Annotated in this window: 44 protein-coding genes (1 of these 44 running past the window's edge); 21 read left to right on the top strand and 23 right to left on the bottom strand. The window is 41.6% G+C overall.

Annotation, left to right across the window (positions count from 1 at the left end; translation table 11 throughout):
- Together BM291_RS18265 and BM291_RS18260 are read left to right on the top strand one after the other, a co-directional pair.
- Positions 1-401, top strand: partial view of a DUF2490 domain-containing protein gene (locus BM291_RS18265; RefSeq protein WP_175499741.1) — the 3' portion only. The gene continues 322 nt to the left of window position 1, outside the view; the window shows 401 of its 723 coding nt (coding positions 323-723); the start codon falls outside the window, past its left edge; its stop codon occupies positions 399-401.
- 6 nt (positions 402-407) lie between these two features.
- A complete protein-coding gene (locus BM291_RS18260) occupies positions 408-1,433 on the top strand; it encodes an inorganic phosphate transporter (RefSeq protein ID WP_092900125.1) in 1,026 nt (341 codons plus the stop codon).
- Between the two features lie 162 nt (positions 1,434-1,595).
- Here BM291_RS18260 and BM291_RS18255 read toward each other — a convergent pair whose 3' ends face one another.
- Complete coding sequence (locus BM291_RS18255) at positions 1,596-2,138, bottom strand: OmpH/Skp family outer membrane protein (protein WP_092900123.1); 543 nt, start codon at positions 2,136-2,138, stop codon at positions 1,596-1,598.
- 256 nt (positions 2,139-2,394) lie between these two features.
- Between BM291_RS18255 and BM291_RS18250 the strand changes: the two genes are divergently transcribed.
- Positions 2,395-2,787 (top strand): hypothetical protein, encoded by a 393-nt coding sequence (locus tag BM291_RS18250; RefSeq protein WP_175499740.1) that lies wholly within the window; start codon positions 2,395-2,397, stop codon positions 2,785-2,787.
- Positions 2,788-2,975: 188 nt separating this feature from the next.
- Here BM291_RS18250 and BM291_RS18245 read toward each other — a convergent pair whose 3' ends face one another.
- The 3 genes from BM291_RS18245 to purL form a co-directional block, all read right to left on the bottom strand.
- Positions 2,976-5,597 (bottom strand): S8 family peptidase, encoded by a 2,622-nt coding sequence (locus tag BM291_RS18245; protein WP_092900121.1) that lies wholly within the window; start codon positions 5,595-5,597, stop codon positions 2,976-2,978.
- The gene (locus BM291_RS18240; RefSeq protein ID WP_092900119.1) at positions 5,590-6,576 is read right to left on the bottom strand and encodes an AAA family ATPase; all 987 of its coding nucleotides are present in this window, start codon (positions 6,574-6,576) and stop codon (positions 5,590-5,592) included. The genes BM291_RS18245 and BM291_RS18240 overlap by 8 nt, the downstream gene beginning before the upstream one ends.
- Positions 6,577-7,040: 464 nt before the next feature.
- A complete protein-coding gene (gene purL / locus BM291_RS18235) occupies positions 7,041-10,721 on the bottom strand; it encodes a phosphoribosylformylglycinamidine synthase (RefSeq protein WP_092900117.1) in 3,681 nt (1,226 codons plus the stop codon).
- A gap of 623 nt (positions 10,722-11,344) precedes the next feature.
- Between purL and BM291_RS18230 the strand changes: the two genes are divergently transcribed.
- The 5 genes from BM291_RS18230 to BM291_RS18210 all read left to right on the top strand — a co-directional run bounded on the left by BM291_RS18230 (position 11,345) and on the right by BM291_RS18210 (position 18,732).
- Positions 11,345-11,944: a TetR/AcrR family transcriptional regulator gene (locus tag BM291_RS18230; protein ID WP_092900115.1), complete on the top strand. Its 600-nt coding sequence runs from the start codon at positions 11,345-11,347 to the stop codon at positions 11,942-11,944.
- 63 nt (positions 11,945-12,007) lie between these two features.
- Entirely contained in the window at positions 12,008-13,390 is a 1,383-nt protein-coding gene (locus BM291_RS18225; RefSeq protein WP_092900113.1) for a TolC family protein, read from the top strand.
- Between the two features lie 159 nt (positions 13,391-13,549).
- Positions 13,550-14,683 (top strand): efflux RND transporter periplasmic adaptor subunit, encoded by a 1,134-nt coding sequence (locus BM291_RS18220; RefSeq protein ID WP_092900111.1) that lies wholly within the window; start codon positions 13,550-13,552, stop codon positions 14,681-14,683.
- A gap of 4 nt (positions 14,684-14,687) precedes the next feature.
- Positions 14,688-18,092, top strand: a complete 3,405-nt coding sequence (locus BM291_RS18215; RefSeq protein WP_092900109.1) for an efflux RND transporter permease subunit — start codon at positions 14,688-14,690, stop codon at positions 18,090-18,092.
- 139 nt (positions 18,093-18,231) lie between these two features.
- Positions 18,232-18,732 (top strand): UpxY family transcription antiterminator, encoded by a 501-nt coding sequence (locus tag BM291_RS18210; RefSeq protein ID WP_092900107.1) that lies wholly within the window; start codon positions 18,232-18,234, stop codon positions 18,730-18,732.
- Positions 18,733-18,794: 62 nt separating this feature from the next.
- On the opposite strand, the gene BM291_RS18205 is transcribed toward BM291_RS18210, so the two are convergent.
- The 10 genes from BM291_RS18205 to BM291_RS18160 all read right to left on the bottom strand — a co-directional run bounded on the left by BM291_RS18205 (position 18,795) and on the right by BM291_RS18160 (position 26,728).
- On the bottom strand, positions 18,795-19,445 hold the full coding sequence (locus BM291_RS18205; RefSeq protein ID WP_245786912.1) for a hypothetical protein: 651 nt from the start codon (positions 19,443-19,445) through the stop codon (positions 18,795-18,797).
- Between the two features lie 188 nt (positions 19,446-19,633).
- A complete protein-coding gene (gene xseB, locus BM291_RS18200; protein WP_092900104.1) occupies positions 19,634-19,822 on the bottom strand; it encodes an exodeoxyribonuclease VII small subunit in 189 nt (62 codons plus the stop codon).
- Positions 19,819-21,129: an exodeoxyribonuclease VII large subunit gene (gene xseA / locus BM291_RS18195; protein WP_092900102.1), complete on the bottom strand. Its 1,311-nt coding sequence runs from the start codon at positions 21,127-21,129 to the stop codon at positions 19,819-19,821. Before xseA ends, xseB begins: the two co-directional genes overlap by 4 nt.
- A gap of 2 nt (positions 21,130-21,131) precedes the next feature.
- A complete protein-coding gene (gene dapA, locus BM291_RS18190; RefSeq protein WP_092900100.1) occupies positions 21,132-21,995 on the bottom strand; it encodes a 4-hydroxy-tetrahydrodipicolinate synthase in 864 nt (287 codons plus the stop codon).
- 146 nt (positions 21,996-22,141) lie between these two features.
- Positions 22,142-24,595: an NAD-dependent DNA ligase LigA gene (gene ligA, locus BM291_RS18185; protein ID WP_092900098.1), complete on the bottom strand. Its 2,454-nt coding sequence runs from the start codon at positions 24,593-24,595 to the stop codon at positions 22,142-22,144.
- A gap of 273 nt (positions 24,596-24,868) precedes the next feature.
- Positions 24,869-25,351, bottom strand: a complete 483-nt coding sequence (locus tag BM291_RS18180; protein WP_092900096.1) for a DUF2569 family protein — start codon at positions 25,349-25,351, stop codon at positions 24,869-24,871.
- A 95-nt stretch (positions 25,352-25,446) separates the two neighbouring features.
- A complete protein-coding gene (locus BM291_RS18175; RefSeq protein ID WP_092900094.1) occupies positions 25,447-25,713 on the bottom strand; it encodes a DUF2442 domain-containing protein in 267 nt (88 codons plus the stop codon).
- Positions 25,714-25,725: 12 nt separating this feature from the next.
- Complete coding sequence (locus BM291_RS18170) at positions 25,726-25,959, bottom strand: DUF4160 domain-containing protein (RefSeq protein ID WP_262481226.1); 234 nt, start codon at positions 25,957-25,959, stop codon at positions 25,726-25,728.
- 201 nt (positions 25,960-26,160) lie between these two features.
- Complete coding sequence (locus tag BM291_RS18165; protein ID WP_092900090.1) at positions 26,161-26,445, bottom strand: addiction module antidote protein; 285 nt, start codon at positions 26,443-26,445, stop codon at positions 26,161-26,163.
- A gap of 4 nt (positions 26,446-26,449) precedes the next feature.
- Positions 26,450-26,728 (bottom strand): type II toxin-antitoxin system RelE/ParE family toxin, encoded by a 279-nt coding sequence (locus tag BM291_RS18160; RefSeq protein WP_262481225.1) that lies wholly within the window; start codon positions 26,726-26,728, stop codon positions 26,450-26,452.
- Positions 26,729-27,019: 291 nt separating this feature from the next.
- On the opposite strand from BM291_RS18160, the gene BM291_RS18155 reads away from it, so the two are divergent.
- The 4 genes from BM291_RS18155 to BM291_RS18140 all read left to right on the top strand — a co-directional run bounded on the left by BM291_RS18155 (position 27,020) and on the right by BM291_RS18140 (position 30,829).
- Positions 27,020-27,652, top strand: a complete 633-nt coding sequence (locus tag BM291_RS18155) for a TetR/AcrR family transcriptional regulator (RefSeq protein ID WP_092900086.1) — start codon at positions 27,020-27,022, stop codon at positions 27,650-27,652.
- Positions 27,653-27,747: 95 nt separating this feature from the next.
- The gene (metG, locus tag BM291_RS18150; RefSeq protein ID WP_092900084.1) at positions 27,748-29,808 is read left to right on the top strand and encodes a methionine--tRNA ligase; all 2,061 of its coding nucleotides are present in this window, start codon (positions 27,748-27,750) and stop codon (positions 29,806-29,808) included.
- A gap of 156 nt (positions 29,809-29,964) precedes the next feature.
- Positions 29,965-30,363 (top strand): nucleotidyltransferase substrate binding protein, encoded by a 399-nt coding sequence (locus BM291_RS18145; protein WP_092900082.1) that lies wholly within the window; start codon positions 29,965-29,967, stop codon positions 30,361-30,363.
- Positions 30,364-30,511: 148 nt separating this feature from the next.
- The gene (locus tag BM291_RS18140) at positions 30,512-30,829 is read left to right on the top strand and encodes a nucleotidyltransferase domain-containing protein (protein WP_139229136.1); all 318 of its coding nucleotides are present in this window, start codon (positions 30,512-30,514) and stop codon (positions 30,827-30,829) included.
- A 105-nt stretch (positions 30,830-30,934) separates the two neighbouring features.
- Here BM291_RS18140 and BM291_RS18135 read toward each other — a convergent pair whose 3' ends face one another.
- The gene (locus BM291_RS18135) at positions 30,935-31,840 is read right to left on the bottom strand and encodes a YitT family protein (RefSeq protein WP_092900078.1); all 906 of its coding nucleotides are present in this window, start codon (positions 31,838-31,840) and stop codon (positions 30,935-30,937) included.
- 262 nt (positions 31,841-32,102) lie between these two features.
- Between BM291_RS18135 and BM291_RS18130 the strand changes: the two genes are divergently transcribed.
- Positions 32,103-33,527: a circularly permuted type 2 ATP-grasp protein gene (locus BM291_RS18130; RefSeq protein ID WP_092900076.1), complete on the top strand. Its 1,425-nt coding sequence runs from the start codon at positions 32,103-32,105 to the stop codon at positions 33,525-33,527.
- Between the two features lie 166 nt (positions 33,528-33,693).
- A complete protein-coding gene (locus BM291_RS18125; RefSeq protein WP_092900074.1) occupies positions 33,694-34,680 on the top strand; it encodes an alpha-E domain-containing protein in 987 nt (328 codons plus the stop codon).
- 21 nt (positions 34,681-34,701) lie between these two features.
- On the opposite strand, the gene BM291_RS18120 is transcribed toward BM291_RS18125, so the two are convergent.
- The 8 genes from BM291_RS18120 to BM291_RS18085 all read right to left on the bottom strand — a co-directional run bounded on the left by BM291_RS18120 (position 34,702) and on the right by BM291_RS18085 (position 45,403).
- A complete protein-coding gene (locus tag BM291_RS18120) occupies positions 34,702-35,475 on the bottom strand; it encodes a DUF6503 family protein (RefSeq protein ID WP_139229135.1) in 774 nt (257 codons plus the stop codon).
- Positions 35,476-35,645: 170 nt separating this feature from the next.
- Positions 35,646-36,782 (bottom strand): AEC family transporter, encoded by a 1,137-nt coding sequence (locus BM291_RS18115; RefSeq protein ID WP_092900070.1) that lies wholly within the window; start codon positions 36,780-36,782, stop codon positions 35,646-35,648.
- A gap of 15 nt (positions 36,783-36,797) precedes the next feature.
- Positions 36,798-37,967, bottom strand: coding sequence for a pyridoxal phosphate-dependent aminotransferase (locus tag BM291_RS18110; RefSeq protein ID WP_092900068.1), 1,170 nt, complete (start codon positions 37,965-37,967; stop codon positions 36,798-36,800).
- A gap of 60 nt (positions 37,968-38,027) precedes the next feature.
- Positions 38,028-38,471 carry a hypothetical protein gene (locus tag BM291_RS18105; protein ID WP_245786910.1) on the bottom strand — a complete coding sequence of 148 codons (444 nt, stop codon included), beginning with the start codon at positions 38,469-38,471 and terminating at the stop codon, positions 38,028-38,030.
- A gap of 36 nt (positions 38,472-38,507) precedes the next feature.
- Positions 38,508-39,968: a SusD/RagB family nutrient-binding outer membrane lipoprotein gene (locus BM291_RS18100; RefSeq protein ID WP_092900066.1), complete on the bottom strand. Its 1,461-nt coding sequence runs from the start codon at positions 39,966-39,968 to the stop codon at positions 38,508-38,510.
- A 29-nt stretch (positions 39,969-39,997) separates the two neighbouring features.
- Complete coding sequence (locus BM291_RS18095; protein ID WP_092900064.1) at positions 39,998-43,465, bottom strand: SusC/RagA family TonB-linked outer membrane protein; 3,468 nt, start codon at positions 43,463-43,465, stop codon at positions 39,998-40,000.
- A gap of 197 nt (positions 43,466-43,662) precedes the next feature.
- Complete coding sequence (locus tag BM291_RS18090; protein ID WP_092900062.1) at positions 43,663-44,577, bottom strand: FecR family protein; 915 nt, start codon at positions 44,575-44,577, stop codon at positions 43,663-43,665.
- A 205-nt stretch (positions 44,578-44,782) separates the two neighbouring features.
- Positions 44,783-45,403, bottom strand: coding sequence for an RNA polymerase sigma factor (locus BM291_RS18085; RefSeq protein ID WP_092900060.1), 621 nt, complete (start codon positions 45,401-45,403; stop codon positions 44,783-44,785).
- A gap of 401 nt (positions 45,404-45,804) precedes the next feature.
- Between BM291_RS18085 and BM291_RS18080 the strand changes: the two genes are divergently transcribed.
- The 7 genes from BM291_RS18080 to BM291_RS18050 all read left to right on the top strand — a co-directional run bounded on the left by BM291_RS18080 (position 45,805) and on the right by BM291_RS18050 (position 57,575).
- The gene (locus BM291_RS18080) at positions 45,805-47,058 is read left to right on the top strand and encodes a PepSY-associated TM helix domain-containing protein (RefSeq protein WP_092900058.1); all 1,254 of its coding nucleotides are present in this window, start codon (positions 45,805-45,807) and stop codon (positions 47,056-47,058) included.
- A gap of 582 nt (positions 47,059-47,640) precedes the next feature.
- Positions 47,641-48,309, top strand: coding sequence for a response regulator transcription factor (locus BM291_RS18075; protein WP_092900056.1), 669 nt, complete (start codon positions 47,641-47,643; stop codon positions 48,307-48,309).
- Complete coding sequence (locus tag BM291_RS18070; RefSeq protein ID WP_092900054.1) at positions 48,306-49,685, top strand: sensor histidine kinase; 1,380 nt, start codon at positions 48,306-48,308, stop codon at positions 49,683-49,685. The genes BM291_RS18075 and BM291_RS18070 overlap by 4 nt, the downstream gene beginning before the upstream one ends.
- Before the next feature lie 74 nt (positions 49,686-49,759).
- Entirely contained in the window at positions 49,760-54,085 is a 4,326-nt protein-coding gene (locus BM291_RS18065; RefSeq protein ID WP_092900052.1) for a CusA/CzcA family heavy metal efflux RND transporter, read from the top strand.
- 115 nt (positions 54,086-54,200) lie between these two features.
- Positions 54,201-55,361 carry an efflux RND transporter periplasmic adaptor subunit gene (locus BM291_RS18060; RefSeq protein ID WP_092900050.1) on the top strand — a complete coding sequence of 387 codons (1,161 nt, stop codon included), beginning with the start codon at positions 54,201-54,203 and terminating at the stop codon, positions 55,359-55,361.
- A gap of 227 nt (positions 55,362-55,588) precedes the next feature.
- Positions 55,589-56,011 carry a hypothetical protein gene (locus BM291_RS18055; RefSeq protein WP_139229134.1) on the top strand — a complete coding sequence of 141 codons (423 nt, stop codon included), beginning with the start codon at positions 55,589-55,591 and terminating at the stop codon, positions 56,009-56,011.
- A gap of 361 nt (positions 56,012-56,372) precedes the next feature.
- On the top strand, positions 56,373-57,575 hold the full coding sequence (locus tag BM291_RS18050) for an IS4 family transposase (RefSeq protein WP_092899084.1): 1,203 nt from the start codon (positions 56,373-56,375) through the stop codon (positions 57,573-57,575).
- The last annotated feature ends 96 nt before the right edge of the window (positions 57,576-57,671 follow it).

Below are 57,671 nucleotides of genomic sequence, written 5' to 3'. Positions count from 1 at the left end.
GACCTCAGCTTGAGCTTATCTACCAGCAGTCTATTACGTCTAAGCTAATTCTCCAGCACCGATACTGGTACGAATGGCGGTTTTTCCAAAAGGAACCCCAAGGTTTTGAACATGTTGCCAACCGGGTTCGCTATCGATTGGAGCTAAGCTATATTCCCCATCCAAAAATCACCCTAAAGGCTTTTGACGAAATCCATCTTCATCTAGCTAGCACAATCACTTCTAATGTATTTGACCAAAATCGAGTAGGAGGCAGCATCATCTTCATGCCCGAACCCAATTTTGGATTGGAACTGGGCTACCTGAATTGGTATCAGCAAAAGCCCAGCGGAAAAGACTTCTACAGCAGGAACATCACTCGGATCACTTTACATCATCAACTAAAATTCGCCAAAAAATAAGCTCCTATGTCCGAATTACTAAATCACCTGACCCTTCCTTTTTTATTGGCCATGTTTCTTGCCATCACCATGGGCGGGAGTGGGACGGCCCCCTCTTTCTCGGCTGCCTATGGGGCCTCGGTCATCAAACGAAGCCTAATCCCAGGTCTTTTTGGGGTGATGGTCCTGCTGGGAGCATTGATTGCGGGTAAAAAAGTGTCCTTAACACTGGGGCTTGGACTCTTAGAGCAATCCTACTTTACCCCATTCAACACTTCCGTCATCTTACTTTCGGTCGCCTTGTCGCTCTTGGTGGCCAACTTACTCGGGGTTCCTCAATCCACCAGTCAGTCTACGGTACTGTCTATTTCAGGAGCTGCTTTGGCTCTGGATGGACTGAATACCGATACCCTCTTTTATGAAATCATCCCCACTTGGTTTATTCTCCCTCTGGTGGCTTTTGGGCTGATGTGGGTGTTAATACAGTGGGTTTTTCCATTGATCAAATCCAAACTATTGACGGAGGATTACAGTCACCTTCAAGAGCACAAAGGGCTAAAATTTGTCTTGATCGCGGCGTCTTTGTATGTGGCATTTTCCATAGGATCCAATAACGTGGCCAATGCAGCTGCTCCAATCGCCTCCCTTACTGCCAATGAGCTTGGGCCGGTAGGAACTGAGAATTTCCTCCCCATCACCATTTTGTCTGTGCTGATTGTCGCTCCATGTTTTGCAATTGGAAGCTCGCTGCTGGGGCATCAGGTGACGGAGACTACTGGCAAAGAAATCGTGGAAGTGAGTCCCTTCTATGCTACCATTATTGCGCTAATAGTCGCCAGTTTGCTTCTCTTGGCATCTGCGCTAAAGGGAATTCCTACTTCCTTGGTTCAGCTGAATGGCGCTGCATTTATCGCCTTGAGCATCCGGAAAAACGGCTTTAAGCCCACGTTTCAAAATAAAACCGTCCGCCGCTTTTTTGCGGTCTGGGCTGTGGCACCGCTTGCAGCGTTTGTGATGACCTATGGATTGATCCGCTTGGCTGAGGGGTTTTAGCCTTGGGCTGGGCAGGAGGGCAGACAAACTACACCCAGTCCCAAGAACGATCTGACTACGCCCAGACGGGGTTACAAACTACGCTTAGACGAACGAGCTGACTACACCCAGACGAAGATTACACCTAGGCTGGCATTCTACTCCTAGCGGGCTTTAAATTATTTAATTCGCTGGCTTAGCAGGAGGTGTAACTCCAAGTTTTACCAGGACCAAGTCGGTAAACGGATCGTCTTCTTGGGAATAAAGAAGGATGGGTCCTGCCTGACCTGCTGATTCTGCAAGGATATGAGTGTAATTGTTCTCGGCAGCAACATCATTTATTGCGTTGTACACTCTAGTTTGTACAGGCTCCAACAGTTCCTGCAATTTCCTTGAATAAGCAGCTTGGACGTCCTGTTCGAATTTTTGAACTTCCTGCTGCATTTTTGTCAACTCTTGTTCTTTTGTGCCTCGGGCTTCTTCAGTCATTGTATTCATGGACTGCTGATAAGTTTGAACCTGCTGTTGAAAGGCTTGAGTTTTGGTTTTAAGTTGTTGATCAAGTTGCGCACCATAGTCGGTCACATCCGAATCTATCTGCATCATCTCAGGCATCAGGCTCATGATGTACTCTGCACTGGTGAACCCAATTTTTAGTCCCTGCGCGGTAGCTACAAATCCAAAGCAAAGCAATGCAATTGTTGATAGGATGATTTTTGCTTTCATAGTTTTGATTTTTGTTAACTTTAATTTATTTCTTTGAATATACGGAATTCTGCCAGTAACCAAATAATATACTGAGAACCCCTAGTATCCTTACTAATTTGCAATTGGTTTGGCTGTTCGTACACTCGAGCTGATTTTTATAGAATTGCAAATTCTACTGATAGGAAGGTGTAATTTCATCCGACTGCTGTACGGATTACACCTAGGCTAGCGTTCTACGCCTAGCGGGGGATTGTATCCATATGGCTATATAATCATGAGTAACCATATCCACTTAGTCGTCCAGCAAAAAGACGGTAAATTGTCCGAATGGGTAAGGGATTTCAAGAAGTTTACGAGTAAGAAATTATTGAATCTGATTCTTGAAAACCCGCAAGAAAGTAGGCGGGAGTGGTTACAAATGATCTTTGAATACCATGCGAAATTCAACAAGAGGTCTGGTGTCCCGATAGCTATCGGGATACAATTCTGGACGCACGATAATCACGCAATCGAACTCTATCGACCAGAGATGATCGAGAGTAGAATGAAGTATATTCACGAAAACCCAGTCAGAGCTGGAATTGTAGAAAAGCCGGAGGACTTTCTATATTCTAGTGCTAGGAATTATTCGGGAATGAAAGGTTTGATTGAGGTTGATTATTGGTAAGTTGTTCTGAAAAACCAATTGCAAATTGGTTAGGATATTAAAGCGTAGTTACAAACTACGCTTGGAAAACGATCTGACTACACCCAGACGGGGACACAAAAACGATCTGACTACACCTAGACGGGGGGCACCAACTATTTTTGACCATTTTATCCTTTTTTTCATTTTCATTTAATAAAAATATCTGTTTATATTCTCTCACGAATACGTTGTTGAAGCCTTAATTGAATTTCCTCATAGATCATGGTATGTACATTTTCCCTGATTTCGAGCGTAACTGTTAAGGCGTATTTGATTGATTCCTGCCTTGACAGCCCAGAAGCGTCTTCTCTGCAACTTACTTTTATATTGATCGTATCACCGTCCTGAAATACATCCGCATATTCCCCCGTCAGTACATCGTGTTGAACGGTGCCCTTGCGACCCAACTTAAAATCATGGCTATTTCTTGAAAGTGCCAGATGCCCATTATTTTCCAGGTTATCAAAAAATAAATGGGCTTTCCTGTATTGTGCAGTTTTAAAATTCAACGGGCTTATCCAGGCCAATGAAATAGCTAACCTCTTGTCAATATTTACCGTCCCTAAAGAAGGGGGTAACGGAAAAGAATAGGTGTGGGCATCCTGACCAGTACGGGTAGTTAACTCGCCAAAACCAATTAATGTAACACGATGGTCGGTGCAATACAATATCTTTTCGCTGTCAACGGTGCCATAACCTAAATAGGGATATATATTTCTCTTGACGGTTTGCGGCGAAATCCCAGGCAAGGTGCGAATGATCTGTGTGATTATTTCTTGTGCTTCCCCCCAGCTTGATCCGTGTACAAGCAATGCTTTAAGAATGACGGTAAAATATCTTTCCGGTATTTTCTGCTCGTTGGGGAGTTCTTCATTTAGCTCCAGCAACATTTCGTAAAGCTTTGCACCAAGATTTGAGGTTAATGCTGCAGCATTGCTGGTTCCTGTTAAATATCCAACTTTCTGCATATCACCCGGCGCACCGGGCATCGCTGCTAAATTCCCGGGCGGGTGCACGATAGATTCTCCTGTTTCAATTCTCAAATGTGTTTTTTCAGGATCTGTCTGTCGAATATGTTTTCTATACAGGTGTCTGCCCCCAGCCATTAATATTTCCGGCTTTATGGAGTTGTTATAGCCAAATCCAATTCTGCTAATCGGACTTAACAGGAAGGGGCTTGTAATCAGATTTTTTCGTTGCGGAAAATTAAACGGCCCATGACTATCATGATGCGAAGAGCCGACAGTTATGGAATTAATCGACTCTGCCGGAGTTAAAATTTTACGGTCAAAGTTGCCTTCGATCATTTTTCTCAACGTGGCTGTTTGCACATCCGCCGCACTTGTTTGATCAAAATCGGCCTCCGGAATATCCAATACAATATCATCAACCTTATTGCCTGCACTTATTATAAATAACACGTTGTACCTATAAGACAGCCAGTCAATTAATTTTGCCCAGGTACTGATATTGTGATGAAAGGGGCGAAAAGGGTCACCAATAGAGAAATTAATCAGTTTTATTTGCGGCGCTGTCGGTGGGTAACCGTCTTCACCCTCAAACATCCGCTTTACTGCCCGGTGTATAAGATCAATAGGTAATTTATCATCTGGCAGAAATTCACCCCCTGACTGGTTATTTGCGATTGGCTTTAAGATGGGCCTTACATAAATAGGCCGATTTAAAGGAGCTGAATCTTCGCTTAAATCGCCATTGATAATCAGTGAGGCCATAGCCGTTCCATGAACCCGGTTTTGTGCTAAATAATTATGTGCAAAATCATCGGGATCGTCAACGTTTATCTTTCCAACCAATAGTGCATGGTTTTCAAGCGGCAGGCCATCCAGCAAAGCTACAATCGGAGTTAATCCGGGCTGAATTCCAGCCACTTCTTCGTTATAATTGAAAAGTTGAGGTTCTTCGGACAGATCAAAAATGGATTGACCTACCGGACGAAAAAACAAAATTTGCTGTGATTTTAAAAAGGTAATGTTCGTATTTTCAGTTAGATCCTCGAAACTGCCGATAGGTGCCTCGGCAATAAAAGCATGGTAAGCTATTTCCGATATGATAACCCGGGAGTTTTCAATAATTCTTCCATTGTTTTGCTGTAACAGGCTGTTCACTTCATCATAAGCCCGCGCATCTTTTGCTGCATCATTTTTAAAAGCTAACTCGATTTCAAATTTTACCGGGTCAACCTCAAGCAGGCGCATTTCATCTAAATAATTTTCAAGCCCTGTATCGTAAATTCGATCAGCAATACTATATGGTCGCAAATCTTTTAGCCGATCAAACAAGATTCTAAATTTGCTTGTTCCATGAACAAAATTTTGCTCATCCCTATTTAACTTGTATTTCTCCCAATAAGCTCGCAGTTCCCTAAGCGCGGCTTGATTAGTCATGGTAAGAAATAACCTTGCACCAAAACGTTTATCTACACGTTCACCATCCCCATTTACGGTATAAAAATTTTCATCCGGGTCAATTTCTGACTGTAATTCACCCAAAAATTCCATGCCCGGAGTAGCGGCAACTGCTTTAAAAAAATCCTTTAGGTCACCAGCGACTTCCAATACCAAAATCATTTCTGCAACCAGGTTAGCCGGGTTGGCCCCTAGGTATGCGGTTTGATTTTCAAGTACCCGGTCTAATTCCGAAATTCGATTTTCAAATTTTTGAACTTGAGTTTCTTTTTCAGGGTATTTGATATTACCGGTAAAAGGTTGTAAAGTGTCACGGGAACCGGATGATGCCCGTGGAAAGATAAGGAGCGGTTTTTTAGCCATTTCGCAGTTGGTACTTATTGGATATTTGGTTTAGAGATTCATCAACTATTTTTTTAACGTCAACTTCTGGAAGCGACAATATATATTTCCGTTGAATATCCAATACAAATTCCTCTATTTCAGAGAAACTTAAACCCTCCAATTTTCCCGATATATTTTTATGCGAATGCTCTAAGCTATATTTTACACGAGATTCAAATTTTTTAAGCCAGTTTTCAATCATTAACCGGTCCGGCTTTTCAAGTTCCATACGGATTTGAAAACGCCGCCAAACTGCCCTATCCAATAACTCAGGATGGTTAGTTGCGGCGACAACTACCACATAACTTGGTAAGCGATCTATTTGCAATAGTAATGAGCTCACCACACGTTTAATCTCTCCTGTTTCGTGCGTATCGCCTCTTTCTTTACCTATCGCATCAAATTCATCAAAAAATAGCACACATTCCTGTGTCCTGATAAAATCGAACATGGCCTTTAGCCTTGATGCTGTTTCCCCTAAATAACTGCCAATTATACCGTCATATCTGATGACATAAAACGGCACCATCAGCGATTGCGCAATACCTTCAGCTAATGAAGTTTTACCATTCCCCGGAGCGCCTGCCAATAAAACACGGTTTCTTGGTTCTAAATTATATGACCGAAGCAGGTCGCTTCTATGATGCTCCTGAACCATTTCGTCAATAATTCCCCGGTTTTCCCTTTTTAATACAATATCATCAAGAGATTTACCGGGATAAATTCTAAAAAGAAAACTTTCCAGCTTTTCATCGAGTAATGTTTTGGGGACAACTTTAGAGCTTTGATCTTTTGAAAATTGCTGATTTTTGAGAATATCTGCCAACTGATCTGCAACGATATGGTGCTGTTTGTTCCGCTCTTCTGCAATTAAAGATTCCACGACTTTGGTAAAGAGGTTTTTATCTCCAACACTTCCGGCTTTAACCAGTTTCAATAATAGATCAGCTCTTGCCATATTAAATTCTTTCTATTCTATACCGAGGCAAACCTACAAAGTTTAAGCCACTTGAAATGCATCTATAATCTTAAGCTAACCAACTCATGCCGTCGGTTTAAATACCCAATAATGGGTATTTAAACCGACGGCATTTCTTTTTTTTGCTAAAAAGTCTCTTGCACCTAGGTAAAATAGATAAAAATTAGGGATTTCAGTTGTACAGAATGGATAATTGGCAAGGAGAGAAGATTAATTTTAAAAATCTAACGTCCTTCCTTGGCTCCAATAATTGATTTAAATTTCCCATAAAAAAAAATCCCTCAGATTTCTCCAAGGGATTTATAAGTCACTATCAAAAGTGTGCTAATTCTATATTTAGATTGAAGTCCAGCTCAATCTCGTAAATCCAATATCGCAATTCGTAAATATCGAATGATGAACCTACCCATGGCAGGCAGGCGCAGAATTTCGAATAAAGAAATTTAGGAATTCCCCTCCACCCAAACCCTCGCATTCACAAAAGCCTCCATCCAAGGCGTAAAATCATCTTTACGATCATCAGGGTAGTGTGCCCAGTTCCAAGGCTTCAGGCTTCGCTCGATGTGTGGCATAATCGCCAGGTGACGACCGTCAGCCGATGCGATACCTGCCGTAGCATGATCGGAACCGTTTGGATTGCCTGGGTAAGCTTCGTAGCTGTATTTCATCGCGAAGTTGTAGTCGCTTTCAGCCTGAGGTAGTGCAAACTTGCCTTCTCCGTGTGCTACCCATACACCTAGTCTCTGTCCGCTCAGTGATCCTAGCATTACAGATTCGTTTTGTGGGATGGTTACGTTCACGAAAGTTGATTCAAACTTATGGGATGCATTGTGAAGCATCTTTGGTTTGTCGGTGTGATCAGGAGTGACCAAGCCTAGTTCTACCATCAGTTGGCAACCGTTACATACGCCCAAACTCAAGGTGTCAGGTCTCGCGTAGAAGTTGTCCAGGGCTTGCTTAGCCTTAGGATTGTAAAGGAATGCACCTGCCCAGCCTTTGGCCGAACCCAGTACATCGGAGTTGGAGAATCCACCCACGAAGACGATCATCTGCACGTCTTCCAGGTTTTCACGACCTGCGATCAGATCGGTCATGTGAATGTCCTTCACTTCGAATCCTGCCAACCAAAGGGAGTAAGCCATCTCACGATCGCCGTTCACACCTTTTTCACGGATGATCGCTGCTTTCGCCTTGCCTTTCTCAGTTCTGAATGGATCTAGTCCTGCAGTTTCGAAACTGCCTTTCCAACCTTCAGCAAACTCAAATGCAAGCGGCTGATTTTTATAATTGTCAAAGCGGTCTTTCGCAAGTTTCTCTCCGCTTTGCTTTCTGTCTAATAAGTAAGAAGATCTGAACCATACATCACGAAGCTCAGCGATGTCCAGCGTCAGGTCTTTTCCTGCAAACTCAATGTTTCCGGAATCAGTCACTTTCGCAAGTTCCACATAATCAATATCAGCTTCTACCAATAAGGCTTCCACTGCGTGATCATCTTCGACTTGAATCAGGATTCCTGGATTCTCGGCAAATAAAGCTTTCACTAGATCTGCTTCATGCAGACGATTCAGTTTCACTTTCAAACCTACATTTTGTACAGGGAAACACATTTCCAAAAGGGCTGTTACCAAACCACCTGAAGAGATATCATGACCTGCAAGTATCCAAGTCTGATCGATCAGATCCTGAACAGCTGTAAATGCCTTAGCGAAATATCTTGGGTTTTTAACGTCCGGAGTTTCTGTTCCGACCTTGTTCAAGGCCTGATAGAAGCTTGAGCCAGCCAATTTGAATTCGTCCTTAGAAAAATCTATGTACAGGATTCTACTTCCTTTGATAGGTTTCAGGGCAGTTTTCACTGTTTTCTGAACGTTGCTACATTCACCAACGGTGGAGATAATCACCGTTCCCGGAGAGTAAACCGTTTTTCCGTCAGGATATTTCTGCGTCATGGAAAGGGAGTCTTTTCCCGTAGGGATATTCACACCCAGATCAATCGCAAATTCAGAAACTGCTTCTACCGCTCTATATAGTCTATCGTTTTCACCTTTGTTCTTTGCTGGCCACATCCAGTTGGCAGAAAGGGAAATGCCCTGCAAACCGTCCTGAATATGCGCAAAAATTAAGTTTGTCATCGCCTCAGCAATCGCCAATCGACTACCTGCTTCAGGATCTGCCAAGGCTGCCACTGGCGCATGTCCGATGGAAGTTGCGATTCCTTTGTTTCCGGTGAAGTCCAAAGCCATTACAGCCACGTCATTCAGTGGAAGTTGGATCTCACCGACGGTCTGCTGTGTTGCCACACGACCCGTCACGGATCTATCTACTTTATTTGTCAACCAATCCTTACAAGCCACTGCTTCCAGCTGCAATACCTCGCGGATATATCCCTGGATCAGATCAGCTTCATAGTTTGCTTCCGCAAAAGAAGCGTTGGTGGTATCGTCTTCCAAAATGGTCTTAGGAGAAGAACCGAACATGTAGCTCAGGTTCCAGTCCACCGGCTTTTCTCCGGTTTTGCCATTTTCAAATTTGAAATGCATATCTCCAGTCGCCTCGCCTACCACATAGAATGGAGCGCGCTCACGGTCAGAGATCTGATGTAAGGTATCTACGTCTTTTTTGCCAATCACCAATCCCATACGCTCCTGAGATTCGTTTCCTATGATTTCCTTAGCGGAAAGGGTAGGGTCACCCACCGGCAATTTATCGATGTGGATTGTTCCTCCAGCATCTTCCACCAATTCAGAAAGGCAGTTCAAATGTCCGCCAGCTCCGTGATCGTGGATAGAAATGATTGGGTTGTTTTCGCTCTCAGCCATGGCGCGGATCACGTTGGAAACACGCTTTTGCATCTCAGGATTGGATCGCTGAATTGCATTTAGCTCGATTGCATTGGAAAGTTCTCCTGTATTCAGGGAAGAAACCGCCGAACCGCCCATTCCGATTCTATAGTTGTCGCCGCCCATGATCACAATCTGATCACCGGCTTTTGGTTCGTTCTTTTTGGTGTATTTGGCATTGGTGAAGCCCACGCCACCAGCTAGCATGATCACTTTGTCAAAACCGTGATGCTTGCCGTCTTCCTCATGCTCGAAAGTCAAAAGGGATCCACAGATGAGTGGTTGACCGAATTTATTACCGAAATCAGAAGCTCCGTTGGAAGCTTTGATCAGGATATCCATAGGCGTTTGGTACAGCCAAGGACGCTCAGCAAGCTTGCTTTCCCAAGATCTCCCTTTCTCGGAACGAGGATAAGAAGTCATGTAAACTGCCGTTCCTGCCAAAGGAATAGAGGCAGTTCCGCCAGCCATACGATCTCTGATTTCTCCACCAGCTCCAGTGGCCGCGCCGTTGAAAGGCTCCACGGTAGTTGGGAAGTTATGTGTTTCAGCTTTTAGGGAAATAACTGTCTCGACCTCACGAGTTTCGAAGAAGTCTGCCTGATGCGCCGTTTTCGGTGCGAATTGTTGTGCTTTTGGACCGCCTACAAAGGCTACGTTGTCTTTGTAAGCAGAAGCGATACGGTTAGGATGCGCTTTAGCAGTTTCTTTGATGAGTTGGAAAAGCGTCTGAGGCTTTTCTACTCCATCTATTATAAAAGTACCGTTGAAAATCTTGTGACGGCAATGCTCTGAGTTCACTTGAGAAAATCCGAAAACCTCAGAATCCGTCAGTGGTCTCTCCAATTGCTTGGAAACATTGTCCAAATAATCAACCTCTTCTTGGCTAAGTGCCAAGCCGTTTGCCTTGCTATACGCAGCGATATCGTTGATTTCTACGATCGCTTCCGGCTGCAAGTGTATATCAAAAATCTCCTGATCTATCCCGTTATAAGCTTTTTGAAGCATAGGATCGATTTGGTCTCCTTCATTCATCGGGAAAAACTCCTCGACACGGATGACGCCAGGGACACCCATGTTTGCGGTGATTTCCACAGCGTTGGTTGACCATGGAGTAATCATTTCCTTGCGAGGTCCTGAATAGTTTCCGGTGAGTGATGGATTGCTGATCGCTGTAGCTCCACCAAAAAGCCAAGTCAGCTTTTCTAAGTCTTCTGGAGCGAAAGGTTGTGGAGATTGTACAGCGTAAACGGTTTTTAGAGGGGATTCAAAGAAGAAAATCATGTCCTTTGGCTGGTAAGATGCAAAGGTACGGAATTGAGCGGGAGATTGAAAAATTAGTGTTCAGATTTCAGTCGTGAATATTCGTCATTGCGAAAGCGGCGGAGGAGCTTGAAGCAATCTGTTATTATTTAGGAGGTACGAATTACGATTTACGAGATTACCGAAGAGTTGGGGTACTTTCTGGTTAGTTGAGCTTTGTCATTGCGAGGGAAGAATGACCAAAGCCCGCCAACTGCTGGGCAGGCAATCTGATCATATTTACGAGATTGCTTTGTCGCTCATACTTCGCTCCTCGCAATGACGCTGATCCTAATGGCAGTATGATAGAGCCAAACTATCTTGGTGTCTAACGTCTTGGGTCTTATATCTAGCGTCTTGATTCTTAAATCTACCGTCTTACTGCTTGTATCTAATGTCTAATAGCTATTGTCTTTTAAAATCTGACACTATATTTCTCGCAGTTTTAAATTTCAAAAAATTAGCTCGCTGTTCATCTGCGCGCACTTTTCCTTGTTATTTTTTTAAATAGGCCGAATATTGTTCGTTTTCGGCACGGTGGAAACTTTTGCTTTGGTGAAAGTTTCCGTAGTTTTGCATCTCGTAAATTAAGTTGATTAGCATAAATGAGGGAGAAGATTCTAGGGATAGCCAGTGATCAATTTAGCCAGTATGGTGTGAGAGCCATTACGATGGAGGATATTGCTCGTTTGGCTGGGATTTCCAAAAAGACAATCTATCAGGAATTCATAGATAAAAAGCAGCTTGTCAAGGAGGCTTTTTCAATGGCATTGAAAGAGGATCAGGATACGCTAGACAAGATTCTGGAAGGTGAAGATGGTGTGATTGAGCATTTGGTTCATACTTCCAAGATGGTAAGGGAGCGCTTGTCAACCTTGAACCCAATGGTCTTGCTTGAAATCCAAAAGTACTTCCCGGAAGTTTGGGAGATGTTCAATCAATTCAAAGAAGAAATTATTGTGACAGATATCGTCAACGTCCTAGAGAAAGGCAAAACCCTTGGTTATTTTCGTCCTGAAATCAATGCGAAGATCTTGGCGAATATGCGAATAGATCAAATCAGCGCTGCTATGAATCCATCCAACTACGACCGAAGAGATTTTAGTTTATTAACTCTGCACATGGAGATGTTAGATCATTTCTTACATGGTATATTTACCGAAAAAGGTAGGCAGGCTTATCTGCAAAAGCGAAATACTTACTAATCAACTTCTATAACTGCCCTTTGCTGGCGATTACATAAAATCAGACTCTTTTTAGATTTAATCATGCATAAAACAAAGATTTATTTTGTGGTTTTCCTTGCCTTGAATTTATTCAGGCTGGAGGCTACTGCCCAAGAAGCTCCGCCTTTGGAGACGCTACAACTCAATCTCAAGGAGACTTTGGAGTATGCCTTGGAAAATAATGTGGATGCCAAGAATGCCAGACTGGAAGTGATGGTTTCGCAGACTACCATTAAGGAAGAAACAGCTGCTGGTCTGCCACAGGTGAATGGTTCGGTAGGGGTTAATTATAATCCACTCGTTCAGGTGGTGTTTTTGCCAAATGCACCGCCATTCGGTGATCCTACCAACCCTTCTGATGTGATTCCGGCGAGATTCGGTGTGAATTACTCCGCAAATGCTGGAGTGAATATGACTCAGATGATTTTTGACGGTTCATTTTTCGTGGGTTTAAGAGCAGCGAAGACTTACAAAGCTCTGACCGAGCTGAATAAGGTGAAAGTGGAAAATGATGTGATCGAGAACGTCAAGAAAGCATATTTTGGGGTTTTGGTAAATGCTGAAAGAATTAAACTTTCTCAGGCCAACCTGACCAGAATTGACTCACTATTGGAAGAAACCAAAGCCATGAACGAGGCAGGATTTTCTGAGAAAATAGAAGTTTCAAGAATTCAGGTTCAGCGTAACAATACCTTTTCACAATTGAAGAGAAGCATCACTGCCTACGATATCTCTAAGCAGCTTTTGAAGATTCAATTGGGACTACCGAAAAATTACGATCTCGTAATCACTGAAACTCTTGCTGAATTGAATCCTGAGGAGGACCTTTCAAGACTTCAGACTATGGAGCAAAGCCACCGCGTAGAAATGGATCAGCTGAATACTAACATGGAGTTGACTCAATTGGATCTGAAGTATAACACTTCACAATACATACCTACGCTTGATCTCAATGCTAATTTCACAAGATCAGGTGCTGGAGATTCATTTAACACGCTTTTCAAGTCATCAAATTGGTTTAGCTCTTCAATGATCGGTGTTGCTATGAATATTCCGATTTTCGATGGACTAGCCAAAAGCGCTAGAATACAGCGAAACAGAATACAATTGCAGCAGTTGGAAAATCAGAAGTACTATTTGGATGGCAATATTCAACTGGAGATTTTTCAAGCCCGACAAAATCTAGCAAATGATATGGAGGTTTTGGCAGTACAAAAAGAGAGTATGGCACTGGCAAAAGAGGTGTATGATATCTCCAAAATCAAATACAATGAAGGTGTTGGCTCCAACTTGGAGGTTGTAGATGCTGATGCCGCTTTGATAGAATCAGAAATCAATTACTTAGGAGCTCTTTATGATGGCTTAATTTCCAAAGTAGATTTGGAAAAGGCGCTGGGGATCTTGAAAGAAGGAATCAACGACTAATCCAACATTTCCTTTTCAAAAAGGAAGTATATAACAACGACAATATCAATAAATCATGAAATCGAGCAGAACCAAACCGTCCTATACGAGGATGATTTTACTATGCGAGATTTCTCCCGATAGCTATCGGGATGGCCTTAATAGAGAAATTATAATCATATGAAAGCACTATATAAATTTTTACCCCTGATTGCACTTGCCTTGGTCGCTATTTCCTGTGCTACTGAAGAAGGAGTGGAGGCGAAAAAAGCTGAGTTGAAAGAACTCAAAACGCAATCAAACGAAATCAACAGCCAGATAAAGGAGTTGGAGGCTGAGTTGATGAAGTTAGATCCTGAGTTTGCCAAGCTAAATCATAAGTCAATCCTAATCACTACAGCTCAGGCTAAGAGAGGGAGATTTGAGCACTATGTGGAGGTGACAGGATCTGTTCTTTCTAAGAAGAATGTGAGCATCAGTGCTGAGACTTCAGGGAGAATTCTGGAAGTGCCGGCTATCGAGGGTATGAGAGTCTCTAAGGGACAGGTTTTGGCGAGAATTGACACTGAATCCATACAACGTTCTATAGAAGAGCTGGAAAACACCATGGATCTAGCAAATACTTTATTCGAAAAGCAGGAGCGTCTTTGGAAGCAGCAGATTGGTACTGAAGTACAATACCTAGAAGCTAAAAATAGAAAAGAAGGCTTACAAAGAAACTTGGCTTCCGCCAAAACGGAGTTAGCTAAAGGAGTGATTCGAGCGCCATTTGCAGGTACGATCGAAACTGTGCAGGTGAGATTGGGCGAGTTGGTTCAGCCAGGTGCATCTATGTTTCAATTTGTCGGAGAAAGCGACTTATTTATTGAGGCAGATATTTCTGAGTCTTATGTAGGAGTTCTTGGAAAAGGCGATTCTGTAGATGTGAGATTCCCTTCCATCAATCAGGAAATACAGACAAAGGTGTCCGCAGTAGGTGCGATCATCAACCCAAACAACAGGACATTTAAAGTGGAGGTGTATCTTCCAAAGGTCCCAATGGTGAAGCCAAATATGATTTCTGTTTTGAAAATTCAGGATTATGAGCATAATGATGCAGTCACTGTTCCTAGTCATTTGATCCTTAGCGACAATAGAGGTGATTACTTATTTGTAGTAGTGGAAGGTTTCGCCAAGAAAAAATATGTAGAGAGAGGAAAGACCTTTGATCAGGAAACTGAAATATTGAAAGGTTTGGAAGGAAATGAAGTTTTAGTGGACAAAGGCTTCCGTGAAGTAGGAGATAATTTCAACGTGAATATAGCTCAGCAGTAATAAGATGGCGGAAAATCAAAAACCAATAAAAACGAGAGAGTTCGGCTTATCCAGCATGAGTGTGGATAATTCCACCTCTGTGGTTATCCTTACGCTGATAATTACTTTCCTTGGCTTGAGTGCTTATCGCAATATGCCGAAGGAGAGCTTTCCTGAGATCGTCATCCCTACGGTGTATGTAGGAACTCCTTATCCTGGTAACTCACCAGTGGATATGGAGAATCTAATCACAAGACCTATAGAGAAAGAGTTGAAGTCCCTAAATGACGTGAAGGATATTACTTCTACATCTGTTCAGGATTTCTCTTCTATTGTAGTGGAATTTAATCCTGGCGTGGAGATCTCCAAAGCTATTCAGGATGTAAAGGATGCTGTAGATAAATCTAAAAGTGAACTGCCTACAGATCTGGATCAGGATCCCAATGTATTGGAAGTGAATACATCTGATTTCCCGATTATGAATGTTAATATTTCTGGAGATTATTCTGAAGCTGAACTGAAGAAGTTCGGAGAATACCTGGAAGATGAGATAGAGAAGCTTTCAGAAATCTCAAAAGCAGATTTAGCAGGAACAGTAGAGCGAGAGATTCAGATCAACGCAGATCCTTACAAAATGGAATCTGTTGGGGTGAGTTTCAATGATATCGCTTCTGCGATCCAAACGGAGAATGTGACGATTTCAGGTGGTAATATTAGGTCTGGAGATTTTCAGCGCACACTTCGTGTAGATGGAGAGTTCACAGACCCAATGGATATTCTGGATATCATCATCAAAACTGACAACCAGAAAATCGTTTACCTCAGGGACGTAGCAGAAGTAAAGGATACTTATAAAGAGAGAACAAGTTACGCTAGAAGCAAAAACCTTCCTGTAGTGACGATCAACGTAGTGAAGCGAAGTGGAGAGAACTTGCTGTATGCTGCGGATAAAATCAAGGAAATTATTGAAAAAACCAAAGCCGACAGATTCCCTCCGGATCTTGAGATCAGCATCACCAATGACCAGTCCAAAGCAACTAGACTTCAGGTAAGTGATCTTGAAAACTCTATCATCTTTGGGGTGATTCTAGTGGTATTGGTATTGATGTTTTTCCTAGGATTTAGAAATGCACTTTTTGTGGGGATAGCAATTCCGCTTTCCATGTTCATTTCTTTCCTGATATTAAATGCTTTTGGGATTACGCTGAATCTAATGGTGCTTTTCTCCCTGATTCTAGCCTTGGGTATGCTCGTGGATAACGGTATCGTGGTGGTAGAGAATATCTATCGTTTGATGTCTGAAGGCAAAAGTGCCGCTCAGGCAGCAAAAGAAGGAGTAGGGGAGGTCGCTTGGCCAATCATTACTTCTACAGCTACGACTCTAGCTGCATTCCTTCCACTTGCATTTTGGCAGGATACGGTAGGGGAGTTTATGAAATTCCTTCCTATTACATTGATTATTGTTCTTTCTTCCTCCCTGTTTGTGGCCTTGGTGATCAACCCTGTGTTGACTGCCCTTTTCATGAAGGTGGAAGATGTAAGTAAGGATAAGCCTAAGCAGAAATCTATTATTGTAGCGGGTGTATTGCTGATCCTATCAGCATTGTTTTATCTGATTGGATGGACTGCTTTTGGTTCACTGATGTTAATTGCTTGTGTATTAACTGTTTTCAATGTCTTCATACTCAGAAAAGCCATTCGCTGGTTCCAGACTGTGTTTTTGGTGAAGATGGAGAATATGTATGAAGGTATTTTGCAGTATGCTCTTAATGGCAAGAAGCCCTATGGGTTTCTAGGTGGCACGGTGCTACTACTTGTGCTTTCTCTACTTCTTTTGGTAGTAAGGGCCCCACAGGTTCTTTTCTTCCCGGATAACCAGCCTCAGCTCATCAATGTGTTTATTGAATTCCCGATAGGAACGGATATAGAGGCGACAAATGAGTTTGTGGATGGGATGGAAGATGAGCTGATGATAGCGCTGGATGAATACAAGGATATATTGGAATCAGTAATCACTCAGGTAGGAGAAGGAACTGGCGACCCGATGGAAGGACCAAGTAACCAACCAACGCCTCACAAAGCGAAAATCACAATCGGTTTCGTAGACTACATCGACCGCCAAGGCATCAATACCAACGGCGCGATGGAGCAGATTCGTGAGTTGTCTACCAAATATCCAGGTGTGCTGGTAACTGTAGATAAGCAGAGAAACGGGCCTCCAGTAGGTAAAGCAATTAATTTGGAATTTGCTGGAGAGGACTACGATCAGCTGATTGCGTTTGTCAACCAAACAAGAGAGTATCTGAATGATCAAAATGTCCCTGGTGTGGAAGAATTGAAGTCCGATTTGTCACTGGGAAATCCTGAGGTGATTTTGAATATTGATAGGGATAAGGCTAGGAGATTTGGGCTTTCTACCTCAGAAATAGCAACTGACCTTCGTACAGCACTTTTTGGTTTGGAAGTATCCAAATACAAAGAAGGTGAAGATGATTACCCAATCCAGTTGAGGTTAACAGAAGGTTTTAGATATGATATCAACACCTTGGTCAATAAGAAAATTGGCTTTAGAGATAAATTTGGAGATAAGCGGGAAGTGCCAATCTCAGCCGTAGCTGAGGTGAAGTATGGTTCTACTTATGGTTCTGTGAAGAGAAAAGATTTGGAAAAGGCGGTTACCATCTATTCCAATGTGCTTGATGGTTTCAATGCAACTGCAGTGAATGCTCAGATACAAGCAGCTCTTGAGTACTACGAAGTGCCAGATGGCATCTCTGTGAAATACACGGGTGAGCAGGAAGAGCAGCAGAAATCTATGGATTTTCTTTTGGGTGCGTTAGGGATCGCAGTTTCCTTGATTTTCCTGATAATTGTAGCTCAGTTTAATTCGGTTACTACCCCATTTATCATTATGGCATCCGTAGTTTTGAGTACGATTGGTGTATTCTTGGGACTTGTGATTTTCAACATGGATTTCGTTGTAATTATGACGGGTATAGGTATTATTTCCTTAGCGGGGGTGGTAGTGAACAATGCGATTGTATTGATTGATTATACCAACCTGGTTCGCGAGCGTAAAAAAGATGAACTTGGAATGGATCAAAAAGATCATTTGCCATTCCCTCTTATGATTTCTAGTATAGTAGAGTCAGGGAAAACTAGATTAAGACCAGTTTTGCTTACAGCGATCACCACTGTATTAGGATTGATTCCACTAGCAATTGGTATGAACATCAATTTTGGAACATTGCTAACATCATTTGATCCACAATTCTATGTGGGAGGAGACAATGCAGCTTTCTGGGGACCGATGGCTTGGACGGTAATATTTGGGTTAACCTTTGCAACCTTCCTTACGTTAGTCATCGTACCAGTCATGTATTTGTTGGCAGATAAACTCAACATGAGAATCAGCAAACTTAAATCTTGATTGGATTAAGGTTGGTGGTTTTTTTTGTTAAAACCTCTGGGGCAATGTCTCAGAGGTTTTTTGCTTTTTATATGAGGGGGCTTTTTCCTTTCAAGCATGGAATTTGTAAGTTCGCCATCCCGAAATCATTCGAGTAAAAATGGAAGAATTAAAGTGGTTTGTGATGTACACAGCTTCTCGATCTGAGAAAAAAGTGGCTGATCGATTGAAAGAAAGAGGCTTGGACGTGTACTTGCCTATGATCGAAGAATTGCGTCAATGGTCAGATCGTAAGAAAAAGGTACAACGTGCCATGTTCAACGGTTATGTATTTGTGAAGACTCATCGTAATCAACTTTGGGAATGCTTACAGGTGCCAGGGGCAGTGAAGTTTGTTCATTTTTCAGGTCAGCATGCGACTATCAGAGAAGAGGATCTGGATATCATCAAGCGTGTGATAGAAACAGGTGTAGGGGTGGAATCCGACGGGTCCACCATCGATCCTGGGGAGAAGGTAAATGTAATAGGAGGACCGCTTCAGAATATGACTGGGGAAGTCATTGAGAAAGGTAATAAGGATTATTTTTTGATTCGAATTCCTGGTATTTACCAGAACCTATTGATCAACATACCGAGGAAGTTTTTGGAAGTAACTAATTGAAAAGCAAAGAGCCATCCCGAGTATCGGGATGGCTCTTTGCTTGATTGGTAATCGGTATGAACTTAATCTTTTTTGCTAAAGAAATATCTTCTGTAAACAACTTGTGCCTGGCCTAAGTGATCTCCATATCTGTTGAAACCAATATTTCCATCCAAGTTATCAGTAAAGGTCATCATTAAGGAGCCTTCCAGTGCAATATCGGAAAATGGACCTATGGAATAGCTTAAACCTGCTCGGATAGGTATATAGCCCGTTGTAATGGTATGATGAGTAGGAATCTCATCCTTATCAAATGTTTTTGTTTGCTCTGTGCTAGCGTGCATTACTCCTAGTCCTACTCCTCCATAAAAATTGAATAAACTTCTATTCATATGGTTGGCGAAGGGAACTACATACATACTTGGCATTAAGTCAAAATAATAGACAGGCCCAGAAACGGTAAAGGCTGAGTGTTTCTCAAACCATGATCCTATAATTTTGGGAGTTGGGTTGCCACCACTTGAAATCCACTGCATACCTGCAGACGCTCTCAGATCAAATCTGTCATTGAGTCTCTTAATCAATGATGCTGTTACGGATGGTTTGACTTCAAAATTAAAAGCCCTGTATTGCCCTCCATTATCCATATAGGCCATCGCAGGTCCTATACCAATGCTGAAGATATTGTCTCTGGATTGTTTCTCTTTATAGAAACTCTGAGCAGACAAATTCATGCTTCCAAAAAGTAAGCAAACTAAGATGAGAAGGGGGGATTTTCTTGACATAATGGTAGAGCCTAAAAAGGGAAATGTACCTCAGGGTAAGACTTGTTTGCAAATTTTGCAACAAATATGCCAATCACCTGCTTGGAATTATATTTAAAACAGAAAAATACCAGAATTAGTATAATTGAGTTAAAAAATCAAGCACCCTCAAAAGCCTTTTTAATGTCATCTTCGGTGATTTTCAACTTGCTTCTGCAGGCTTTTACCAGCTCAGCGGCTTCTTTTACCAACTCAGAAAGTTCGTCTACACTTTTCTTTCCTTCTTCAAGTTCCGCCAGAATTGTCTCCAATCGGCTCATAGCTTCGTTGTACTTTAATTCACTCATTTTTCCTCAATTTGTGTAATTGTGCTACTGATTTTTTGCTTGGAAGTATGCGTCTGCAATTCATCTCCAAGTTGGATTTTTGCAGCATTGATGGACTTGCCATTGATTTCGGTTCGGGTATAGCCTCTGGCTAAAATAGTATCGGGGTTCAACTGGCGCAGAAGTATTTCTTTGGAGTCTAAACTCTGTTTTTGCTTTTGCAAAAAGCCCTCCAAACCCCGAATCATATTTTTCTCAAAAGAAGCCAAACTATTTTCCTGAATCTGTAGGATGTTTTTGCTCGAAATTCGAATTCTGCTGATTGAAGAATTCAATTTCTCCGCTTCAAGCTTCAAACGACTTTCAGAAAATGCTTTTACCTGATGGGCGATTTGCTGAATTCTGGTTTGCTCCTCACTGAGTTTCTGGCGAGTTGCGCGATCTAGTCTTAGCATTGCTAATCCTAGATTTTCTTCGAATTCTCTAAAACCAGAAAGGAGAAATTCTGCCACCGCTGTAGGTGTTTTTAGTTTGGTATGCGCCACCAAATCGGCAATGCTTTCATCACGCTCGTGTCCGATGCCAGTGAGAACGGGCAAGGAGAAGTTTGCGATTTTGGCTGCAAGCCTATAATCATCAAAGCAATCCAAATCCAACTGGGCACCACCGCCACGTATCATCACTACCGCTTCAATTCCCAATTCATCTTTCACAGATTCAATCTGTTCCAGACTTCTGGTCAAGGAGGCTACGGCTTCATTTCCCTGCATCATAGAAGGGAATAGCTTATGATAAACCTGATAGCCGTACGCGTTATTTTCTAATTGATTGACAAAGTCACCATAGCCTGCCGCAGTAGGGCTGCTGATGATGGCGATTTTCTGAATAACTGCAGGAAGTGAATGTCTGGCGTTCAGACGAAGTAAGCCTTCTCTAGTCAGTCTATCGATGGTTTCTTGACGGACCCTAGCTCTTTCTCCCAAGGAAAAAGAAGGGTCAATATCCTTTACATTAATGCTCAGACCATATACAGGATGGAAGTTGACTGCCACTTGAGCAAGCACCTTCATACCATTCTTGATACTAGAACCAGTAATGGATTCAAATCTCGCCGCCACATTTCTGTAGGCAAAGGACCAGAGATTGGCCTTTATCTTTGCTTGGACGGTGTTTCCTTCCTTTTCTACCAGTTCAAAATAAGCATGTCCCTGAGGAGCTTGACGGAAGTCTGCAATTTCACCAATAACCCAAATTACCGGATCAAGTTCCGTCTCCAAGGCTTGTTGGATCAGCCTATTGAGTTCAGATATCGATCGGGCATTTTGCATGCTTATTTAAGTTTTTGAAATTCCGCTTTGATTCTTTGATTCAAACCTAAGCTTGCACGAAGCATAGGAAGTCTTACCTGGTCATCACAGATTCCCATATGACAGAGCAAATTTTTGATTCCTACCGGGTTGCTTTCCTCATACATGAGGTTGTTTAAAGGTAAAAGTGAAAAAGCTGCTTTCAAACTTTCTTCTTCTGAACCATGGCACATGGCCTTAAAAGTAGCTGGAAGTGCATTTGCCATTACAGAAATAATACCTGATCCACCAATGCTGTATAGCGCTTTGGTCATTAGATCATCACCAGAAACCAACAAGAAATCTTTGGGCATTTTTGCAGCGATTTGCATGCATTGCTCCAAGTTTCCACTTGCTTCTTTCATACCTATAATATTAGAATGCTCAGCAAGGCTAAGAGTAGTTTCGGCAGTGATGTTAGACATGGTTCTACCTGGGATATTATACAAGATCACTGGAACTGGACATGCGTCAGCGATTGCTTTGTAATGTGCGATAATTCCTGCCTGAGTTGGCTTGTTATAATAGGGACTTACAGAAAGGATGGCGGTGATGCCGGTGAAATCTGTGGCAGAGATATCGCTCAATACAGACATGGTGTTGTTTCCTCCCATACCATATACAACAGGCACGCGTTCGGCATTATATTCTAAACAAGCATTTAAAACCTGTTTTTTCTCAGAAGGTGAAAGAGTAACTGTTTCCCCAGTTGTGCCCAAAACCACCAAATAATCCACTCCACCGTCGATTACATGATCGATAAGTCGTTTTAGACCATCGAAATCAATAGAGTAATCATCGTGAAATGGGGTGACAAGGGCTACGCCGGTTCCTTTAAGTTGATTCATGTATATAAGGTTTGGGAGGCTAAAGATAATGGGATGATAGGAATTGGCATTCTGTTTTTGGAAAAAAACGCCTCTGTAGACGCGAATCAATATTCGCACGTAATTCTGATACCTATTATTGTCCTTGGGCGAAAGATTTTTCGCCCCTACACGTCACCTATCATCTTCAAAAAATCTTCTTCGCTGATCATCGGAACGCCCAGCTTTTGGGCCTTCTCTTTTTTGCTTGGGCCCATGTCTTCACCTTCTATGATGAAATCCAGGTTTTTGGAAACGGAGGAAATGTACTGTCCGCCATGTGCGATGACGGCATCTTTGATTTCATCGCGTTTGAAATGCGTCAATTTCCCGCTGGCCAAAATGCGTTTGCCTTCAAGAGAATTTCCAAGTTGTTTTGATTCTGATTCATCGACCTCGAAATTCAACCCGAAGCCTTTTAATCTGGCGATGATCTCTTGGTTCTTTGGCTGCGACAAAAAGTCCTGCAGGCTAAGTACAAGCGTTTCGCCTACGCCATTGATGTCCAGTAATTGTTCAGAAGTAGCAGCTTCGAGTTTTTCGATTGTTCCAAAATGTCTGGCTAGCAATTGAGCCGTGTTTTCTCCGATATTTCTAATTCCCAAAGCAAAAAGCACCTTTTCGAAAGGCTGATTTTTCGACACAGCAATTCCCTCCATCATGTTTTTGATGACGCCATCCTGGAAGGTATTGGCTTTGAGTTTTTTGATGCGATCTGTTAGCTGCTGGTTGAGGTCAAGGTTCAGTTTCAATAAAATGCCGTGAACGGTGCCTTCCTTTTTGCTGACTTCAAGTACTTGCTGGAAATCTACTTTTCTGCTAAGGAAAAGATCTATTACCACCGCTACAGGAACGTAATCTTCGAGTTTTGGCAGGTTGTGATCCTTTAGATTTGAAATCAGGTAATCGATCATTCCCGTATTGGAAGGGACTTTTTTCTTCAATTTTCTGATATGCTCCTGAAATGCCTTTAGCACTTCTGCTAGTGGTAATTCAGTATTCTCGGCTAGGAAATCATGAACCTGTTTTGATGTAAGACCTTCAGTTAAGGCATAGAGTGCTTTTTCTAAGGTGATATAGAGCAAGCCATCACCTTCAGTTTCGTACTGATCTTGGGACATCTCTAGTCCAAGCAGTTCTTCCTTTTTTGCCTCCAATTCATAAATATCTGCTGGATCAGTGATGAATCCCTGATCGATCAAAGCTCTGATTCGCTCTGTTCCCATGGAGTCAATATCCATGGCGCGTTTGGATACGAAATGCTCGATTCTTCCCAGTACCTGAGGGGGACAGGATTCGGCATTTGGGCAATAATGCTTGGCTTCGCTTTCCTTTCGTTCCAGTTCCGTCCCACATTCTGGGCAGTGAGTGATATATGAAACTGGTTTTGCATTAGAGTTTCTTCTTTCGGGATTTACCGCAGTGATTTTTGGGATGATCTCTCCTCCTTTTTCCACAAAGACAAAGTCGCCCTCATGTAGATCCAAGCGCTCAATTTCATTGGCATTATGGAGAGAAGCGCGCTTCACGGTCGTACCGGCCAAACTCACCGGAGACAGATTTGCCACGGGAGTGATGGCGCCAGTTCGCCCAACTTGATAGGTCACAGACAGTAATTCCGTCTCAGCGCTTTCCGCCTTGTATTTGTATGCTATCGCCCAGCGGGGATTTTTGGCAGTGAAGCCCAGTTCCTCGCGCTGATCGTAATTATTAACTTTCAGAACTACGCCGTCAGTATCCACAGGAAGTGAAAAGCGCTTTTCTTTCCAGTCTTCTATGTATTGGATTACCTCCTGAATGTCCGCAACTTTTCTATACGTTTGGGAGACGTTGAATCCCCATTTTTCTATCAGGGATATGGCTTCAGAATGGGTGTTTACGCTCAGTTCATCGCCAAGTAACTGGTAAAAATAGCAATTCAACCTACGCTTGGCGACTACCGAGGAGTCCTGCATTTTCAAAGTTCCGGAAGCTGCATTTCGCGGATTTGCTAAGAGTGCATCACCTGCTTCTTCACGGGCAGCATTGATTTTCAGGAATTCCTTCAAAGGCAAAAATATCTCACCTCGTACTTCGAATGTTGCAGGAATGTTGTCACCTTTTATTTCCAATGGGATATTCCGGATCGTCCGCACATTGGCCGTGACATCATCTCCTTTGTATCCATCTCCACGCGTGACAGCTCGAACCATTCGCCCATTTTCATACACTATACTGATAGCAACCCCATCGAATTTCATCTCGCAGAAATATTCAAAGTTGGGGTGACCGAGTCCCTTCACCACGCGCTCATCAAAGGAGATAAGTTCTTCTACAGAATAGGTGTTTCCCAGTGAAAGCATTTTAGTGCTATGCTCTACCGTTTGAAAATCCTTGGTGATTGTGCCGCCTACTCGCTGGCTTGGGCTATCTGGATCAAGCAAATCAGGGAAGCTAGTTTCCAAGGCAATCAGTTCCTCCAAAAGCTTATCGAACTCAAAGTCAGATATCTCAGGATTGCTTTCCTGATAATAGCGGTTGTTGTGATGATTGATTTCTTGGCTCAGCTGTGCAATTCGCTTTTCGGCTTCCTGTGGATTCATGTGCTTTGTAGAAAAATTAAGGCTTGTAAAAATAGGAGTTCGATAGGGAAGGAGCAATATTTTTCCTAGGTAGAAAGTTTATAAGTCACAAATTGAAAGTGAGTATTTTTTACCGCAAAGACACAAAGTTCGCAAAGAAATGCGCTAAGGTTTTTTGAGTGGCGCTAGTCGGTAAAGGTACAGAACGATGGTTTTAGAAGGGGCTAAGTTTTGGATGCAGGAGGAAACTTTAAACCGCCAATTCAATCTATTTTCCCGCGGTCAGAGTAGGATTTATTTCACAAAGGTTAGTATTGGGCGTTTTCCTTTATTCAAATACAGTCCAGTAACAATTGCAATAATTCCGGTTTTTGCAAGTCCATTTTCAATATTACTTAAGTCTTGCCCGGTTAAGTCAGCGTAATGGCTCAATAAGTAAATTCTTAATATTTCGGCTAGGATAAGATATCCAAGTAGCCCCAGGAAAATTGGAGGGAATTTCTTTTTACGCTTAAAAAAGGTTGCTAAGCTCCAAACAAGAATTCCAAGTCCTATTATCATGGAAAGAATTAAATAGGTATAGATGTGTATTCTAGTTTGAAGTAACTCATCTATTGTGTGAAAATATGAAGTCCAATCATCTGATAATAGTTGATTTATTGTAGTTATTAGGCTGATCAAAATTTGAAGCCCACTGCCAATTATCATAATCATTATGACCCATAGCCACCCACCAATTGGTTTTCCAATAGTACCATGTAAGTCTTTCTCTTGCATTACTTTTTAAAAAGGTAAGTTTTCCTTTAGATGAAGGACTTGATTTAAGAATACAGAAATAGAAAATACTCAACTGCGAATGTATTGTAATTACATTAGTTATGGTCTTTTACCATTATTTTTTCATCTGCTTCATATTGATGCAAAAAATCCGGACAAAAATCATAATCATTAGGCCAGTAAATCCCTCTGCCATTTTCGTAAAGTGCGACTTTTTGAAAATAAGCATGATCGGAAAGAGGTTGGCTTAGATCGTCATCTCCTATAAAAGAATCAAAATCAATAGTTTTATCAGTGCCATCACTGAAGTAGAAGTGGATCTTTTTGTCTCCTTTTAAGTAGTAGTTTGTTATGCTTACCATGGCTTTACTGTTTTAATCTAAAGGTTCAATTTTGTCCAATGGTTCACGAGCAATAGCTTTTTGCCAATTATTTATCAATTCATCCCGATGCTCAATTGCCCATTCAATGGCCAGTGTTTTTGCTCTTTTTGGTAAGTGACCTTCCAATATTTCTAAAGTCTTAATATCAACCAGAGCTTCATCGTCTTGGTATATCACATGAAAGTGCGGTGGATTATGATCGTTATAAAACATCCTGATAATTATTCCATAGAATCTGCTTATTTCTGGCAGTGATTAAGAGGTTTTATTCGATTTTATAGTCTTGAATTCTCCAAAATATGAATTGGTTTGGCTGTTTTCTAAATCTAAAATAAGAATTTCATAAGTATTTCTGTTTTTTAAACCTTCGAGGTTCAAAATAAACTTAAAGGTTGTCAGAATGGAGTGCTGCCACGAGATACATATTTAACTTGATATTGGATTAACCTGGAGTTGTCCGCCTATTGCTTTTAAGACTTTCATAACGGTGGAAAATTGAGGTTTGGCACCGTCTGAAAGTGCTTTATATAAGCTTGGTCTGCTGAGTCCGGTTTCTTCTGCAATTTTTGTCATTCCGATTGCTTTGGCTACGTGGCCGATAGCATTTATCACATCTGCATTATCTCCTTCTTCCAAAACTGTGTTCAGGTATTCAGCTATCATTTCTTTACTATCCAAATAATCTGCTATGTCAAATTTTGAAGTATCCATATTGTTATGTTTTTAACTTATTCCAGATTTCTTTCGCTTTCTTAATGTCATTCTGTTGGGAAGACTTATCTCCACCAATTAGCAGAACAATTATAATTCCATCCTTTTCCTTGAAGTAAACTCGATAGCCTTTTGCGAAATTTATCCTCATTTCGCTAATTCCATCTCCTACAGATTTACAATCTCCGAAGTGACCATCTCTTTCAATTTTCTGAATACGAAAAAGAATTTTAGCCTTGGCTTGTATGTCCTTCAGCTTTTTTAGCCATTTGTCGAATTCAATTGTTTTCTCGATGAAGTATATATTGTTTGTATCTACTTGGATACAAAAATACAGATTAATTTTTATTTTCTTTTACTGCAAAAACACTTAGTTATTTAAGTGTTTTTGAGTCTTGGCAGGGTAGTTTTCCTTTACAAATCCTTCAAGGTTCAAAAAAGGCCTCAAAGGTTATACGCGTTGCACTCACCGCAGCATTACGAGCAAAATCAGGAGCTTTGAGCTGCAGGAACTTTACATTGCATATCCTCCCTTTATTTTAAATCTTTGCTATACTATTCTCCCCAATCACCTATGACTAAAAAAGCCAATCTTGAAAGCAAAATTCTGGATGCCGCCTACAAACTTTTTTTGGAGAAAGGCTATCGCCAAACTACCATGGATGATATAGCCCAAATGCTAGGCATGAGCAAAAAGACACTTTATAAGTATTATCCTGGTAAGATGGAATTGCTTGGAGCATCTTTTGAAGTAACCAAAACCAAGCTTACTGCTAAAGTGGAGGCAATTGTGGAAAATCGTTATATTTCTTTTCCACTTAAACTGAAGTCCACTTTGACTGTAATGGCTTCACTTTTAGGTCCAATCAATCCTGAACTTTTCGAAGATCTTAGAGAGCATGCGCCCGAAATCTGGGAAGATCTCACCCAGTATATCAATGAGTCTGCCTACACTCGTTTTAAGAAGTTGCTAGAGCAAGGGGTAAGTGAAGGGTTGGTCAATCCCTCTATCAATATCAACCTTGTAGTTATGCTATATGCTACTGCGGTGCAATCGCTCATGGATCCGAAATTTATCAACCAATTTCCCGAGCCAATACAGCAAGGGATGAAAAATCCTCCTGCCGACATTTATGATCAGGCGATCACAATTATATACAATGGTATTTTGACGGATGAGGCTCGCAATGAATTTGCAAATGCCTAAGGCTCGCTTTGCCTGATTTTCCTATCTTTGCGCCCTGATCCTGTAACGAATTTGTTTTCAACGCGGGGTTTTCTAGTTAGAATTTTAGATTGATCATGAGCAATAAGAATTTCAAAAGATATACAGTCACTTCTGCACTTCCATACGCCAACGGACCGCTTCATATCGGTCATCTGGCGGGATGCTACATTCCCTCAGATATATACGTTCGCTATTTGCGAAGCCTAAATAGAGACGTAGCCTACATCTGTGGCTCTGATGAGCACGGTGTGGCGATTACTATCAAGGCAAAAAAAGAAGGAAAAACGCCTCAGGAAGTGGTGGATCACTACCATCAGATCATGAAGGGTAGTTTTCAGGAATTTGGGATCAGTTTTGATCATTACTCCCGCACATCAGCACCTATACATCATGAAACGGCTCAGGGTTTTTTCAAGGATTTGTATGAGAAAGGCGAATTCCTAGAGGAGACTACCGAGCAATATTACGATGAGGAAGCAGATCAGTTTTTGGCGGATAGATACATAGAAGGTACTTGCCCGAAATGTGGGAATGAGCACGCATACGGCGATCAGTGTGAGAAATGTGGCAGTTCGCTTAGCCCTACAGAACTCATCAATCCAAAATCAAAACTCAGCGGAAGAACTCCTATTTTGAAAGAAACCAAACATTGGTTTCTTGACTTGGCGAGGTATCAGGATTTCCTGAAAAAATGGATACTGGAAGATCATGCGAATGATTGGAAAAATAACGTACTAGGCCAGTGTCGTTCCTGGCTAGAAGCTGGCGAAGGTTTGCAAGCAAGATCGATGACCAGAGATTTGGACTGGGGTATAAAAGTGCCGTTGCAAGACGCAGAGGGCAAAGTTCTTTATGTTTGGTTTGATGCGCCTATTGGCTACATCTCTTCGACTAAAGAATGGGCAGCCGAAAAGGGTATAGATTGGGAGCCTTATTGGAAAGATCAAGATACCAAGCTGGTACATTTTATCGGAAAGGATAACATCGTATTCCACTGTATTATTTTCCCGGCAATTCTTAAAACTCACGGCGATTATATTCTGCCTGAAAATGTGCCTGCAAATGAGTTTTTGAACCTAGAAGGAGACAAGATCTCTACTTCCAGAAACTGGGCAGTTTGGTTGCATGAGTATTTGGAAGATTTTCCTGGCAAGCAGGATGTGCTTCGCTATGTGCTTACAGCAAATGCACCGGAGACCAAAGACAATGACTTCACCTGGAAGGATTTTCAGACTAGAAATAACTCAGAGCTGGTTGCTATTTACGGGAATTTCGTGAATCGTGCAGTCGTTTTGACTCATAAATACTATCAGGGAATCATCCCTCAGCGAGGTGAATTGACTGGTTACGATCAGGAAATATTGGATGCTTTGGCAGAATTTCCTGAGAAAATCGCTTCTTCTATCGAACGCTATAGATTCCGTGAGGCGCTAAGCATAGTGATGGAATTGGCTCGATTGGGAAATAAATACCTAGCAGATACAGAGCCTTGGAAAGTCATTAAAACTGATGAAGCTCGCACAGCAACTATTCTGAATATCGCATTGAATATCGCTGCTAACCTTGCGATCGTATCAGAGCCATTCTTACCATTTACTGCTGGGAAACTGGTGGGTCTTTTTGGAATGGAAAAGATAGATTGGTCTGAAGCTGGTCAAGGCGAACTGCTGAAAGCGGGAACTTCTCTAGGAGAGATGGGTTTACTTTTCGAGAAAATCGAAGATGAAACTGTAGAAAAACAAGTACAAAAACTATTAGATGCCAAGAAGATGAATGAAGCTGAAAATGCACAGGTTCCAGCGATGAAAGAGATCATTACTTACGATGATTTTGCCAAACTAGACATGCGCGTAGTTACTATTTTGGAAGCGGAGAGAATGCCAAAATCCAAGAAGTTAATCAAAATGAAAGTAGACACAGGTCTTGGTCATAGAACGGTACTAAGTGGAGTAGCAGAGCACTTCGAGCCAGAGTACCTAATAGGCAAGCAAGTGACGATGTTGATCAACCTTGCTCCACGTAAGATGATGGGCATTGATTCCGAAGGCATGATTTTGATGGCAGAAGATAAAGACGGAAAGCTGAAGCTAATGGTGCCTCATGAAGGGACTGCGAGTGGATCGACGATTTCTTAAGAAGCAAGTATCAAGATTTTAGAACCAAAAGTCAATATATAAGATATTGGTAGGGGCGAATAATTATTCGCCCTTTTTGATGTTCAATAATCATTCGTCTTTATTGAATTCAATTCCATTCAGATGATCCAAATAAATTCTTAAATTCATTTTTCTATGGAAAATGACATTAGGTGGAAGCAACGTTTAGAGAATTTTACAAAGGCTGTGAAACTTTTGGAGGAAATTCAATTTCTTGATCTTGCTAAAACTTCACAGTTAGAAAAAGAGGGGATTATTCAGCGTTTTGAATTTACGTTAGAATTGGGATGGAAAACGCTTAAGGATAAAATGGAGTCAGACGGTTTGGTTCTGTATCAAATTTCTCCAAAAATGGTTATGAAGGAAGCTTTCAAAGCTAAGTACATTGACCAGATTGAAATCTGGCTTGACATGATTAATGACCGTAATCTTCTTAGCCATACCTATGATTTTACAGTTATGGAAGAAGTAATTCCTGATATTCAAAAGCGATATTCTCAAGCTTTATCAGCCTTGAATAAAACATTAGTTTAAGTTGGAGTTTGTGAAATCGAGTCTGTCTGAGGTAGATAGGCATGAGTAACGAGATGCTTAAACTGATGATTCTAAGCCTTGCTAGAATCCGCGTCCAATTGGCGTCAACCGAGCAGGCATATGACCGTTGAAAAATAATAATAAATTGATGAGATTTGGACTGACAAATTCTGCTCAAGAGATACTTGTTGATATTTTTGAAAAATATCCACAGGTAGCCCATGTGATTATCTATGGTTCTCGAGTCAAAGGTACTTTTACTAATAGATCTGATCTGGATTTGGTTATTGCTGATGGAGAAATTGATCGTTTTACTTTGGGAAAAGTGATTTCTGATATTAATGAGAGTGATTTTCCTTACACTATCGATCTACAGAGTCTTGGTAGGATTCAGAACAAAAATCTGCTCGATCATATCAATAAATTGGGAAAGACCTTTTATAAAAAAAGAGATGAATTAAATTAAAATTAGAATCTAGATTTTAAAACCAAGAGTCTAGATTTATGATATTCGCCCTTTTCTTTTGTCTCTAAATCTAATGTCCTGCTACTTCTGTCTAGCTACTAACGACTAATGAAGCGGTCTCTTCTTAATCATCCCTCCCTTAGTGTCCTTGATAGGATATTGAATCACAAAGGCTTTGGAGTCAATTTTTTCGATTTCCACAAGCATTTTGGTGACTTCTAATCGGGTGATTACGCAGAATAATACTTTTCTATCGGGAAGCTCTTTGGCCTTGTCTCCATATCCTCCATCAGATTTCAGTACTGTCACCCCTCTTCCTAAGTCAAAGGAAATCATTTGTTTGATTTCTTCATTGTACGAAGACATGATCATCACGCCTAGGTATTCTTCCACGCCGTTGATGATGAAATCTACAGTTTTGGAAGCGGAGAAGTAAGTCAGCATGGAATACATGGCTGTTTCTATATCTACGAAAATAGCTGCGATTATAAATAGGCAGACATTGAAGACAGTGATAAAATCACCTACAGTTAGGCTTGATTTTCTGCTCACAGAAATGGCTAGCACTTCAGTTCCGTCGATTACAGCCCCACCTCGAATAGCAAATCCAATTCCTGATCCTAAGAAAAAACCTCCAAAAACAGCAATCAGCAATTTATCTGCCGTTATAGCAGGGACTTCTATGTAATGAACAAGTAGTGCTAGCGCAAAAATTGCCAAGGTGCTTTTGATCGCGAATGGCACCGAAACCTGCTTAGCACCAAGCAGAATGAATGGTAAGTTGACTAGTATAATTAGTACAGAAAGATTGACTGGAGTAAGCATGTCTAAGAGCAGTGACATGCCCATCGCGCCTCCATCAAAGAATCCATTTGGCAATAAAAAACCCTTCAAGCCTATGCTAGCCATCACGACTCCTATTGCAATGAAAAGACCGTCCTTGATTTGTCTCCAAATCGTGATTCTCTTCACTATCGAGTTGTCTTGTATTTTTAAAAGTCGCTTAACCATGGGTCGAAAATAAAGTATTTTAATCAACAGTTCTGTCTGCAACTGCAACCAACCCAAGAATAAATACTTAACTTAACTGAGAAGAGAGGGCTGAAATGATGGTCTGATTGATTGATAGAGTGGTAATTATTGAATCATAGTATTGACATATCGTGGCAAGAATATAGATTTTCATAAAAATATGAACCTATTTTTATTATTTTTTTGACAATTACTCTAATTCACCTATCTTTTTGAAGCTTGTTTTATTTTAGATAAACTTATGAAGACCGAAGGATACAACGCAGGAGAACATTACGATGAGATGATCTCTGAAGAAGGGGAGATTAGAGAGCATTACAATGAGTTTTACAATCATCTGAAAAAGACGAGTTCCAAAAAGATGAACCAGTTGCAGCATTCTGCCAATCAGACGCAGCGATCGATGGGTATGACTTTTAATGTCTATCATGACAATCAGGGAATGGAGAAAATCCTTCACTTGGATATCATTCCCAGGATTATTCCCAATTCAGAATGGCAAAAGCTCGAGGCTGGATTAAAGCAAAGAACTCAAGCTTTGAATATGTTTCTTCAGGATATTTATAATGAGCGAAATATCCTGAAAGATGGTGTCGTGCCTTCAGACCTGATCCTTAAGAGTAAGGATTATCTTGAGCCTTGTATAGGATTGACTCCTCCTAAGGGTATCTGGTGTCATATTACGGGTACTGATCTCGTGAAGAGTAAGGATGGGGAATATTACATCTTGGAAGATAATCTCAGATGTCCATCAGGAGTTTCCTATATGTTGGAAAGTCGAGAAATAATCAAGCGCGTCTACCCTGATATTTTTAATCAAAAGGGTGTAATGCCAGTCTCGAACTATCCGACTAAGTTACTTAGGATGCTTCAGAATCTTTCGGATAAGCCTAAACCTGTGGTCGGAGTACTGACTCCCGGGGTTTATAACTCGGCTTATTATGAACATTCGTACCTCGCTTTGCAAATGGGAGTGGAGCTGGTCAGTGGCGTGGACTTGATCGTAGAGAATAAGAAAGTGTACATGCAGACCACCAAAGGTTTAGAGCAAATCGATGTGCTTTATCGCAGGATAGATGACACATTCTTGGATCCAGAGACTTTCAATCCAGATTCTATGCTGGGAGTTCCTGGTCTTTTTGAAGCCTATAAAGCGGGGAATATTGCTTTGGCAAATGCTCCTGGAACGGGCGTAGCGGATGATAAGGCAGTTTATGCTTACGTTCCAAAAATCATCAAATACTATCTTAATGAAGAACCAATATTAAATAATGTACCAACTTATCTCTGTAGAGAGGAAGAGGACAGGCAATATGTGTTGGATCACATAGAAGAATTAGTTGTGAAGGAAACGAATGCGGCAGGTGGATACGGGATGCTGATTGGTCCAAAGGCAACTCCAGAGGAGCATGCGAAATTCAGAGAGCTTGTTGCCAATAATCCAACAAACTACATCGCTCAGCCTACTTTATCCCTTTCAACAGTGCCGACACTTACCGATGAGGGTATAAGCGGAAGGCATGTGGATCTGAGACCTTATATCTTGTATGGACAAGAAATTGAGGTGATTCCAGGCGCATTGACTCGAGTAGCGCTGAAGAAAGGTTCGTTAGTAGTGAACAGCTCCCAAGGTGGAGGAAGTAAGGATACCTGGGTTTTATATTAATGAATATGATTACCCGTAATCATGCCAGCAGCCAATTTTTCTTTGCTCACTTGGTCAGAAGACCGGTGACCGAAGTGACCAGAAGTTTACTGTGGAGCAAAACATATAATGCTTTAGTCTGATAACTGGCAAAAAAGCGGGTATACAAATAATAAACTGAAACAATATGCTAAGTAGAGTAGCAAATAGTATTTATTGGCTAGGGAGATACCTAGAGCGCGCGGAGAATTATGCGCGATTTATAGACGTGAATTTCAACCTGATGCAAGATCTTCCGCTAGATCTCAAAGAGCAGTGGCGTCCTTTGATCGCAGCTACAGGAGATTTGGCTCTTTATGAGAAAAGTTGTACTGGTTACGAGAAAAATCAGGTTTTATTCTTTTTGGGGTTTGATGCAGAAAACCCAAACTCCATGGTCTCCACCATCAAAAATGCTAGAGAAAATGCACGGATCATCCGCGAAAACCTAAGTAAGGAAACGTGGGAGAAAGTCAATGAACTCTACTATATGATGCAGGAAGGCTTGGAAAAAAAGGTTTGGAAAAAAGAAGATCCAAGGCCGTTTTTTGAGAAAGTAAAAAATCAGATTTTATTGATTTATGGTATCGCGGATAGTAGTGTGGCCCGAACTGAAGGGTGGTATTTCAGACAGCTTGGTCAATTCCTAGAGAGAGCTGATAAGACTTCCAGGATGTTAGATGTGAAATATCATATACTTCTGCCTTCAGACCAGGAGATCGGTACTCCTCTTGATTTCCTTCACTGGATGGCTTTATTGAAGTCAGTTACTGCATTCAATACCTATCGCAGATTGTATGGGAATATTGAGTCTGCCAACGTGGTGGAGTTTTTAACACTGAATAAGTACTTTCCTAGATCCATCTATTTTTGCATCAAAGAAGCTGAGAAGTGCCTCCATAACATTTCAGGAAATTTGGGTGGTGGATATATGAATTCACCTGAAAAGGCTATGGGAGAATTGCGTTCAAAATTAGAATTTGCCGAAGTAGGAGAGATTATTGGCTTTGGCTTGCACGAGTATTTGGATAATCTTCAGTTGAAAATTAATGAGATATCTAATTTAGTCGACTCTAACTTCTTTACTATCAGAGATAATCAGACCTATCAAACTCAAAGTCAAAATCAGAATTGATAAGCTGAAATCTTCAGGATATTAATCTGCGTAAACCCCTTCTTTTGGTTTTTCGAATATTTCTGAGTCAAACTCTTCATCCAAAAGCAAGGCATCTGCTATGGTGACTTGGTATTTTAAAATCTTGGTAGAGTCGTTTTCAATAGTGTATCCCGTGAGGATTCTAGGGAAAAACGCACCATTTGATTCTCTGTAATCATCGTATTTCAACGCGCTAAGAGGAGGGTTTTCACTGTCATTGGAAGGAACCGAGTAAAGAACGTATTCAACTCTATTGGTTTCAGGGTTCACCAGCATGAAGTATTGGTTCTTAGGATTTGTTGATGCTGTGTTAGCATCAAATTTTGCCTGGAACGTCGGGTATTTTTTTCCATTCAATAATTTGTCCTCTACTTTTTCTACTGTCACTCCTTGATCAGTGAATACATAGGGAATGTTGAAAAAGTAGAAATACAGGTTGTGATAGAACTTCAGGGATTCCCCGCTATAAGCCTCTCTGTTTGGACTGATCCAAGTCTGATACCCATCAAAGCCAATCTCAAAATCCGTGGTAGAAAGGCGGATTTGTCTACTTTCCAGATTGATAAAAGCATTTTCCTCTATCATAATACCCTCATGGATCATCGAATAGCTCTCAGCCTTGGCATTGAACCATTTTTGCCATTCTCCGTGCGCATCTAAAACGGCTGTGAATTCAGGAGAAAGCTCAGGAAGAGATTTTTCTACATTGGATTGGCAAGAAACAATAGAAACTAGAAGTAGTAAAGAGGCAAATGTCAGGGTGAGTTTTTGCATTATGTAGCGTGTTTGGGAGTTCAATTTAGCAGGAAATTGAGGACCTTCCAACCTGATTATTTCACTAAGATTCATAATTGAAACTGATTTTTTGCACAAAAAAGCCCGAGCATAGCTCAGGCATTTTCATTTGATCAAACCTATCGGTTATTCTATTAACCTACCTAGTGTTACTCAACTGAACTGTCTTTTAATTCTTTCTCTCGTAGGTTTTCAAAACCAAAATCTGCGTTCTTAACCCATTGAATGGCTTTTGGTAATATTGCTGCTCCTATCAATACCCCACCAATAGTGATGACATGAAGAGGGGAAGTGAAATAGCTACCAGATGTAAATACGCCAAGTATCAGTAAGGTGCTGAAAGGCATCGATACCGCTAATACGTTGATTCCTAATTCCAGATCAAAGGTTGGATTGTCTTTTTGAGCCTCATTTTCATATTCAAACTTCCGTATCGCAGACATGTGCGCAAATGGCCAAAAGCTCACTGCACTCTGTGGAAATACCACTGCTAGTAGTATCGCTGCCTCAGAAGGCATTGGCACTAACCAGATGAATAGACCGCTAAGCAGGAATGTAAATCCAGCTCTGAAAGTGAGTATAGAGGTTATCATACGCAGTTGGTCCCATTTGAAGATCACGGCTATGCCTATGAAAATCAAGACTAACGGAGTCATCATATCCTTCATCATCAGGATAGATTCGCTAAGAAACCCTGGCATGCTGTCCATATTGAATCCAAAGCTTAGCAGAACTATCGCAACTAGAATTACCAAATTGATCGGTTCACTTACCATGGCTATCAGCAGTTCTTTTACCTTTTGGCCATTCGATTTAGATTTGAGGTTTTGGTTTTTGTAGTACCAAGACATGGCTAGTAAATAGGCTAATACTAACACGAATAGCTTATTTCCAATGTCTGACAGTGCTGCCCAAGCTAGCGCGTCATCTCCCAGGTACTCTACTATAAAAGGGAAACAGGTCAATCCCGGAGCCAAAGATGGGAGAAGCAACATCAGTGTTCGCATGGCCGGTGTATCCGCTTTGACACCAAAATATGGCAGCGAGTACTTGGTAAGGAAGATCATCACAATATTAAATACCAAAGCCAAAACCGGAAGAATCAATAGATCCGGATTGATTTCGATTTTCAACAAGGCAACAAAGATCATTGCCGGCAAGGCGATGTTTAGAATTATGGATTTTAACCCCTTTTTCTGATCCTCATTTTGAAGTTTTTTCTGGAGAAATATCCCGATAACTATCAAAAGGAGCAGCGATAGGGTCTTCTGAAGTGCAATACTCATACGAATCCTTGTTTACTATGCGGTCACTTTTTTGAATGCATCGACGAAAATTTCCATTTCTTCCATGGTACCCATACTTACTCTACACCAAGGTTTGTTGTCAATGTTGAATACCCGGATACCAACTCCGCTGTCGTACATGCCTTTCATAAATGGCTGCCCTTCCATTCGAAGTGGGAAAATCATAAAGCTGGTTTCGGTAGGAATGATATCGTAGCCTAGAGAAGCTACTTCACCTTTGGTGTACTCTCTACATTCTGCATTCATGCTTCTACAGCTGCTGAGGAAGCTTTCTTCCTTCATGCTTGCGATAGCGCCATTTAGTGAGGTGACGCAAAGTCCCATTGTGCTTCGTACCATAGAAGTGATGCTCTCGATACGCTCAGGTAGTGCTACCATGTAGCCAATTCTTAATCCTGCCATTCCGTGGATTTTGGAGAAAGTTCTAGCTACGATTACATCTTTACCTTCGGCTACTAATCCTACCATAGAGCTTTCCTCTGGTTTCTGAAGGAATTCCAAGTAGGCTTCATCCACGAATACCGGTGTTTTCGCTGATACTTTTGAACAGAAAGCTTTTAGTTTGGTAGCATCAGTGATCGATCCTGTAGGGTTGTTTGGATTACAGATGTAAACAAGATTCGTTTCAGCGTCGACAGCTTTTTCCATAGCATCCAGGTCATGCTGAAAATCTCCAGTCAATAGGGTAGGCTTCCAAGTGGCACCAAGCTTTTGAGCAGTATTCATCAATGACATGTAGGATGGATCTGCAGAGACTACATTTCCGCCATTCATAAACTGTACAAAAGCTACTTTTTCTAGAATATCTGAAGAACCAGGAGATAGCATGATGTGGTCTGCTGATACTCCTTCTTTCTCGGCGATCATGTCAAGAAGTATTTTTGCTTCCCCATGTCCATATCTGTTGCCTAGAGAAATAGAGTCAGAAATGGCCTTGATTACCTTTGGAGAAGGACCATAAGGATTCTCATTTGCATTTAATTTTGCTACTATTCTCGCTTCATTGTATTGAAAAGTTGGAATATGCTCATGTAGAATTGAGTCAGGCTGATATACTGCAAGAGCTTTGTTTTTTGGCATGGCAAAAGCAGGGGCAATCGCCATAGTTCCCACAGCCATAAGGCTGGATTTGATCCAATTTCTTCTGTTAATAGAGTGGTTCATAGTAATTTAATAAGGTTGTAGAAAGTTTTAGAGGATTGATTTTATAAAGAATGAACGTTGTTATTTGACCCTAACAGTGTGGTATTTTCTGAAGGCGACATTTTTGTAGGTTCCTGAGAATTCAAGTCGAACCGAGCTTCCACTAGTTGCTTCTGATAAGCCTAGATCAGCCCAAGAAATAACCAATTCAGCGCCGCCGCCGGTATCTGTGACCAGTTGGGCTACTTCATTGGTGTTATTGATTAAGACTGCGATGCTAAGGTTGGGTACAGGAATGGAGTCTATCCCTTTAGTGTAGTCTAGAATGTTGGTCTTGTCGAGTTCTAGAAATCTGGAGCCCACCGTGACTGGGGAAGCGGCACTGAAGGAACTTCCTTCAAGTAAAACCAATACAGGGGATGCTACATTTGGCGTAGCCAAATCCTCGGCTTCTACGCAGGATTGGGTGAAAGCAATAGTGGCAAACGCTGCCAGAATTAAGTATATGTTGAATGACTTTTGCATATAAATTTCAGTTGAATGATTAGAGATCGATTTTGATTAGTCCACCCACCAAAGTGGAGTTCGCATGTTGTCAGAGCCTCCTAGCTTTCTTACACCTTCGTCTAGATTTGCTTTGTTGAGGGAGTATTCGGAAGTGGGATATTCTATCCTAGTAGGAAGTATTCCATCGTTTGAAAACACTGCGCTTGGGTTTGGTGCGGGCATCACAGGATATCCTGTTCTGCGGTATTCGTTCCAGGCCTCTACTCCTTGTCCGAAAAGCGCTATCCACTTTTGAGTCATGATGCTTTCCTTAGTGACTTCGCCGATACGTGACATGTAATCACCCGGCATAGTGAGGCCCTGCTGCTTGAAAGAGGCTTTGATTGCACTTTCCAGGAATTCACTTGCATCACCCGTGATATCTCCGTCTAATGCTGCTTCGGCTTTGATGAATTCCACTTCTGCATAGGTCATTAGGACACTTGGAGCGGTTGGGTCCAAATATTTAAGTCCAATTCTCGAAGCATTGTATGTTCCAGCAGCTGCATCGGTCAGGCCATTTGGCAAACCAGCGTAGCTTCCATCAGCCAAAGGCTGCGCATAGACTGTGATTCTTTCATCGTCTAGTGCAAGAAGTTTATTGATCAATGTGGTGCTGATATTCCAATCTGATCGAGTGGAGAATACATCAAACATTTTGTTTCTGCTTCCGATTACATCGAAGTGAGTTAGCTCAGCTGTCTGAGAATTGCTCTCGATAACAGGATACTTGGTTGGGTTAGCCAATATTTGACTCATTATAGCCCGTGATTCTGTAGCTTTTTTAGATGCTTGTCTGTTGGCAATTCTCAATGCAAGTGAATTTGCAAATCGCTTCCACTTCATGATATCGCCGTTGAACATGATGTCCCCGACTACCGCAGGTCCAGAAGTAGAGAGAAGATCATTTGCTTCCATCAGGTCAGCAAGAATGCCTGCGTACACTTCCTCCATAGAATCGTATTTCGGAGAGTTGATGGCTTCTTCCGCTGTACCCTTTAGCGCTTCAGAATATGGAATAGGTCCGAATACATCTGTGAGGTAGGCATAGGCAAATGACTGCATGACCATTGCAATGCCTACATAATTGGCATTTTCGTATGTTTTGCCTGGCCCAGATAGGGATTTTACTTTCTCGAAATTGATCAGGGATTCTTTATAAATATTGTTCCAAGTGCCGGAAGAGATGGTGAGAGGAATCTCATAACTGTCGCCTTCAGCATTGATATAGATATTTCTGGAAAGATGCTGGATCCAGCACATGGCTGCATCGATATTAAGCCTTTCATACCTGATGCTGTGTCCCCAATATCTATCCACCGTTACTTGTATTGCATTTGGCAAAAGCAAGGAAGGGGAGATGGCGACCGGGTTGTTTGGATCGGTATTGATTTCTTCAAAATCCTTGGTACAGGAAGTCATCGTACCAAGAGTCAGAAGAAGTATTGCGAGAGTGTATTTGTATAGTCTATTCATGATAAGTTCTTAATAGGTAAAAGATTAGATCAGAATGTCACGTTAAGGTTGAAGCCCAGATTACGTGTAGTAGGCATTTGGCCGTAGGCAAATCCTTGTCCGTTGCCACCCTTCATGTCCACTTCTGGATCCATGTGAGGATGGTTTTTGTAAAGAATGGCCAGGTTACGTCCTACGAAAGAGAGCTTCATAGTTTGGATGAACTTATTTCCTAAGAACCTTTTTGGGAATACATAGCCCAAAGACACTTCACGAAGCTTCACGAATGTTCCATCAAAAATTCCTGATTCATGGTAGGTGCGTGGGTTCTGCGCATTCCAGAATGTTCCTGCACTAGCGATTACATCGTTTGGCACATACACTGGCGCCTCTGAGGTGCCTATATTCATTACACCTTGACCTATTACTCCCTCTTCTCTGCCTATGGCAGTTTCAGCATATTGACCTGTTTTTCTGGCAAGGCCAGTTCCCACGTCGAATATGTCTCCACCCATTTTTACATCGACCAGTGTGTTCAACTCAAGGCCTTTGTATGTTAAGGAGTTGGTCCATCCGCCTATCCAGTCAGGCTGAATATTTCCAAGTGTGTAAGTGCCTTCTTCCAATACAGGAAGGCCATTGTTGTAGACAAGCTCTCCTTCTGGACTTCGGAGATATCTTCTTCCGTAAAGCGAACCATAAGGCTGACCTACTCTTGCTTCAGATGTAAGTGAGTTTTGAGTGCCTAGAATATAGTTTTCCAAACCTTCCGCTAGTTCTACTACTTTGTTTCGGTTTCTTGCAAAGTTCAATGCAGTGTACCAGCTAAACCCTGACGCGGTGTTAATAGGAGTGGCATTAATGGTAAGTTCAATTCCTTGGTTGGTGATTTCACCAGCATTTAGGATTTGACTGCTATATCCTGAAGCTGTAGAAATGGATACCGCAAGGATCTGGTTTACAGTTGACTGGTGATAGTAGGTGAAGTCTATTCCTGCTCTTCCTTCAAAAAACCTCAGGTCCAAACCAACTTCTTTCCCTGTAGTGATTTCCGGTTTAAGAGTTCTATTTGCTATCTCACTTGATTCTGAATAAGTAGGAGTAGTTCCTGCCCAAAGTCCTTCAGAGGAATAAACTTGATTAAGTAAATATGGATCTGCATCATTGCCGACCTGAGCTATACTTCCTCTGATTTTTGCAAAGGAAAGGAAGCCTGACTGCACGTCGAAAATATCTGTCAGCACAGCAGACATCGCTACTGAAGGGTAGAAGAAGGAATTGTTTGAAGTAGGTAATGTACTGGACCAATCATTTCTTCCAGTCACGTCTAGAAATAAGTAATTGTTGAAGCCGAATTGTGCGGATCCAAATACACTGTTTACCACTTGTTTTCTGATCGTACTGGAAGGAGTAACTGGGCTGGCGTAGTTGCCTAGGTTGTAAAGTCCATCAATGGTAAGCTGTCCTACGCTTACTGAGGTGCTTTTGTAATTATTAACCCTGTTGTTTGCCCCAGCTTGTATTTTCAAAGAAAGTCTTGGAAGCAAGTCCTTGTCAAAAGTCAGAATAACGTCGCTGTTTGTTTCTTGACTGTTTAGAACTGATTCTGAATAGGAGCCAAACCTTTTGACATTGTTTTTGAAGCTTTCTGCACTGTTGATGTTTATACGCGTATCGCTCCAGTAATCCGTGCCTGATCGGGCTAGGATGCTGAAATTCTCGCTGATGTCGTAGTTCAGTGCTATGCTTCCTACTAAGCGGTCTTTTTCATTTGAGTTGGGTAAATACTTTTGGTTGAAAAATGGATTGGAAAAGTATTCATGCTGCCAGTTGGCATACGGATAATCATCCCCTTCTCTAAAGGTGAGTTTTTGGGTATCATAATAGTCTTCCCAGTTTTTTAGCTTGGTATAGTCCGTGTGTCTGTGAGCCCAGATGAAATCCTGACTTCCTGTAAAACCTCTATTGTCTGAGCCTGATTTAACATACTCAGCATTCACGCTCATTTGAAGCTTTGGGATGAATTTGTAGGAGGTGTTTATCTTGAAGTTATTACGGAAATAATCATTGTCCGCCATGATACTCGTCTGATCCAGTCTTCCTATAGATACTCGGAAATTACCTTGATCATTTCCTCCGGATAGTGCGATGGTGTTTGATAAACTTTGACCTGTTTCCCAAAAATCATCGTAGTTGTTGGGCTGTGGAAGAAGAGCGACTTTTTCTGGTGCGGAATACCAAAGTGGCACCATTCTACCGTCCATAGGAGCGCCCCAGCTTTCATCTACGCCGGCAGTTCCGCGAATCCCGTCTGCATCAAATCCATTTCTTCCATCTACGTACCAAGTTCTGTAGCCAGTTCCGCCTCCATATGTGTTCTGGAAATCTGGCTTTACAAGTGGATTGTCAAAGGTCATGTTGCTGTTGAATTCAATGCCTAAGCCTTTGGATCCAGATCCATTTTTGGTAGTGACCATAATGACCCCATTTGCCGCACGTGAGCCATATAGTGCTGCTGCTGTGGCGCCTTTTAGAATGGTCATTTCTTTGATGTTGTCAGGACTTATCTCAGATAAGCCATTTCCATACTGTCTACTAGAGGTTTGCTCCAGAGGAACGCCATCTACTACCACTAAGGGCTCGTTGTTTCCAGCGACTGAAGATGAGCCTCGGATTACGATATGGGCGCCACTTCCAGGCATAGAGTTTCCAGTTACCTGAACACCAGCTACTCGCCCTGAAAGGCTATTTGCCACGTTAGTTGGACGAGATTCTGTAAGAGCGCTACCATCTACACTTTGTGTGGAATATCCTAGCGCTTTTTTGTCCCGCTCCAGACCAAAGGCTGTTACCACGACCTCATTCAAAGCCAAATCAGACGAAGCTAATTCTATAGTGAATATTGAAGTACTTCCAACTTTAATCTCTTGAGTGGTGAATCCTATGAAGGAGATCATCAAGATTGCGTTTGGACTATCGTCGGGTAGTGTTAAAGAGAATTTCCCATCTATATCAGTTACGACTCCATTCATGGTTCCTTTGATCAGGATACTTGCGCCTGGAATAGGGATTTGTTCCTCGTCTACGATCACGCCAGAGATTACTCTTTCTGTTTTTTGAGACGAGGGGATTTGATAAGATAAATTGGGTGAGGAGGAAGGGGCTTTAGGTGCTGCATAGGACTGTTCCAGCATGTAAAAGTCTCCTGCGCCTTTTCTAAAGTGTATTTGACTTCCTTTAAGAATTCGTTGAAGATTCTCCTCGGCAGTCAGTTTGGAGTTAATAGCTGCGGGGATTTTTGTTTGTGCATCTACCAAGGATGAAGGATATGCGATAGATATGGAATATATGTCCTCTAGTTCTTTAAGTGTAGATTCAAGATTTTTAGTATCCAACTTCTGGGTAAGAGTTGGGCCTTTGGCAAATTGTGTGAGATTTTGGCCTTCTGCGGAGAGTGGGAGCGCTAGCACTCCAGTTACCCCGACTACCAATAGATAACGGGTAAATTTGATGAGCATAGATTAACAGGTTAGTGGTTAGAATGATGACTCGCGTTTATTTTGGGCCAATTGCTAATCATTCGTAGATCTGGGTAGGTTAACTACCTAGATCTCACTAGTGTAATTTTTTAAGCAGTTGGTCTTCACCAAAGCTTTTGCTCGAACTAATCTTACTTTATATTTGCTTGCTATCCGGCCGAAAGGCAAGCGGTAATCTATTGTACTCGTATTGAATTCTGTTCTAGATGTATCTCGGTATCGAATAGAACTTCGATGTTTTCGATAACCTCATTTGGATTGTCTGTTAGGGGCAAGCTTCCAGAGATAAGTTGATAGTTTGTTGGCAGAGTTTGATCTACTAATTCCAAATCATACAATTCTGCGACTATGCTTAGCACTTCTTCCAGACTCTCATTTTGCATTCGAATTTTTCTGTCTTGCCAAGCAAGAAGTTTAATAGGATCAGCCACTGTTTTGGCTTCTAGCTGATGATTTTCTACATCTAGTTTTATGGTTTCTCCAGGCAGTACCATACGATTTGTGTTTCCTTGTTCGCTTTGGTAGCCTAGCTTTACACTTCCTTGTATGAGTGTTAGTTTGTGTATTGGATTTTGGTTTTTGAAATTGAATTCAGTTCCAAATACCTCTACTTCCATCACATCTCCTTCATTGATTACAAATCGTTTAGATTCTGCGTCTTTGGCTATTTCAAAGTATGCTTCTCCGATCAGTTCTACTTTGCGGTCAAATCCAAAAGCCATATTGTAGGTATAGGTCAGCGATGAGTTGGAATTTAGCAAGGCTGTTGAGCCATCAGGTAATTCGATTTTCAGCGTTTCATTGGAACCTGTTTGATACGTGTGTTTTTCTAGTTTAAGTGTAGTCCAAAGCGCTCCATTTATAGCGAGTACTATAAGTACTGATGCGGCAATTTTTGTATAGGTGAAAATCCTTCTTCTGTTATTTCTCTTTTGTTCATGCTTTTGAATACCAGTCTTAATATTCCGAAGTATTCTTTTCTTCAGTGCTTTCTGATCTTCTATAGTCATGAGACCTACCATGTCGGTTTCGAGATTTTCTTCGAACGCCATCTGATCATCTTGAAATAAATTGGAACTTTCTTCTGTCATGAATACTGATTTATACTATACAAGTCAACTCAAACAGAATTATCCTCCATACTGAATAGAAAAAAAACCAACTTTTTTAATACGGGTATATTTTTTACTAAAAAAGTCTAATAATTTACCCTATAAATAGAATTATCACAAAAATGAAATTCATAAATGGATGGGACTTGGTGCTACAGAAGAAGGCTGGGGAGGTACAGCTACCTTAATTGAGGTAGGATATGGTGCTAATTGAATCAAAAAGAGAGGCTGAACCGAGGGAGGTAAGTGTAGTAAGAGTGAGTTCTCTCAGGCTGATCCGTATATCTTTTAGTGCTCGCATCAGGTGTTTTTCTACTGTGCTCACAGAGATTTCAAGATTTTCAGCAATTTCAATGTAGCTCAGTCCTTTTTTGAATCGGAGTTGATAGACTTTTTTCCGCTGTGGAGGAAAATCCTGTACTACTTTTTTGATGTTTGATTTCAAATCATTAAAGAGAACCTTTTCATCCGTGGAGGAGCTATTTTGCTCTCCTTTGGATTTTTCCTGATCTGAATATTTGTCTCGTATGGTCTGGGACTTGTACTGGTTAATGATACGGTAATTAACTGAGGTGAATAAGTAGGAGGAAAGAGAGGAGTGAATATCTAGTTTTGCTCGTTTGGTCCAAAAGTCAATAAAAACTTCCTGCACGATTCCTTCCACGATCTCCTTTTTACCAAGTTTTTTGTAGCCGAAATTGAACAGGCGCTTCCAGAAAAGGTCGTAAACTTCAATAAATGCTGACTCGTCACCATTTTTGATTCTTTCTATGATTTCTTGTTCGTTTAACACTTTTTCGGGCATGGGGTCTTTTACTTAATAATTGGGTGCTAAAATTGTTTGATCAGTAAAAGTTGGTTGTAAAATTTCTATCAAATAGAGTAATTTGTGTTAAACTATCAAATAGTGGGTTTAAATAAAATATATTTTTGGAAAATATGTTGCGTTTTTTTGAAATGTGGGTAAGAAATCGATTGCGTGATCGCTGTTTATAAAATAAACCATTGAAATGCAGTTACTAAAGCACTGTTGATTGCTTTTAGTAATAATAGGAAACATGGTGTGTGATGATTGAATGTCCTATAGTCCAATTGAAGTACTCACAATTTTTTTTATAATTCTTTCTTAGATTAAATCTAAATAATAAAATACTTCCTTATTTTTGCCCCAGTATTTATTCTCATTCTCTTTAACCTGACCACTTTATGCAGCCAAAGAAATCTACTGCTTGGAAAAGCATTCGAAATATTTTTGACCAAGTACACTTGTATGCGGGATTGATTTCTGGTTTGGTGGTTATAGCAGTTTGTTTCAGTGGAACGATATATGTCTATAACACGGAGATTCGTGAGATAATGGATTCCGAACTTTACTTCGTGGAGGAAACCGGAGAGCGTATGTCGGCAGATGAGCTGAAAAGTTCTTTGGAGAAAAGCTCTGATTCGAATGTGGTAGGCTTGATGTGGAACGAGGAGGCTGATCGAAGCGTGCAGTTTACCTTAAAGAAGGAGGGAGAAGAGGGGAGAGGAAGTACTTTTTATGTCAACCCCTATTCTGCTGAGATTCTGGGAAATAGCTCTGACAAAACGTCTACATCAGAATTTATGGGTTATATGTTTAGTCTTCATAGATGGCTGCTCCTAGATAGAATAGAAACACCTATCCTGGAGAGCATGGGCAATCGTGATTTGGGAAGGTTTATCAATGGAGTTGCTACCTTATTGTTTCTGCTGGGAGTGATCACTGGTATAGTGATCTGGGTTCCAAATAAAGTTAAGAATTGGAAGCAAGGGTTGAAGGTCAAATGGTCAGGAAATTGGAAGCGTGTGAATCACGATCTGCATAATAGTTTGGCGTTTTACTCGCTTATTTTCCTATTTATCATGTCTGCTACTGGGCCTTTCTGGTCTTACGAATGGTATAGAGAGGGATGGCAAAAGACTTGGGATACATATCAAGCACCTGCTCCGAAAGGTGAAGTAGCTGCTAAACCAACAGCTGAAGCCAAGCCAGAACTTGCTGCTCCTATAGAAGAGGTAAACCTTGCTGTTCTTTCTTTGGAGGATATTTTCGCCAAAACGAACGCTGAGCTTCCTTATGCTGGAAATATCAGAGTTTCTCTTCCATCCAAATCTTCAGACCCCATCAGCGTGAGTAAGTATAGAACAGGCTTTTTTGCGAGAGCTGGTGCTGATCAATTGACCTTATCGACTGCAGATTTATCAGTGACGGAGGCTAATTTGTTTTCCGATTTGCCTTTCCGTCAGCAGGTCGGTAGATCTGTCAAGTCTCTTCACGTAGGAGATATTTTTGGTCCATTCTCTAAGTTTCTATGGTTTGTCGCCTGCTTGATCGCAACTTCATTACCGATCACAGGAACCTTGATCTGGTGGAATAAGAGAAAAAAGAAACCGACTAAGAAAAAGCCAATCGAAAAGCGTGTAGCTGAAATGGCGTAAAGTATTCAAGACCTTCTGATATCGGAAGGTCTTTTTTGTTTTTTACTGCGGAGGCTACTATGTTTTCGAAGAGGGCGCAACTCTAGTTATCCTGCTTCTCCAGAAGCAGGATTTGGTATTGCTTTAATTCGATATTACGGTTACGTCCTTTCGGGATAGAATGCTTCGTGGTTTGAGAAAACCCAAACCATGGTGTTAAACTTGTCTCTCTAGGGACTGACTATAGGTAGCTTTAATTAAATAGGTTCTTTAGCTGTGCCTTTAGGTACCGCACTATTTGTAAATATTTTAAAGTGCCGTACCTAAAGGCACGGCAAAGTTTTATTGCATTTTTCTTTCTACCCAGAGCCTGTCCCTAGCGGGACTTTTGACTAGTCTTCCAAAACTTTAAGAGAATATTAAGCCTCAGAATTACCGACCTTAGATTGAATTGCTAACTTTTGCATAGTAATTAAAAAAAATCTGGCTTGACAAAGAGGGATGAGATTACAATTAATGATCAGTTCCACGGAAGGCTAATTAATACTAAGTTGTGCTCTCTGCGAAAACTCCGTGGCCTTTATGGTTAAAAAAGACTCAATCATGAGAATTCTAGTTGTAGAAGATGAACCGGGTATTTCCAGCTTTTTAAAACAAGGCTTGGAAGAGGAATCCTATGCAGTAGATGTGGCCGAAAATGGTGAAAAAGGGCTTCAACTTGCGCTAAGTGGAGATTATGCTCTTTTGTTGCTGGATTGGATGCTGCCTTTGAGAAGTGGAGTGGAGGTCTGCAGGGAATTCCGCAAGCAGTTTTCAGATACTCCTGTCATTTTTCTCACAGCAAAAGACACCGTGGATGAAACGATCATTGGTCTGCAATCCGGGGCGAATGACTACATCAAAAAACCTTTTCACTTCGAAGAATTGTTGGAAAGAATTAAAGTTCAATTGCGAGCTAAAGGCGGCTCTGAGGAAAAATATACATTAGGCCCGATTACACTTTACACAGATAGACATCAGGTATTCAAAGGAGAGGAGCCAATCCAGTTGACGCAAAAAGAGTTTGCATTGCTGGAATATTTAATGAAAAACAAAAATCAAGTTTGCCGACGCACGCAGATCATTGAGGAAGTTTGGGACATTCATTTTGATTACAATACAGGTGTGATTGATGTTTTTATGAATTCACTTCGAAAGAAATTGCATTTTAACACCAATGAGGATTACATACAAACCGTACGGGGAATAGGATATATCGCCAAGGATTTATGATAGTTTCCTACAAAGAACGCATAGCACGTCGACTTACTTTAGTCACAGCTTTGATTGTACTCATTGTGTTTGCGATTATATATCTGGTGGTGGATTACACCGTGATCCAAAGCATAGATCGTGAGCTCAAGCTGGAGACGGACAAGCATGTAGGCCAGATTTTTTTGGTGAATGGGGAGATTCGCTTTGTGCATAAAGACGAGTGGCTGGAGCAGGAGCACAGCCAGATTCAGCTCAACCCGATTTTTATAGAAATAGTGGATATGCAGGGGAATTCCATGGATAGATCACCGAATCTTGGCGAAAATCACTTGAGTTTTTATCCTGATAGAAGGAAAAATCATGAGGCGTGGACGCTTAAAACCGGAAGCAGGGAAGTGCGGCAGATGCAGATTCCACTGAATCATGCTGGAAAGCAAGAGGGATTTATGCTTGTGGCCAAGTCATTTGAAGATGCCAGAGAACTGTTGACCAACCTCAGAAATATCTTAGTCATTCTCTATCCTGGAATCCTGATTTCCTTGTTTCTGGCCATGCGGTTTTTGGCGGGAAAAAGCATTCAGCCTATACAGAAGATCATTCAGAAGACCAATCTTATTTCCCAAAGCAATCTTAATGAGCGAATTGCTGTAGCTGAGCCAAACGATGAAATTGCCCAGCTTACTCGCTCGATCAATGAGTTGCTAGCCAGATTGGAACAGTCACTGATTAGAGAAAAGCAATTTACATCTGATGCATCTCACGAGTTGAGAACGCCTCTGTCTGTGATGCGGGGTACACTTGAAGTATTAATTCGTAAGCCTCGGACTTCGGAGGAATATATGGAAAAAATCAAAATGGCATTGGGGAGTATAGATCGAATGTCAGAGATGATCGATCAATTGCTTTCGCTAGCGAGAGTTGGAAAGGGTAAAATGAGTAGGGAAGAAGTGGAGTTGGTTTCGTTTACACAGAATTTTGCGCAGCAATCCCAGAGAGAGTCTGGAAGGGCGATAGAATTCGATACCAATCTAGCAATTCCACTTTTTACGTTGGTCAATGAGAAGTCATTGCAGATGATTTTGAATAACCTTACCCAAAATGCGATTAAATACTCCGAGCCAGCTACTAAGATCCAACTGCAGGTAGGTAGTCATGAGGGAGCTTCATTTATTGTGATCAGAGATCATGGTAAAGGGATGACGAAGGAGTCCATGGATAAGATTTTTGATCCTTTCTACAGAGAGATGGATGATGCTGGAGGTGCGGTTCAGGGTACTGGGCTAGGACTAGCTATAGTGAGAAAACTTGCTTTGGAATCTGACATACAGGTAGAAGTGGTAAGTGAAAAAGGTAAAGGGTCTGAATTTAGATTGATTTTTAGCCCAGAGATTTAAGGTAATCTTAAGGGAGTTTTTCGGGCGTTGCGAAGCCTTTAGGCCATTTTTGTAATTCAATTTTAACCCTTCGCATGTTAGATCGAATTATACGATGGAGTATTGGGCATAAGCTCATCATTTTCATTTTTATAGCCGCCTGGATAGGTTTTGGTGTCTTTGCGCTTAGCAACCTTCCCATAGGGGCGGTGCCTGATATCACGACAAACCAGGTTCAGGTGATCACTACTTCCAGGAATCTGGCGACAGAGGACGTGGAGAAATACCTGACTTATCCCGTGGAGCTGGAGATGGCAAATCTTCCCGGTGTCGTCGAAATCAGGTCTATTTCCAAGTTTGGACTTTCGGTGGTAACCATAGTTTTCGAGGATAAATTGGGCACATACCTTCCTCGGCAACTTATTGCGGAGCGGATCAAAATGGCTGAAGAAAGTATTCCTAAAGGGTTTGGTACTCCGATAATGGGTCCGATCTCTACAGGTCTGGGAGAGATTTTTCAATATGTGATCGATGTAGAACCTGGCTACGAGAGCGAGTATTCTATCACTGATCTGCGTACGATTCAGGATTGGGTAGTGCGCCGACAGCTTTCGGGAATTGAAGGAGTAGTAGAAGTAAATACCTGGGGTGGATTTCTGAAGCAATATGAAGTTGCCATCAATCCCGAGCGATTGAAGGGAATGCAGATTGATATTGCAGAGGTGTTTCATGCGATGGAAAAGAACAACTCCATTGCTGGCGGAGGGTATATAGAAAAGACAAATGAAAGCTTTTTTATTCGAGGCGAAGGCTTGGTTTCTAGCTTGGAGGATATAGGAAATATTGTTGTGGATGTGAGGAATGGTTCTCCTATATATATCCGTGATATCGCTGAAGTCGGCTTTGGACATGCGAATAGATTTGGGGCAATCACAGCAAACGGGGAGGGAGAAAAAGTTCTGGGTCAGGTGATGATGCTGAAAGGCGCGGATTCCAAAGGAACCATAGATCGGGTGAAAGAACGCTTGGAAGAAATGAAGTCTTCTCTACCGGAAGGGATTATCATAAACGGCTTTTTGGATCGCTCAGAATTGATCGATAAGACCACATTCACTATTGCTGAAAACCTGATTTTGGGTTGCCTGATTGTGGTTTTTGTGGTGGTTCTGCTATTGGGTAATTTCCGATCTGGTTTGGTGGTAGCATCTGTGATTCCGCTGAGTTTGCTTTTTGCTTTGGCTATGATGTACATCTTCGGAGTCGATGCCAACTTGATGAGTTTGGGCGCGATTGACTTCGGTATTATCATCGATGGAGCAGTGATTATAGTGGAATTCATAGCTTTCCAATTCACCCGATCTGATCATCAATTAGCAGGGCTTTCCAAAGCTCAGAGACAAGAAAAGAAAGATGAGATTTCATTTACCGGTGCTTCCAAAATGATGCACTCGGCGATTTTTGGGCAGATCATCATCATCATCGTTTTTATCCCGATTTTATCGCTGACGGGCGTAGAGGGCAAGATGTTTCGGCCAATGGCTGAAGTATTCTCTTTTGCCTTGATCGGTGCAATGATTCTAGGTTTGACCTATGTGCCGGTAGTTTCAGCTCTTTTCCTTAAGACTACACCGCCTGGCCCAAAGAATGTTTCCACAAGAATCATCAACGGGTTGAATAAAATTTATGAGCCGGCGATCACCTGGGCTTTGGATCATACCAAAGTTGTGCTGATTTCCGCATTTGGACTATTGGTAGGTACAATCTTGATTTTTTCTACCATGGGTTCCGAGTTTGTGCCTACGCTAGATGAGGGGGATTTTGTGATTCAGCCATTTTTGAAAACAGGAACTTCACTAAGTAACACGGTGGAAACGGTCACGGAGATTGAGAAAATCTTGAAGGAATTTCCAGAGGTGAATCAGATAGTAACAAGAATAGGTGCGGCTGAGATACCAACAGATCCCATGTCCATGGAGGAAAGTGATGTGATCGTGACCTTGAAACCGAGATCTGAATGGACTACGGTGGAGACCAAGGATGAGCTAGCTGATAAATTCAAAGAAGCGCTGGAAGTGATTCCGGGGATGGAGTATGAGTTTACTCAACCTATAGAAATGCGTTTTAATGAGCTGATCACGGGTGTTCGGGCAGATTTGGCGATCAAGGTTTTCGGAGAGGATCTGGATGTGTTGCTTAGTACTGCTCAGGAAATTGAAGCTGCAATTCAGGGTGTAGAAGGAGCAGCAGATATTATTTTGGAAAAAGTGGATGGTCTTCCACAGATGAAGATTGAATACAACCGAGGTAAAATCGCCAAGTTCGGATTGAATATTTCTGACCTGAATGAGGTTGTTACGATGGGTTTTGCAGGCATGACAGCGGGCAAAGTCTTCGAAGGCGAAAAGCAATTTGACTTAGTGGTGAGATTTGCGGAGCCTTTCCGCAAGGATATTAAAAATCTGGAGCAGGCTTCGATCCAACTTCCAAATGGCGGCTCGGTGCCGCTTTCTGAATTGGCTACCATCAGCTACACCAAAGGCCCTTCGAAGATTTCCCGTGACAATACCAACCGTCGAGTAGTGATCGGAGTGAATGTTAGAAATCGTGATTTGCAGTCAGTGGTGGATGATATTCAAGCGATTGTTGCTAACGAGATAGATCTTCCTGAAGGGTATAGAGTGGATTACGGAGGTCAATTTGAAAATTTGCAACAGGCTAGAAACAGGTTGATGATTGCCGTTCCGATTGCTTTATTCTTGATTTTCGTACTACTTTATTTTGCTTTTTCTTCTACGCAAGATGCGCTGATGATTTACTCTGCCATTCCACTTTCTGCGATAGGAGGAATACTACTACTTTGGGCTCGGGACATGCCATTCAGTATTTCAGCTGGTGTGGGATTCATAGCACTTTTCGGTATAGCTGTGCTAAACGGTATCGTATTGATCGAACATTTCAAATCCATGGAATCACATTATGTCAACATCAAGGATCTAGTTATCAAAGGTGCCAAAGAGCGTTTGAGGCCAGTTTTACTGACTGCTTCGGCGGCGGCTCTGGGTTTCTTACCTATGGCGATTTCGAATTCTGCAGGAGCTGAAGTGCAGCGTCCTCTTGCCACGGTAGTCGTGGGAGGATTGATTTCTGCTACTTTCCTGACTCTGATCGTGCTGCCAGTATTGTATGTTTTGTTTAAAAGTAAATCAGGATCGTCTTCTTCCTCTTCCAAAAAAGTCCTGACTTCTTTGGTGTTTATTTCCATGGTTTCTTTTGCTGCAAAGGCGCAGGAAACTCCACTTACTCTGGAGCAGGCTGTTGAGATTGGATTGGAGCGAAATCTTACGTTGCAAGCAGCTGACAAGTCGCTGGAGATGGCTAATGCCAAAATCGGCCAAGGTTGGAATCTAGCCAAAACCAATGTCTATTATGCTGAAGATAAAAATGACATAGCCGAAAATGGAATCTATAACCGGAAGTGGGGACTAAGTCAAAGTATGGCTTTTCCATCACTGTATGGAGCGCAGAAAAATGCGTTGGAAGCAGGAGCAGAGATGCAGCTTAGCCAGTTTGAACTGGAAAAGAGAAGGCTGGAGGGAGAAATTAGTAAGACATTTATTGAAGTCAGGTACTGGCAGGAGTTGACAGAAAACTATGATTACCTCGATTCTCTTTATGCGGAATTTACCCGTGCCGCTACTCGGAAGTTTGAAACTGGTGAAAGCAATTATTTGGAGAAACTGACAGCTGAAGGCAAGCGTCAGGAGATTGGATTGAAGAAATCTGAAGCGAATGAAAATTACCTAATGGCATTGGATCAACTGAAGCTGGTCTTAAACTGGGAAGGGGAGCTTGAGCTGGCTGACGAGGAGATTGATTTGGATATTTCATTGATGGAAGATTGGTCATCACACCCCGGCGTGGAGTACTATGAAAGTGCAGTGAGTCAATCTGAATATCAGATTCAGACCGAGAAGAGAAAACTCCTTCCAGATATCAATGTAGATGTGTTTCGTGGTACAAACCCAGGTGCCACTGCCAAGGTGTATCCAGGGTTTCAGGCGGGAATTTCCCTTCCTCTGTTTTTTGGAGCGCAAAAATCCCATGTGAAAACCAGCGAATTTCAGCAGCAAAAAATCCAGCTTGAAGCTGAGCAGTATAGAAATCAGCTGGAAAATCGGGCGCAGCAGCTTCATCGCCAATTGGATCAAAATATTCGTGTGATAAATCATTATGAATCCGAGGGCAAAACACTTTCCATGCAAATCCTCGAACAAGCTCAGCGATCTTACCAAGAAGGAGAAATCGATTTTCTCCAGTATGTGCAACTGATGGAGAATTCTAGGACGATTACACTACACTACCTGCAAAGCAAATTTGCATATCAACAAACTATTTTGGACATCAACTACCTTCTGAACTGATGAAATCGAGCATAACTCAAAAAACTCCCATTGGGATGATTTTCCACCAAGCGAGATTCTCCCGAAGAAAAATCGGGACAGGCTATCTGGCCCTTGAAAAACAAATTATAAACAGATGAAAAATTTCCCTATAAAATCACTACTGAACGCTACACTTTTGGCGAGCAGTCTCTTATTCTTTCAATGCAATGGATCTAGCGATGCAGGATCTGACGGTGTAGAAGTGGAAGCCGGAACATCTACTGGCCCTTTTATCACTGTTTCCCAAAAGCAATTTGAGACGATGAGAATGACTTGGGGTAGCCCGAAATTGGAGGAGTTTTCTGAAGGTCTTTCTGTACAAGGCATGGTGAAGGTTCCTGTGGAAGGAATTCAGGAGATTTCGGCTTACTTCGGTGGCTATGTAAGTGGCTTGAATAAATTGGAAGGACAACCTGTCCGTAAAGGCGAGGTGCTTTTCTACTTGGAAAATTCTGATTTCATCCGCCTACAGCAAGAATTTCTGGAGGCAAACAGTCAGTTAAATTACTTGCAGGCAGAGTATGAGCGTCAAAAGACCTTGTATGGAGAGAAGATATCGTCTCAGAAGAATTACCTGAAAGCTGAAGCAGACTATCAGGGGACCAAAGCCAAGGCTGAGAGTTTGAAACGTCAGTTGGCGCTGATCAATATTAATGCTGATCAATTGAAGCCTGAAAATATCCGCTCCAAAGTGCCGGTTCTTTCACCGATATCAGGTTTTGTTGATGGGATTCATCTGGTGCAAGGGTCATTTCTGGCAGTTGCTGGCAAGGCTATGACTCTGATCAGCAAAGAGCATATGCATATAGAGTTGGTGATTTTCGAGAAGGATGCTTCTCATATTCACCAGGGACAAAAGGTGCAGGTGTCCATTCCTGATCTACCGGGTAGGACTTTGATTGCCGAGGTGTTTGTAGTGGGTCAGTCGATCAATAATGAGCGACAGATTAACGTGCATGCGCATTTGCCAAATGAGGAAGAAGAGGAATTGCTTTTTCCTGGGATGTTTGTGGAAGCAAAGCTGATGCTTGATCCCAAAGAAGCTTGGGTAGTTCCTGTGACTTCGGTGATTGTGTCAGAAGGAGAAAGTTATGTATTGGTGCAGCGGGAGAAGACTGAGACTGGATTTAAGTTGGAGAAAATAGCTGTGAAAACCGGCTTAGAAAGCGACGAAATGATAGAGCTCTTGCCAAATGAAGCCTTGGATGAGAATACGGTGATCCTGACTCATGGCGGGTTTAATCTGCTACCTTAAGATGAGCTTATTTACTATGGAGTTGGCGCAGGATGCACAATTACGAGCTTTGTCATATCCTGCGATTCGTACTCTTTGAAATAGAATTTGGTCTTTGAGGACACAGACCGGGAACAAAGTGATTGAGTCCTCATTATGGTTAAATAGGGTTCATTGAAAAGTATCAAGTGGTTGATTTTGCTAAATTAACCTTTCCAAAAGATGGTGGTAGCACTAAAAAAGGATTGATGAAATTTTATATAAATGATAAGGAAGTAGATGTGACTTTACTAAGTTTCAACGCTGGTCTTAATTATGGTAGATTTAACTATGAAGGATTAGTGATTGATAACTACGTAATCTCACTTACTGAAATGGAGTTTATAGAGATCGTGGAGCAGGAATACAACCGGGTTAGAGATGAGATTAAACTTGATGATGAAAGTCAAAATGAGACTTCCGAATTTTCGGTAATACAATATGGGTCAGTTGAAAGGTTAATTAGTAGTAAGCAGGCACTTCAGGATGTTACTATAAGTTATTTGGATCGCTTTCTTTTCGGGGATTTGTTTCCGCAGGTTGAAAGTGCGATTTATGTGATTAACAGTACCGAAATGGTATCAGCTGTGAATGGTATGATTGAGATTTCAGGAAGAACTTTTCGGAAATAATAGATCTAATGCTTAGGTATACATCCATAAAGAAAAAGTGGGTTATATGCTCAGGCTTATTTTTAGAATATCTTCTCACTAGTTACAGTATGCCTCAATGCCATGCGAGTGCTGTAAGCGAGTCATGCTTAATGTGCTGTGATTTAGTGTTTTTTGAACTGAAATTCATTCATTAATAAAGTTCTAGTAATCCCCCTTTGCCCGCATAAGATTACTTTTGGTAAATTGTATTCTCACATTTTACTTTTCAAATTTTTATTCACTACTGTCCGAGAAACGGTTTAAAATTTAGGGGAAGCTTCGTTTGAGAAGCTTCCCCTTTTCTGTATTTTCAGTTTACCACAACCTCTTAATACAGCGGATGAAAAATACACATTTCTTCGGACAGCCGATATTTTCTCAGATACTTTCTTTGATTGACCGTTCGCTGGTTTCCAAAGTAAAGTCCAAGCATCAGTCGGATCGCTACTACAAATGTTTCGATACTTGGCAGCACTTAGTCACGATGCTTTATTGCTCTTTTAGCGGAGCCAGCTCGCTTAGAGAGCTTTCAACAGGACTTTTGGCGTGGCAGAATAGACTTGTTCACATTGGGATGCCCAAAGCACCCCGCCGTTCCACTATCTCGGATGGTAACATGCGCAGACCCAGTGAAGTATTTAAGGAGGTTTACTTGGCACTTTTTGAAAAATATCGATCTGTTTTACCGGACAGCCGACTGAAAATGGATGTACTTAAAAAGCTATTTATCGTGGATTCCACGGTCATCAGCTTATTCAAAGATATTCTTAAAGTAGCTGGAAGGCCAAGAAAAGATGGTAGAAGCAAAGGCGGAATCAAAGCCCATGTGATGATCCACGCCGCTGAACTGATGCCCTGTCTGGTCAGATTAACTGAAGGAAGTAAGCACGATCATACATTTCTAAAGCATCTAAACCTCCCTGTGGGCTCTTATCTGGTAATGGACAAAGGATATACAGATTACCATCAATATGCGCAGTGGACAGAGCGGGGCATCTACTTCATCACGCGGATGAAAAACAACGCCATCTTTGAAAGTTTGGAAGAATTTGACTTGCCTGAACACAAGGATCAGGAAATTCTCAAAGATGAAACAGTGACTGTCCAATATAAAATAGGAACTGAAAAACACCCGCTCAAGCTTCGAAGAATCGCATATTGGGATGAAAAAAACCAAAAGACCCTTGTCTTTATGACTAATAATCTGGAGATCGAGGCTTCCACTGTTGCTGCTATTTATAAGTACAGATGGCAGATTGAGCTACTCTTCAAAAGACTCAAACAAAACTTTCCACTCAAATACTTTCTTGGAGACAATCAAAACGCCATCGAAATCCAGATTTGGTGTGCATTGATCTCACTGCTGCTCATGGAAGTGATCCGCAAACAACTCAAAAGAAACTGGGCATTCTCAAATATGGTCGCCATGGCAAGATTCCATCTAGCAAGCTATGTCCACCTAACCAACTTCCTTAATAACCCGGATAAAGAGCTCCAGGAAAATCTCCTGAAAGCCAACCAAACGGCCCTATTTCCAACCTAGTGGGCTTACATTCCAATTTCACCCAAAAATCTCCTCTGATTAAGTTCTTTTCAACCTCTCTGAGAAATTCATACTTTAGTCGGACACTAGTGATTT

This window comes from Algoriphagus aquimarinus, from assembly GCF_900112005.1.
GTDB classification, from domain to species: Bacteria; Bacteroidota; Bacteroidia; order Cytophagales; family Cyclobacteriaceae; genus Algoriphagus; species Algoriphagus aquimarinus.
Note: the sequence above shows the minus strand (reverse complement) of the source record. Positions and strands in the feature narration are given on the sequence as shown.

Bases quoted from the DNA above. Each gene is read 5' to 3' on its own strand.
- BM291_RS18260 (WP_092900125.1), top strand. From the start codon at position 408: ATGTCCGAATTACTAAATCACCTGACCCTTCCTTTTTTATTGGCCATG.
- BM291_RS18255 (WP_092900123.1), bottom strand. From the start codon at position 2,138: ATGAAAGCAAAAATCATCCTATCAACAATTGCATTGCTTTGCTTTGGA.
- BM291_RS18250 (WP_175499740.1), top strand. From the start codon at position 2,395: ATGAGTAACCATATCCACTTAGTCGTCCAGCAAAAAGACGGTAAATTG.
- BM291_RS18245 (WP_092900121.1), bottom strand. From the start codon at position 5,597: ATGGCTAAAAAACCGCTCCTTATCTTTCCACGGGCATCATCCGGTTCC.
- BM291_RS18240 (WP_092900119.1), bottom strand. From the start codon at position 6,576: ATGGCAAGAGCTGATCTATTATTGAAACTGGTTAAAGCCGGAAGTGTT.
- purL (WP_092900117.1), bottom strand. From the start codon at position 10,721: ATGATTTTCTTCTTTGAATCCCCTCTAAAAACCGTTTACGCTGTACAA.
- BM291_RS18230 (WP_092900115.1), top strand. From the start codon at position 11,345: ATGAGGGAGAAGATTCTAGGGATAGCCAGTGATCAATTTAGCCAGTAT.
- BM291_RS18225 (WP_092900113.1), top strand. From the start codon at position 12,008: ATGCATAAAACAAAGATTTATTTTGTGGTTTTCCTTGCCTTGAATTTA.
- BM291_RS18220 (WP_092900111.1), top strand. From the start codon at position 13,550: ATGAAAGCACTATATAAATTTTTACCCCTGATTGCACTTGCCTTGGTC.
- BM291_RS18215 (WP_092900109.1), top strand. From the start codon at position 14,688: ATGGCGGAAAATCAAAAACCAATAAAAACGAGAGAGTTCGGCTTATCC.
- BM291_RS18210 (WP_092900107.1), top strand. From the start codon at position 18,232: ATGGAAGAATTAAAGTGGTTTGTGATGTACACAGCTTCTCGATCTGAG.
- BM291_RS18205 (WP_245786912.1), bottom strand. From the start codon at position 19,445: ATGAATTTGTCTGCTCAGAGTTTCTATAAAGAGAAACAATCCAGAGAC.
- xseB (WP_092900104.1), bottom strand. From the start codon at position 19,822: ATGAGTGAATTAAAGTACAACGAAGCTATGAGCCGATTGGAGACAATT.
- xseA (WP_092900102.1), bottom strand. From the start codon at position 21,129: ATGCAAAATGCCCGATCGATATCTGAACTCAATAGGCTGATCCAACAA.
- dapA (WP_092900100.1), bottom strand. From the start codon at position 21,995: ATGAATCAACTTAAAGGAACCGGCGTAGCCCTTGTCACCCCATTTCAC.
- ligA (WP_092900098.1), bottom strand. From the start codon at position 24,595: ATGAATCCACAGGAAGCCGAAAAGCGAATTGCACAGCTGAGCCAAGAA.
- BM291_RS18180 (WP_092900096.1), bottom strand. From the start codon at position 25,351: ATGCAAGAGAAAGACTTACATGGTACTATTGGAAAACCAATTGGTGGG.
- BM291_RS18175 (WP_092900094.1), bottom strand. From the start codon at position 25,713: ATGGTAAGCATAACAAACTACTACTTAAAAGGAGACAAAAAGATCCAC.
- BM291_RS18165 (WP_092900090.1), bottom strand. From the start codon at position 26,445: ATGGATACTTCAAAATTTGACATAGCAGATTATTTGGATAGTAAAGAA.
- BM291_RS18155 (WP_092900086.1), top strand. From the start codon at position 27,020: ATGACTAAAAAAGCCAATCTTGAAAGCAAAATTCTGGATGCCGCCTAC.
- metG (WP_092900084.1), top strand. From the start codon at position 27,748: ATGAGCAATAAGAATTTCAAAAGATATACAGTCACTTCTGCACTTCCA.
- BM291_RS18145 (WP_092900082.1), top strand. From the start codon at position 29,965: ATGGAAAATGACATTAGGTGGAAGCAACGTTTAGAGAATTTTACAAAG.
- BM291_RS18140 (WP_139229136.1), top strand. From the start codon at position 30,512: ATGAGATTTGGACTGACAAATTCTGCTCAAGAGATACTTGTTGATATT.
- BM291_RS18135 (WP_092900078.1), bottom strand. From the start codon at position 31,840: ATGGTTAAGCGACTTTTAAAAATACAAGACAACTCGATAGTGAAGAGA.
- BM291_RS18130 (WP_092900076.1), top strand. From the start codon at position 32,103: ATGAAGACCGAAGGATACAACGCAGGAGAACATTACGATGAGATGATC.
- BM291_RS18125 (WP_092900074.1), top strand. From the start codon at position 33,694: ATGCTAAGTAGAGTAGCAAATAGTATTTATTGGCTAGGGAGATACCTA.
- BM291_RS18120 (WP_139229135.1), bottom strand. From the start codon at position 35,475: ATGCAAAAACTCACCCTGACATTTGCCTCTTTACTACTTCTAGTTTCT.
- BM291_RS18115 (WP_092900070.1), bottom strand. From the start codon at position 36,782: ATGAGTATTGCACTTCAGAAGACCCTATCGCTGCTCCTTTTGATAGTT.
- BM291_RS18110 (WP_092900068.1), bottom strand. From the start codon at position 37,967: ATGAACCACTCTATTAACAGAAGAAATTGGATCAAATCCAGCCTTATG.
- BM291_RS18105 (WP_245786910.1), bottom strand. From the start codon at position 38,471: ATGCAAAAGTCATTCAACATATACTTAATTCTGGCAGCGTTTGCCACT.
- BM291_RS18100 (WP_092900066.1), bottom strand. From the start codon at position 39,968: ATGAATAGACTATACAAATACACTCTCGCAATACTTCTTCTGACTCTT.
- BM291_RS18095 (WP_092900064.1), bottom strand. From the start codon at position 43,465: ATGCTCATCAAATTTACCCGTTATCTATTGGTAGTCGGGGTAACTGGA.
- BM291_RS18090 (WP_092900062.1), bottom strand. From the start codon at position 44,577: ATGACAGAAGAAAGTTCCAATTTATTTCAAGATGATCAGATGGCGTTC.
- BM291_RS18085 (WP_092900060.1), bottom strand. From the start codon at position 45,403: ATGCCCGAAAAAGTGTTAAACGAACAAGAAATCATAGAAAGAATCAAA.
- BM291_RS18080 (WP_092900058.1), top strand. From the start codon at position 45,805: ATGCAGCCAAAGAAATCTACTGCTTGGAAAAGCATTCGAAATATTTTT.
- BM291_RS18075 (WP_092900056.1), top strand. From the start codon at position 47,641: ATGAGAATTCTAGTTGTAGAAGATGAACCGGGTATTTCCAGCTTTTTA.
- BM291_RS18070 (WP_092900054.1), top strand. From the start codon at position 48,306: ATGATAGTTTCCTACAAAGAACGCATAGCACGTCGACTTACTTTAGTC.
- BM291_RS18065 (WP_092900052.1), top strand. From the start codon at position 49,760: ATGTTAGATCGAATTATACGATGGAGTATTGGGCATAAGCTCATCATT.
- BM291_RS18060 (WP_092900050.1), top strand. From the start codon at position 54,201: ATGAAAAATTTCCCTATAAAATCACTACTGAACGCTACACTTTTGGCG.
- BM291_RS18055 (WP_139229134.1), top strand. From the start codon at position 55,589: ATGAAATTTTATATAAATGATAAGGAAGTAGATGTGACTTTACTAAGT.
- BM291_RS18050 (WP_092899084.1), top strand. From the start codon at position 56,373: ATGAAAAATACACATTTCTTCGGACAGCCGATATTTTCTCAGATACTT.